The 55587-nt window shown below is 55.2% G+C and carries 59 protein-coding genes, 2 tRNA genes and 1 other RNA gene (1 of these 62 only partly in view); 25 read left to right on the top strand and 37 right to left on the bottom strand.

Going from position 1 to position 55587, the window contains the following annotated elements:
• From fabD to yceD, 5 genes are all read right to left on the bottom strand, one after another.
• On the bottom strand, window positions 1–741 hold the 5' portion of the coding sequence (gene fabD / locus RTU33_RS14380; protein WP_312628226.1) for an ACP S-malonyltransferase. 189 nt of this gene lie to the left of the window's left edge; the window shows 741 of its 930 coding nt (coding positions 1–741); it begins with the start codon at window positions 739–741; its stop codon lies off the left edge, out of view.
• A gap of 14 nt (window positions 742–755) precedes the next feature.
• Window positions 756–1709 (bottom strand): beta-ketoacyl-ACP synthase III, encoded by a 954-nt coding sequence (locus RTU33_RS14375; RefSeq protein WP_312628224.1) that lies wholly within the window; start codon window positions 1707–1709, stop codon window positions 756–758.
• A 6-nt stretch (window positions 1710–1715) separates the two neighbouring features.
• Window positions 1716–2750, bottom strand: a complete 1035-nt coding sequence (plsX, locus tag RTU33_RS14370; protein ID WP_312628222.1) for a phosphate acyltransferase PlsX — start codon at window positions 2748–2750, stop codon at window positions 1716–1718.
• 80 nt (window positions 2751–2830) lie between these two features.
• Window positions 2831–3004 (bottom strand): 50S ribosomal protein L32, encoded by a 174-nt coding sequence (gene rpmF / locus RTU33_RS14365; protein WP_000290724.1) that lies wholly within the window; start codon window positions 3002–3004, stop codon window positions 2831–2833.
• 16 nt (window positions 3005–3020) lie between these two features.
• On the bottom strand, window positions 3021–3542 hold the full coding sequence (gene yceD / locus RTU33_RS14360) for a 23S rRNA accumulation protein YceD (protein WP_312628219.1): 522 nt from the start codon (window positions 3540–3542) through the stop codon (window positions 3021–3023).
• A 141-nt stretch (window positions 3543–3683) separates the two neighbouring features.
• Between yceD and RTU33_RS14355 the strand changes: the two genes are divergently transcribed.
• Window positions 3684–4268, top strand: coding sequence for a nucleoside triphosphate pyrophosphatase (locus tag RTU33_RS14355; protein WP_312628218.1), 585 nt, complete (start codon window positions 3684–3686; stop codon window positions 4266–4268).
• Between the two features lie 72 nt (window positions 4269–4340).
• Here RTU33_RS14355 and rluC read toward each other — a convergent pair whose 3' ends face one another.
• Window positions 4341–5294, bottom strand: a complete 954-nt coding sequence (rluC, locus tag RTU33_RS14350; protein WP_312628217.1) for a 23S rRNA pseudouridine(955/2504/2580) synthase RluC — start codon at window positions 5292–5294, stop codon at window positions 4341–4343.
• Between the two features lie 694 nt (window positions 5295–5988).
• Between rluC and rne the strand changes: the two genes are divergently transcribed.
• On the top strand, window positions 5989–9144 hold the full coding sequence (gene rne, locus RTU33_RS14345; RefSeq protein ID WP_312628216.1) for a ribonuclease E: 3156 nt from the start codon (window positions 5989–5991) through the stop codon (window positions 9142–9144).
• Between the two features lie 231 nt (window positions 9145–9375).
• On the opposite strand, the gene flgL is transcribed toward rne, so the two are convergent.
• The 11 genes from flgL to flgB all read right to left on the bottom strand — a co-directional run bounded on the left by flgL (window position 9376) and on the right by flgB (window position 19287).
• On the bottom strand, window positions 9376–10329 hold the full coding sequence (gene flgL / locus RTU33_RS14340) for a flagellar hook-associated protein FlgL (RefSeq protein ID WP_312628215.1): 954 nt from the start codon (window positions 10327–10329) through the stop codon (window positions 9376–9378).
• Between the two features lie 13 nt (window positions 10330–10342).
• The gene (gene flgK, locus RTU33_RS14335) at window positions 10343–11986 is read right to left on the bottom strand and encodes a flagellar hook-associated protein FlgK (protein ID WP_312628213.1); all 1644 of its coding nucleotides are present in this window, start codon (window positions 11984–11986) and stop codon (window positions 10343–10345) included.
• Window positions 11987–12060: 74 nt separating this feature from the next.
• Complete coding sequence (flgJ, locus tag RTU33_RS14330) at window positions 12061–13014, bottom strand: flagellar assembly peptidoglycan hydrolase FlgJ (RefSeq protein ID WP_312628212.1); 954 nt, start codon at window positions 13012–13014, stop codon at window positions 12061–12063.
• Window positions 13014–14111 carry a flagellar basal body P-ring protein FlgI gene (locus tag RTU33_RS14325; RefSeq protein ID WP_312628211.1) on the bottom strand — a complete coding sequence of 366 codons (1098 nt, stop codon included), beginning with the start codon at window positions 14109–14111 and terminating at the stop codon, window positions 13014–13016. Before RTU33_RS14325 ends, flgJ begins: the two co-directional genes overlap by 1 nt.
• An 11-nt stretch (window positions 14112–14122) precedes the next feature.
• Window positions 14123–14821, bottom strand: coding sequence for a flagellar basal body L-ring protein FlgH (gene flgH / locus RTU33_RS14320; protein ID WP_097161253.1), 699 nt, complete (start codon window positions 14819–14821; stop codon window positions 14123–14125).
• Window positions 14822–14876: 55 nt separating this feature from the next.
• Entirely contained in the window at window positions 14877–15659 is a 783-nt protein-coding gene (gene flgG / locus RTU33_RS14315; RefSeq protein WP_312628208.1) for a flagellar basal-body rod protein FlgG, read from the bottom strand.
• A 14-nt stretch (window positions 15660–15673) separates the two neighbouring features.
• Window positions 15674–16432 carry a flagellar basal body rod protein FlgF gene (locus RTU33_RS14310; RefSeq protein WP_312628206.1) on the bottom strand — a complete coding sequence of 253 codons (759 nt, stop codon included), beginning with the start codon at window positions 16430–16432 and terminating at the stop codon, window positions 15674–15676.
• 20 nt (window positions 16433–16452) lie between these two features.
• Window positions 16453–17742, bottom strand: a complete 1290-nt coding sequence (gene flgE / locus RTU33_RS14305; protein ID WP_312628204.1) for a flagellar hook protein FlgE — start codon at window positions 17740–17742, stop codon at window positions 16453–16455.
• Between the two features lie 19 nt (window positions 17743–17761).
• Window positions 17762–18454, bottom strand: a complete 693-nt coding sequence (gene flgD / locus RTU33_RS14300) for a flagellar hook assembly protein FlgD (protein ID WP_312628202.1) — start codon at window positions 18452–18454, stop codon at window positions 17762–17764.
• Window positions 18455–18465: 11 nt separating this feature from the next.
• Window positions 18466–18870 carry a flagellar basal body rod protein FlgC gene (flgC, locus tag RTU33_RS14295; protein WP_097161258.1) on the bottom strand — a complete coding sequence of 135 codons (405 nt, stop codon included), beginning with the start codon at window positions 18868–18870 and terminating at the stop codon, window positions 18466–18468.
• A 3-nt stretch (window positions 18871–18873) separates the two neighbouring features.
• Window positions 18874–19287 (bottom strand): flagellar basal body rod protein FlgB, encoded by a 414-nt coding sequence (gene flgB, locus RTU33_RS14290; RefSeq protein ID WP_312628198.1) that lies wholly within the window; start codon window positions 19285–19287, stop codon window positions 18874–18876.
• Window positions 19288–19446: 159 nt separating this feature from the next.
• Between flgB and flgA the strand changes: the two genes are divergently transcribed.
• The 3 genes from flgA to flgN all read left to right on the top strand — a co-directional run bounded on the left by flgA (window position 19447) and on the right by flgN (window position 20920).
• Window positions 19447–20106 (top strand): flagellar basal body P-ring formation chaperone FlgA, encoded by a 660-nt coding sequence (gene flgA, locus RTU33_RS14285; protein WP_312628196.1) that lies wholly within the window; start codon window positions 19447–19449, stop codon window positions 20104–20106.
• A gap of 93 nt (window positions 20107–20199) precedes the next feature.
• Entirely contained in the window at window positions 20200–20493 is a 294-nt protein-coding gene (gene flgM / locus RTU33_RS14280) for a flagellar biosynthesis anti-sigma factor FlgM (RefSeq protein WP_312628195.1), read from the top strand.
• Between the two features lie 4 nt (window positions 20494–20497).
• Window positions 20498–20920, top strand: coding sequence for a flagella biosynthesis chaperone FlgN (gene flgN, locus RTU33_RS14275; RefSeq protein WP_312628193.1), 423 nt, complete (start codon window positions 20498–20500; stop codon window positions 20918–20920).
• 54 nt (window positions 20921–20974) lie between these two features.
• Here flgN and RTU33_RS14270 read toward each other — a convergent pair whose 3' ends face one another.
• The gene (locus tag RTU33_RS14270) at window positions 20975–21862 is read right to left on the bottom strand and encodes a LysR substrate-binding domain-containing protein (protein ID WP_312628191.1); all 888 of its coding nucleotides are present in this window, start codon (window positions 21860–21862) and stop codon (window positions 20975–20977) included.
• A gap of 119 nt (window positions 21863–21981) precedes the next feature.
• On the opposite strand from RTU33_RS14270, the gene RTU33_RS14265 reads away from it, so the two are divergent.
• On the top strand, window positions 21982–22557 hold the full coding sequence (locus RTU33_RS14265) for a nuclear transport factor 2 family protein (RefSeq protein WP_312628189.1): 576 nt from the start codon (window positions 21982–21984) through the stop codon (window positions 22555–22557).
• A 114-nt stretch (window positions 22558–22671) separates the two neighbouring features.
• Here RTU33_RS14265 and murJ read toward each other — a convergent pair whose 3' ends face one another.
• The 4 genes from murJ to rimJ all read right to left on the bottom strand — a co-directional run bounded on the left by murJ (window position 22672) and on the right by rimJ (window position 26634).
• Entirely contained in the window at window positions 22672–24210 is a 1539-nt protein-coding gene (gene murJ, locus RTU33_RS14260; RefSeq protein ID WP_312628187.1) for a murein biosynthesis integral membrane protein MurJ, read from the bottom strand.
• Between the two features lie 253 nt (window positions 24211–24463).
• Entirely contained in the window at window positions 24464–25390 is a 927-nt protein-coding gene (locus tag RTU33_RS14255) for a Gfo/Idh/MocA family oxidoreductase (protein WP_312628185.1), read from the bottom strand.
• Between the two features lie 2 nt (window positions 25391–25392).
• Entirely contained in the window at window positions 25393–26040 is a 648-nt protein-coding gene (locus RTU33_RS14250; RefSeq protein WP_312628184.1) for a YceH family protein, read from the bottom strand.
• A gap of 9 nt (window positions 26041–26049) precedes the next feature.
• A complete protein-coding gene (rimJ, locus tag RTU33_RS14245; RefSeq protein ID WP_312628183.1) occupies window positions 26050–26634 on the bottom strand; it encodes a ribosomal protein S5-alanine N-acetyltransferase in 585 nt (194 codons plus the stop codon).
• A 222-nt stretch (window positions 26635–26856) separates the two neighbouring features.
• Between rimJ and mdtH the strand changes: the two genes are divergently transcribed.
• The 7 genes from mdtH (at window position 26857) to RTU33_RS14210 (ending at window position 32188) form a co-directional block, all read left to right on the top strand.
• Window positions 26857–28068 (top strand): multidrug efflux MFS transporter MdtH, encoded by a 1212-nt coding sequence (mdtH, locus tag RTU33_RS14240; RefSeq protein WP_312628182.1) that lies wholly within the window; start codon window positions 26857–26859, stop codon window positions 28066–28068.
• 106 nt (window positions 28069–28174) lie between these two features.
• A complete protein-coding gene (locus RTU33_RS14235; protein WP_312628181.1) occupies window positions 28175–28735 on the top strand; it encodes a lipoprotein in 561 nt (186 codons plus the stop codon).
• 126 nt (window positions 28736–28861) lie between these two features.
• The gene (gene pyrC / locus RTU33_RS14230; RefSeq protein ID WP_312628180.1) at window positions 28862–29908 is read left to right on the top strand and encodes a dihydroorotase; all 1047 of its coding nucleotides are present in this window, start codon (window positions 28862–28864) and stop codon (window positions 29906–29908) included.
• A gap of 75 nt (window positions 29909–29983) precedes the next feature.
• Window positions 29984–30229: a DNA damage-inducible protein I gene (gene dinI / locus RTU33_RS14225; protein ID WP_312628179.1), complete on the top strand. Its 246-nt coding sequence runs from the start codon at window positions 29984–29986 to the stop codon at window positions 30227–30229.
• A 303-nt stretch (window positions 30230–30532) separates the two neighbouring features.
• Entirely contained in the window at window positions 30533–30787 is a 255-nt protein-coding gene (gene bssS, locus RTU33_RS14220) for a biofilm formation regulator BssS (RefSeq protein WP_312628287.1), read from the top strand.
• Between the two features lie 117 nt (window positions 30788–30904).
• Window positions 30905–32023, top strand: coding sequence for an N-methyl-L-tryptophan oxidase (gene solA, locus RTU33_RS14215; protein ID WP_312628177.1), 1119 nt, complete (start codon window positions 30905–30907; stop codon window positions 32021–32023).
• A 51-nt stretch (window positions 32024–32074) separates the two neighbouring features.
• Complete coding sequence (locus tag RTU33_RS14210) at window positions 32075–32188, top strand: DUF2770 family protein (protein WP_312628285.1); 114 nt, start codon at window positions 32075–32077, stop codon at window positions 32186–32188.
• Here RTU33_RS14210 and RTU33_RS14205 read toward each other — a convergent pair.
• Window positions 32182–33240, bottom strand: a complete 1059-nt coding sequence (locus RTU33_RS14205) for a rhodanese-related sulfurtransferase (RefSeq protein WP_312628176.1) — start codon at window positions 33238–33240, stop codon at window positions 32182–32184. The two genes, RTU33_RS14210 and RTU33_RS14205, sit on opposite strands and share 7 nt — an antisense overlap.
• A gap of 218 nt (window positions 33241–33458) precedes the next feature.
• On the opposite strand from RTU33_RS14205, the gene RTU33_RS14200 reads away from it, so the two are divergent.
• The 3 genes from RTU33_RS14200 to RTU33_RS14190 all read left to right on the top strand — a co-directional run bounded on the left by RTU33_RS14200 (window position 33459) and on the right by RTU33_RS14190 (window position 36267).
• A complete protein-coding gene (locus RTU33_RS14200; protein ID WP_312628174.1) occupies window positions 33459–34382 on the top strand; it encodes a Kdo(2)-lipid IV(A) acyltransferase in 924 nt (307 codons plus the stop codon).
• A gap of 163 nt (window positions 34383–34545) precedes the next feature.
• On the top strand, window positions 34546–35799 hold the full coding sequence (mdtG, locus tag RTU33_RS14195; protein ID WP_312628172.1) for a multidrug efflux MFS transporter MdtG: 1254 nt from the start codon (window positions 34546–34548) through the stop codon (window positions 35797–35799).
• 93 nt (window positions 35800–35892) lie between these two features.
• Window positions 35893–36267 (top strand): MysB family protein, encoded by a 375-nt coding sequence (locus RTU33_RS14190; protein WP_312628171.1) that lies wholly within the window; start codon window positions 35893–35895, stop codon window positions 36265–36267.
• Here RTU33_RS14190 and RTU33_RS14185 read toward each other — a convergent pair whose 3' ends face one another.
• The 3 genes from RTU33_RS14185 to mdoG all read right to left on the bottom strand — a co-directional run bounded on the left by RTU33_RS14185 (window position 36268) and on the right by mdoG (window position 40745).
• The gene (locus RTU33_RS14185) at window positions 36268–36495 is read right to left on the bottom strand and encodes a YceK/YidQ family lipoprotein (protein WP_312628170.1); all 228 of its coding nucleotides are present in this window, start codon (window positions 36493–36495) and stop codon (window positions 36268–36270) included. It abuts the gene before it with no gap.
• Window positions 36496–36670: 175 nt separating this feature from the next.
• On the bottom strand, window positions 36671–39199 hold the full coding sequence (gene mdoH / locus RTU33_RS14180) for a glucans biosynthesis glucosyltransferase MdoH (protein ID WP_312628168.1): 2529 nt from the start codon (window positions 39197–39199) through the stop codon (window positions 36671–36673).
• Window positions 39192–40745, bottom strand: a complete 1554-nt coding sequence (mdoG, locus tag RTU33_RS14175; RefSeq protein WP_312628167.1) for a glucans biosynthesis protein MdoG — start codon at window positions 40743–40745, stop codon at window positions 39192–39194. The genes mdoH and mdoG overlap by 8 nt, the downstream gene beginning before the upstream one ends.
• 251 nt (window positions 40746–40996) lie before the next feature.
• Between mdoG and mdoC the strand changes: the two genes are divergently transcribed.
• Window positions 40997–42151, top strand: coding sequence for a glucans biosynthesis protein MdoC (gene mdoC, locus RTU33_RS14170; RefSeq protein ID WP_312628166.1), 1155 nt, complete (start codon window positions 40997–40999; stop codon window positions 42149–42151).
• Between the two features lie 31 nt (window positions 42152–42182).
• Here the strand turns inward: mdoC and RTU33_RS14165 are convergent, their stop codons facing one another.
• From RTU33_RS14165 to csgB, 5 genes are all read right to left on the bottom strand, one after another.
• Complete coding sequence (locus tag RTU33_RS14165; protein WP_312628165.1) at window positions 42183–43595, bottom strand: phospholipase D family protein; 1413 nt, start codon at window positions 43593–43595, stop codon at window positions 42183–42185.
• 74 nt (window positions 43596–43669) lie between these two features.
• Entirely contained in the window at window positions 43670–43993 is a 324-nt protein-coding gene (locus RTU33_RS14160) for a type 1 fimbrial protein (protein ID WP_312628164.1), read from the bottom strand.
• Window positions 43994–44148: 155 nt separating this feature from the next.
• Window positions 44149–44478, bottom strand: a complete 330-nt coding sequence (csgC, locus tag RTU33_RS14155) for a curli assembly chaperone CsgC (protein ID WP_312628163.1) — start codon at window positions 44476–44478, stop codon at window positions 44149–44151.
• Window positions 44479–44537: 59 nt separating this feature from the next.
• The gene (locus tag RTU33_RS14150) at window positions 44538–44990 is read right to left on the bottom strand and encodes a curlin (protein WP_312628162.1); all 453 of its coding nucleotides are present in this window, start codon (window positions 44988–44990) and stop codon (window positions 44538–44540) included.
• Window positions 44991–45041: 51 nt separating this feature from the next.
• Window positions 45042–45500, bottom strand: a complete 459-nt coding sequence (gene csgB / locus RTU33_RS14145) for a curli minor subunit CsgB (protein WP_312628284.1) — start codon at window positions 45498–45500, stop codon at window positions 45042–45044.
• A 726-nt stretch (window positions 45501–46226) separates the two neighbouring features.
• On the opposite strand from csgB, the gene csgD reads away from it, so the two are divergent.
• The 4 genes from csgD to csgG are packed head-to-tail and all read left to right on the top strand — an operon-like array spanning window position 46227 to window position 48587.
• On the top strand, window positions 46227–46874 hold the full coding sequence (gene csgD, locus RTU33_RS14140) for a biofilm master transcriptional regulator CsgD (RefSeq protein ID WP_312628160.1): 648 nt from the start codon (window positions 46227–46229) through the stop codon (window positions 46872–46874).
• Window positions 46875–46891: 17 nt separating this feature from the next.
• Window positions 46892–47293 carry a curli production assembly/transport protein CsgE gene (gene csgE, locus RTU33_RS14135; RefSeq protein WP_312628158.1) on the top strand — a complete coding sequence of 134 codons (402 nt, stop codon included), beginning with the start codon at window positions 46892–46894 and terminating at the stop codon, window positions 47291–47293.
• 20 nt (window positions 47294–47313) lie between these two features.
• The gene (gene csgF / locus RTU33_RS14130; RefSeq protein WP_312628156.1) at window positions 47314–47727 is read left to right on the top strand and encodes a curli production assembly/transport protein CsgF; all 414 of its coding nucleotides are present in this window, start codon (window positions 47314–47316) and stop codon (window positions 47725–47727) included.
• A 26-nt stretch (window positions 47728–47753) separates the two neighbouring features.
• Window positions 47754–48587: a curli production assembly/transport protein CsgG gene (csgG, locus tag RTU33_RS14125; protein ID WP_312628155.1), complete on the top strand. Its 834-nt coding sequence runs from the start codon at window positions 47754–47756 to the stop codon at window positions 48585–48587.
• A gap of 48 nt (window positions 48588–48635) precedes the next feature.
• On the opposite strand, the gene RTU33_RS14120 is transcribed toward csgG, so the two are convergent.
• The 4 genes from RTU33_RS14120 to ghrA all read right to left on the bottom strand — a co-directional run bounded on the left by RTU33_RS14120 (window position 48636) and on the right by ghrA (window position 51601).
• A complete protein-coding gene (locus RTU33_RS14120; protein ID WP_312628154.1) occupies window positions 48636–49121 on the bottom strand; it encodes a DUF1097 domain-containing protein in 486 nt (161 codons plus the stop codon).
• Window positions 49122–49224: 103 nt separating this feature from the next.
• Window positions 49225–49779, bottom strand: a complete 555-nt coding sequence (locus RTU33_RS14115; RefSeq protein WP_312628153.1) for a molecular chaperone — start codon at window positions 49777–49779, stop codon at window positions 49225–49227.
• Between the two features lie 22 nt (window positions 49780–49801).
• Complete coding sequence (locus tag RTU33_RS14110; protein ID WP_312628151.1) at window positions 49802–50539, bottom strand: phosphatase; 738 nt, start codon at window positions 50537–50539, stop codon at window positions 49802–49804.
• Window positions 50540–50662: 123 nt separating this feature from the next.
• Complete coding sequence (gene ghrA / locus RTU33_RS14105) at window positions 50663–51601, bottom strand: glyoxylate/hydroxypyruvate reductase GhrA (protein WP_312628150.1); 939 nt, start codon at window positions 51599–51601, stop codon at window positions 50663–50665.
• Between the two features lie 261 nt (window positions 51602–51862).
• Here ghrA and RTU33_RS14100 point away from each other — a divergent pair.
• The 3 genes from RTU33_RS14100 to RTU33_RS14090 all read left to right on the top strand — a co-directional run bounded on the left by RTU33_RS14100 (window position 51863) and on the right by RTU33_RS14090 (window position 53049).
• Window positions 51863–51950: transfer RNA gene (locus RTU33_RS14100), tRNA-Ser, on the top strand.
• A gap of 46 nt (window positions 51951–51996) precedes the next feature.
• Window positions 51997–52133: non-coding RNA, RtT sRNA (locus RTU33_RS14095), on the top strand.
• 232 nt (window positions 52134–52365) lie between these two features.
• Complete coding sequence (locus tag RTU33_RS14090) at window positions 52366–53049, top strand: outer membrane beta-barrel protein (protein WP_312628148.1); 684 nt, start codon at window positions 52366–52368, stop codon at window positions 53047–53049.
• 163 nt (window positions 53050–53212) lie between these two features.
• Here RTU33_RS14090 and cbl read toward each other — a convergent pair whose 3' ends face one another.
• Window positions 53213–54163: an HTH-type transcriptional regulator Cbl gene (cbl, locus tag RTU33_RS14085; RefSeq protein ID WP_312628147.1), complete on the bottom strand. Its 951-nt coding sequence runs from the start codon at window positions 54161–54163 to the stop codon at window positions 53213–53215.
• Window positions 54164–54263: 100 nt separating this feature from the next.
• On the bottom strand, window positions 54264–55181 hold the full coding sequence (gene nac, locus RTU33_RS14080) for a nitrogen assimilation transcriptional regulator NAC (protein ID WP_312628146.1): 918 nt from the start codon (window positions 55179–55181) through the stop codon (window positions 54264–54266).
• A gap of 330 nt (window positions 55182–55511) precedes the next feature.
• Between nac and RTU33_RS14075 the strand changes: the two genes are divergently transcribed.
• Window positions 55512–55587, top strand: a tRNA-Asn gene (locus RTU33_RS14075).

Raw genomic sequence — 55587 nt, 5'->3', positions numbered from 1 at the left:
CAGCGCATCACGAATCGCGTCTGCGGCCGCTTCACACTTCACATCCACGTTATTGATAACCGGGATCTGCGGTGCATTAAAGGTGATTTTTGCGAGTTCAACAGCCAGCTTCTCAGCGGCAGGCTTCATTAGCGCACAGTGTGAAGGAACGCTCACCGGCAGAGGCAGCGCACGCTTAGCGCCCGAAGCTTTACAGGCGGCACCAGCACGCTCAACGGCTTCTTTGTGCCCGGCGATAACCACCTGGCCTGGAGAGTTGAAGTTTACCGGGGAAACCACCTGCCCTTCAGCAGACTCTTCGCATGCTTTGGCGATAGCTGCATCGTCCAGACCGATGATCGCAGACATGCCACCCGTACCTTCAGGCACGGCTTCCTGCATGAATTTTCCACGAAGTTCGACCAGCTTCACCGCATCAGCGAAGGCAATCACGCCAGCACAAACCAGCGCTGAGTATTCACCAAGGCTGTGACCAGCCATCAGCGCAGGCGCTTTACCGCCCTGCTGCTGCCAGACACGATACAGTGCGACGGAGGCAGTCAGCAGCGCAGGCTGAGTCTGCCAGGTTTTGTTCAGTTCTTCTGCCGGGCCCTGCTGGGTCAATGCCCACAGGTCATAGCCGAGCGCCGCAGAGGCTTCTGCGAAGGTTTCTTCGATAACCGGATAGCTCGCAGCCATATCGGCTAACATGCCAACGGTCTGAGACCCCTGTCCCGGAAACACAAATGCAAATTGCGTCATCTTATAATCCTTAATTAGAAACGAACCAGTGCAGAGCCCCAGGTGAAACCACCGCCGAAGGCTTCGAGCAGCACAAGCTGACCGCGCTTAATGCGGCCATCGCGTACGGCTTCATCAAACGCGCACGGCACGGATGCAGCGGAAGTGTTGCCATGACGATCGAGCGTGACAACCACGTTCTCCATCGGCATGCCCAGCTTTTTCGCCGTCGCGCTGATGATGCGCAGGTTAGCCTGATGCGGCACCAGCCAGTCGAGGGCAGTACGCTCAAGATGATTAGCCGCCAACGTCTCTTCAACGATGTTAGCCAGCTCTTTCACCGCGACCTTGAAGACTTCATTCCCTGCCATGGTCAGGTGAATCGAGTTTTCCGGATGAACGCGGTCTGCGTTCGGCAGCGTCAGCAGCTCGCCGTAGTTACCATCCGCATGCAGGTGCGTGGAGATGATCCCTGGCTCTTCTGAAGCACTGAGTACGACGGCTCCTGCGCCATCGCCAAAAATAATGATCGTGCCGCGATCGGTTGGATCGCAGGTGCGAGCCAGCACGTCGGCACCGATAACCAGCGCGTGCTTCACGGCACCAGACTTCACATACTGATCGGCAATGCTCAGCGCGTAGGTAAAGCCTGCGCAGGCGGCCGCAACGTCAAACGCCGGGCAACCCTTAATCCCCAGCATGGACTGGATTTGGCATGCGGCACTTGGGAAAGCATGGGTCGCAGATGTGGTTGCCACTATAATCAGGCCAATCTGTTCAGCATCGATACCCGCCATGTCCAGCGCGCGCTTAGCGGCTTCATAGCCCATGGTTGAGACAGTTTCATCTGGCGCGGCGATACGACGCTCACGGATACCTGTGCGGGTGACAATCCACTCGTCAGACGTATCCACCATTTTTTCCAGATCGGCGTTCGTACGCACTTGTTCAGGCAGATAGCTGCCGGTACCTACAATCTTCGTATACATGTACGCTCAGTCTTTTGGTGGTAATACAGATTCGAGGCGAGCGGCGATCCGCTGTGGGACCTCACGCTGCACCGCCTGCACTGCCTGTTCAATCGCCACGCTAAACGCGCGCTGATTGGCTGCACCATGACTCTTAATCACCGTGCCGCGCAATCCTAACAGACAGGCGCCATTATACTGGTCGGGGTTGAGGTGACTGAATCGCCTTGAGAGGCTTTTTTGTAACCAATGCTTCAAAATTTTCAGCCACCACGGTCGTTTTTTCCCCTCGCCCTGAGATTTCAGCAGGGAAAGAAACATTCTGACAACGCCTTCCATCGTTTTTAATGTGACGTTTCCCGTAAAACCGTCACAAACCAGCACATCAGTTTTGCCGGTTAATAATTCGTTGGCTTCGAGATAACCAATATAGTTGAGGGATTCGACATTTTTCAGCATCGCAGAGGCATCGCGAATGCTGTCGAGCCCCTTGGTCTCTTCTTCGCCAATGTTCAGTAGCGCAACGCGCGGTTTCGAGATGCCAGCCACTTCTTCGGCCATCACGGCGCCCATCACCGCAAACTGCACCAGCATGGTACTGTCGCAATCGACGTTGGCACCTAAATCCAGCACCACCGTTTTGCCTTTTTGCTGATGCGGTAAAATCGTCACCAGCGCCGGGCGCTCAATCCCTTCAATAGGTTTAAGCAGTAATTTTGCCAGCCCCATCAGCGCACCGGTATTGCCGGCACTGACGCAGGCCTGGGCCCTTCCTTCTTTCACCAACTCAAGCGCAATACGCATCGAGCTTCCCCGGCTGTTGCGAATCGCCTGAGCCGGGCGGACATCACTGGCAATAACTGACTGGGCAGGGATAATCTGCAGACGTGAACGTTGTTCGAAGTCAGCTTTGGCAAGTAATGGCGTTATGGTGTCGGGGTCACCGACGAGAAGAAGCGAGAGCTGTGGGTTAGCGTGCAGTGCCTGCAAGGCTGCAGGCACCGTCACGGAAGGGCCAAAATCGCCCCCCATGACATCCAACGCTAAGGTCAGACGTGTCAAGGTTTCGTCGCCGCCTGGTTCGGTGTATCCCCCGCTTGCGCGGGGAAATCCTCACTAAGCTTCATCACGCTTGCGCGTGATTACTTAGCGATAACCTTGCGACCGCGGTAGAAACCGTCGGCAGTGATGTGGTGACGCAGGTGTTTCTCACCAGAAGTCTTGTCTACAGACAGGCTGGTAACTGCAGTCAGAGCGTCATGGGAACGACGCATGCCACGTTTGGAACGAGTTGGTTTATTCTGTTGTACGGCCATGGACCTTACTCCTCAATTACTTACGCTTTAAGCTGGCTAATACGGCAAATGGGTTTGGTTTTTGTGCCTCTTCAGGCAGTTCGCCAAAGACCATGTCCGCGTCGGACACTTCACAGTGTTCAGAATCATGCACCGGAACCACAGGCAAAGAGAGGATAATTTCATCCTCGACTAAAGCCCGCAGATCGATTTCACCGTATTCGTTAACCTGAATCGGTTCATACGCTTCCGGGAGTGCTTCAGCCTGCTCATCATTTTTGACCGGGCTGAAACAATACGTTGTGTGAACGGCAAGGGGGAACGGTTTCCCGCAGCGCTGGCATTCGAGAGTCACCGCCACCTTTGCATCGCCCTTAATAACGGCGAGACGCTGGTTGTCGATGGCGAACGTCATGTCGCATTCCACATCACTGTCCACACTGACTACAGACTCGGCAAGACGCTCCACCTGCTCCGGGGTGTAAACACCCTCGTAGTCGAGGCGTTTTTGAGCGGTGCGAACCGGATCAAGAGTCAGGGGTAATTTTACCTTTTGCATAGGGCGCGCATATTAACTTTGTAACGTCATAGAGTCAAAGAAAAAGGCACCCGCGGGAGCCTTTTGCCAATTATTCGCACACATTGCGGCCTGTAGTTTAAAATGTCGCAATCCGAATCACCAGATCCTGGTTAAAAAATTATGCCGCAGCTTATTCTAGCCTCCACCTCACCTTATCGCCGCGAACTGCTGAAAAAGCTCGAGGTCCCCTTCCAGTGCGCCGCTCCTGAAGTTGATGAGCTTGCCCTGCCCGGCGAATCTCCGCGTCAGCTCGTATTAAGACTGGCCCAGGCCAAAGCGATGGCGCTGGCAAAACGCTTCCCCGATCATCTTATTATTGGATCCGATCAGGTCTGCGTGCTGGGTGGGAAAATTGCCGGTAAACCGCACACCGAAGAAAAGGCGCGTAGCCAGCTGCGTGAGGCCAGTGGACACGTCGTGACCTTCTATACAGGACTGGCGCTCTATAACAGCGCTAACGGTCACCTGCAAACCGAATGCGAGCCGTTTGACGTTCACTTTCGTCATCTGAGCGACGCTGAGATTCATCATTACATCCAGAAAGAGCAGCCGCTGAACTGTGCCGGCAGCTTTAAGAGTGAAGGGTTAGGTATTTCTCTGTTCGAGCGTCTGGATGGGCGCGATCCGAACACGCTGATAGGGTTGCCGCTGATTGCCTTATGCAAAATGCTGCGTAATGAGCAGTTTAATCCGCTATTACGTTGACTGAACAACGTCGGGGGACTGCGCTCACCCGACCGACAAATAGCAGAACGCCCCTTTCGGGGCGCTGGGGTATCACTTCTGGCTTCGTAACACCTTCAGACAGTGCTTGAGCCCATTGTCCATTGGCGCTTCAATACGCAGCGTTTCACCTGTTCCAGGATGCGTAAACTTCAGCGCGGCGGCGTGCAGGAACAGGCGGTTTAATCCTGTGCCTGCCAGTTGCTTATCAAACTCCCGGTCGCCATATCTGTCGTCAAACGCAATCGGATGACCGGCGTGAAGCGTATGAACGCGGATCTGGTGGGTTCGTCCGGTTACCGGGCTACAGCGAACCAGCGTCGCAAACTCAAATCGCTCTTCAACCTTAAAACGGGTTTCCGAAGGTTTTCCTTCCTGGCTGACGCGCACGATGCGCTCGCCGCTTTGCAGAATGTTTTTCAGTAATGGTGCCTGCACCACTTTCGTATGCGACTGCCACTGGCCGCGAACCAGCGCCAGATAATCTTTCTGCATACCTTTCTCACGCAGCTGCTCGTGTAATGAGCGAAGCGCAGAACGTTTCTTCGCAACCAGCAGCACGCCTGATGTATCGCGGTCAAGACGATGTACCAGTTCAAGGAACCGCGCTTCAGGGCGCAGCGCACGCAGCCCTTCAATCACGCCGAAGCTCAAGCCGCTGCCGCCATGCACCGCCGTGCCTGATGGCTTATTCAGCACCAGAATATGGTCATCTTCATAAAGGATAACGTCGCTCAGTGCGGCAACTTTTTGCAGATGCGGCGATACCGCGTCCTCTTCACGTTCGGCTACGCGCACCGGCGGGATACGCACTTCATCGCCCGCTTCCAGCTTATATTCCGGCTTCACGCGCTTTTTATTTACGCGCACTTCACCTTTACGCAGGATGCGATAAATCATGCTTTTTGGCACGCCCTTCAGCTGGGTGCGCAAAAAGTTGTCAATTCGTTGCCCCGCCTCATCGTCGGCGATGGCAACCATTTTTACGGTCGGTGTCTCAGTTTTCATGGGGGGCGATTCTAAAGAGGCACAGGCATTCGCGCCACTCCTTTTTCTGTGCTTATATTAACTTCGTTGCGGTACTCATTTTTTGATGCACTGACTGGATTGCTGCTTATTAGAGCAATCGGTTCCGGGAAGTGAAAAAACTGTGAGTAACTGGGTGATAAATGGTAAAAGTCATCTTGCTATAACAAGGTTAGCAGGGAATAATGATGCCGTTTTCCGTGCTGAGTCCTTGTAAGTACAAGCAGTAAACGGAATGACCCATTTTGTCTGAACGATTTTTTATGCAGCAATGGCGTAAGACGTATTTATCTTTCAGACAGTTAGCGGGCTGCGGGTTGCAGTCCTTACCGGTTGATACTCTCTATTTCAAGCTGCAGGAAGGCGGCAAACCTGGGATCTCCAGGCGCTACTCCAGTAGATGGCTGGGGTAAGCAGGTGAAGCCAACGCACCTGCAACTTGAAAGACTATGAGTATAGAAGGAACCTTCTCTGGAGAATTTTCCCAGGCTGTTCCCCTGAATAATTGCGCTGTGTTTCCGTTTGAAACACAGGCTACCGACACTTTGCGCCTCTTAAGCGAGCGACAACCGTGAGGTTGGCGACGTGAACAGTCACGAGGCCATCGGTTTACCCCCGGCAAGGAAAACTCTGCCCGTAGCTTAGTCGTCAATGCAAGAATAATGAGTAAGTTACGATGAAAAGAATGTTAATCAACGCCACTCAGCAAGAAGAGTTGCGTGTCGCCCTCGTTGATGGGCAGCGTCTGTACGATCTGGATATCGAAAGCCCAGGACACGAACAGAAAAAAGCGAACATCTACAAAGGCAAAATTACCCGTATTGAACCCAGCCTTGAAGCCGCATTCGTTGACTACGGTGCCGAGCGTCACGGTTTCCTCCCCCTCAAAGAAATCGCCCGCGAATACTTCCCTGCTAACTACAATGCTCATGGCCGCCCGAACATCAAAGATGTGCTGCGTGAAGGCCAGGAAGTCATTGTGCAGATCGATAAAGAAGAGCGTGGCAACAAAGGCGCAGCGCTGACTACCTTTATCAGCCTTGCGGGCAGCTATCTGGTACTGATGCCGAACAACCCACGCGCCGGTGGTATTTCCCGTCGCATCGAAGGTGACGATCGTACCGAACTGAAAGAAGCCCTTTCCAGCCTGCAGCTGCCGGACGGCATGGGCCTGATCGTGCGCACCGCAGGCGTCGGCAAATCTGCCGAAGCGCTGCAGTGGGATCTCAGCTTCCGCCTGAAGCACTGGGAAGCCATCCAGAAAGCCTCCGAAAGCCGTCCTGCTCCGTTCCTGATTCACCAGGAAAGTAACGTTATCGTGCGTGCTTTCCGTGACTACCTGCGTCAGGACATCGGCGAAATCCTCATTGATAACCCGAAAGTGCTTGAGCTGGCTCGCCAGCACATCGCCGCGCTCGGTCGTCCGGATTTCAGCAGCAAAATTAAGCTCTACACCGGTGAAATCCCGCTGTTCAGCCACTATCAAATCGAGTCGCAGATTGAATCTGCGTTCCAGCGCGAAGTGCGTCTGCCGTCCGGTGGTTCTATCGTTATCGACAGTACCGAAGCGCTGACCGCTATCGACATTAACTCCGCGCGTGCAACCCGCGGTGGCGACATCGAAGAAACCGCTTTCAACACCAACCTGGAAGCAGCCGATGAAATCGCTCGCCAGCTGCGTCTGCGTGACCTCGGCGGCCTGATCGTTATCGACTTTATCGACATGACGCCAGTTCGTCACCAGCGTGCGGTGGAAAACCGTCTGCGTGAAGCCGTCCGTCAGGATCGTGCGCGCATTCAGATCAGCCACATCTCTCGCTTCGGCCTGCTGGAGATGTCCCGTCAGCGCCTGAGCCCGTCGCTCGGTGAGTCCAGCCATCACGTTTGCCCACGCTGTAGCGGCACCGGCACCATCCGTGATAACGAATCTCTGGCGCTGTCTATTCTGCGTCTGATTGAAGAAGAAGCGCTGAAAGAGAACACCCAGGAAGTCCACGCGATCGTTCCTGTTCAGGTAGCGTCTTACCTGCTGAACGAAAAACGTGCGGCCATCAGCGCCATCGAAACCCGTCAGGGTGGCGTGCGCTGCATCGTCGTACCAAACGATCAGATGGAAACCCCACACTACTCCGTGCTGCGCGTTCGTAAAGGCGAAGAGACTCAGACCCTGAGCTATCTGCTGCCGAAACTGCACGAAGAAGAGATGGCAATGCCGTCTGAGGATGAACCAGCTGAACGTAAACGCCCTGAGCAGCCTGCTCTGGCAACGTTCGTGATGCCGGATGCACCTCCTGCACCGGTCGCTGAAGTGGCGAAAGCCGCTGCACCGGAAGCAAAAGCAGTAGCCCCTGCTGCACCGGGTCTGGTTTCCCGCATTCTCGGTGCGCTGAAGTCAATGTTCAGCAGCGAAGCGCCAGCCGTGGCTGAGCCTGAACCGGTTAAAAAAGAAGAGAAACCAGAGCGCCAGCAGGATCGTCGCCGTTCTCGTCAGTCTAACCGCCGCGACCGTAATGACCGTGATCGCAACGACCGTCGCGATAACCGTGGCGAGCGTGGTGACCGCGATAATCGTGGTGAGAACAGCGAAGGTCGCGAAGACAACCGCCGCAACCGTCGTGAGAAGCCGCAGCAGAACGCTGAAACCCGTGAAGCACGCCAGCAGAACGTGGTGGAAGACGCAGATAAAGCGAAATCCCGCGACGAGCAGCCGCCGCGCCGTGAACGTAACCGTCGTCGTAATGATGACAAGCGTCAGGCACAGCCGGACGTAAAAGTTCAGGCCGAGCAGCCAGTTCAGGAAACCGAACAGGAAGAACGCGTTCAGACTATGCCGCGTCGCAAGCAGCGTAACCTGGCGCAGAAAGTCCGCATCGAAACCGCCGCAGAAACCGCGGAAAGAACCGCAGCTGTTGGTGAAACCGCAGCCCCGCTTGAAGCTGTTCCGGCTACCAGCACTGAGCTTGCTAAAGTCGATCTGCCAGCCGTCGTTGACGTACAGGCTGAAGACGAAAACGCAGAAGGTCGTGATACCGCAGGCATGCCGCGTCGCTCCCGTCGTTCTCCGCGCCACCTGCGCGTGAGCGGCCAGCGTCGTCGTCGCTACCGCGATGAGCGTTACCCGACCCAGTCCGCCATGCCGCTGACCGTTGCCTGCGCATCGCCAGAAATGGCTTCCGGTAAAGTGTGGATCAGCTATCCGGTGGCTCGCGCTCAGGAGAACCTGGCAGAAGAGACTCGCGAACAGGAAACCGTTGCGCCAGTCATTGAAATTGCCCCGGTCGAAGCGCCAGCGCCAGTTGCTGAAGCAGCTGCACCAGTCGCAGCTGATGAACCTGCTGTAGTGGCAGAACCGCAGGCAGTGGAAGCTGAAGTAACAGCACCTGTTGTGGAAACCACGCATCCGGAAGTGATTGCTGCGCCTGTTGATGAAGCGCCGCAGATCATTGCTGAAGTGGATGCTGTTGTCGCAGAAACCGTAGCGGAAGAAGCGAAACCAGCCGTGGCAGAGCCCGCCGCAGTGGAAGAAGTGGAAAGCGTTATCGCTGCAGCTCAGCCAGCGGCGGTAGAAGCGCCAGCGCCAGTTGCCGCACCAGCTCCGGCAGTTGAAACGCCGGTCAAGGCTGCCGTTGCTGAACAACCAGCCGTGGTCGCTAACAAACACGCAACCGCCCCGATGACGCGTGCACCAGCACCGGAATATGTGCCGGAAGCACCGCGTCACAGCGACTGGGTTCGCCCGGCCTTCGGCTTCGAAGGTAAAGGCGCAGCCGGTGGCCACAGCGCCACCCACACGGCAACCGCCGGCCCTACTCGCCCACAGTCAAACGACTAAGCGACAAAAGCCTCACTAAACCGCCTTCGGGCGGTTTTTTTATGTCCTGAGACATCCCTGATGCCGGATGGCGCTTCGCTAATCCGGCCTACAAATCCCCCGTAGGTCAGGTAAGCGCAGCGCCGCCTGGCAGCGTTTTGTCGCCCGTAATCAGATAAAAAAAAGCCCGCGCCGGGGTGAGTGGCGCGGGCACAGAGAACATGGCTTTTTCAGGGCATGTTCAAAACCGGGCTATTTATTCAACTGGAACAGCGACATGCCCTGCATATCGGTAAAGGCTTTGTAGGACGCCTGAAGCGCTGCCTGCTGCATGGTGTAGTTGGAAATGGTGGCGTTCCAGTCCACATTGACCAGGTCGCTCATCTGCTGAGTCTGACTCAGCTTACGGTCATCGCCCAGGGCGTTGAGCTTATCAAGTTCGTTCAGCTGCGTACCCACTTCTGCCTGCACGCTCAGCACGTTGTTCAGTGAATTACGCAGGCCGCGGTTGGTTTCATCAATGGTTGCCTGGGCCGTCGCCTGAGCGGCATCGTCGTCTGCCACCGGCGTTTTCAGCGCAGCAATCGCGCTATCGAGTAGCTTAAACAGGTTTTGTTCCGGCAGCGTGCCATCCGGGTTCTTCACCGCATTTGGCGTAACGGCGTCGAAAATTTTGTCGCCGGTATGACCGATGACCATCGAACGGGAAGAATCCACCTGCTGCTCGACGTTAGTGGTGCCGCCCGTATAGGCTCCGGTTGCTGAGTCAAACGGCGCGCTGTCCGTTTTATACCCGGCAAACATATAGCGACCGTTACCGTCCTGGCTGTTCGCCAGGTTCATCAGCTGATCGCGAATCCCCTGTAGATCGGTCGCCAGCGACGCGCGGTCATCGTCGCTAAGCGTGCCGTTCCCGGCATAGACGATTTTTTCCTGTGCCGTCTGAATGGCAGTCGTCACGGAAGAAAGCGTGTTGGTTTCCTGCGAGATACGCTGCGTGGCAAAGCTGCGGGCAGAAGCAAACTGTGCGGTCTGCGCCTGGGCCTGAGACAGCACTACGGCCTGAGAGGCAGCAATAGGATCGTCTGAAGGGCGGTTCACGCGCAGGCCAGTGGACATCTGCTCGCCATATTTCAGCCAGGAAGATTGGGAGTTAGTAATGCCGCCCATCGTCTGCTGGTACATCATTAAGGTACTGATACGCATCCGTCACGTCTCCTTAGCGAATATTGATCAGCGCGTCGAAAAGCGTGCTGGCGGTCTGCATTACCTGGGCATTCGCCAGATAGTACTGCTGATACAGCTGCAGGTTGCCGTACTCTTCATCGAGGTTAACGCCGGAAATGGACTGCTGCTGTTTGGTAAGCTGCGTCACAACGTTGCCCTGAGTGGTGCTGCTGGTTTCCAGCGTCGAGGTTTTGTTCCCCACGTCGCTGACCAGCGAAGCATAAGCATCGTTAACGGTTTTATTGCCGCCCACCAGCTTACTGTTTTGCAGGTCAAGCAGCGCCTGGCCATTACGGTTATCGCTTTCGCCACTTTCCGCGTCATCAACGCCCATCGCAATCTTGCCGGAATCACTCAGCGCCACGCTCATGTTGACGATGGCGTTAGCGACCGGCTTCACGGTGAAGCTGTCGTTTTTGTTCGCCGAGCCGCTGACGCTGATGTTCAGACCGTCAAAACTCAGGCTACCGTCGCTTTCGACCGTCGGCGTCACTGGGGTGTTATCGGACAGACGCGTCACCTGCCAGCTGGTGCCGTCGAAGCTCACCTTGTAGTCGGTCGCCTGGACCTGAGTGCTATCGGTAATTTTCGCACTCAGCGTGGCATCACCTGTATTTTTAGTGTTGCTGAGCGTTGTCGGGCCGCCAATATTGAAGAAATTCCCGCCGACATCACCGTTGGCATCAATCCCCTGCGCATTCTGTTTGTTGAATGCATCGGCAAAGGCCTGCGCCATCTGATTCAGGCTATTGCGCGTCTGGTCGAGATCCTGGGAGCGGAAGGTCAGCAGACCGCCGAGTGAACCGGTGGTCAGCAATTTTTCAGGGATTTCAATATTGCCTGCGACGTTATCAACGTACGCGACCGTGGTGCGCGACGGATCGGCGCTGCTTGGCACAGCCGCCAGCTGGTGAGCATTACTGCCCTGCACCAGGTTGTAACCGTTGGCCATGGTGATGTTATACGTGCCGCCGTCCTGCACGTTCACTTCCACGCCCACCAGCTGGTTGAGCTGGCTGACCAGCTGATCGCGCTGGTCCAGCAGGTCGTTAGGCGAAGCTCCCGCCCCGACGCCGGTCAGTTTGGATATTTTGTCGTTCAGCGTCGCTATCTGCTGCGAGTAGTTGTTGATCTGCGCCACCGACGAGGCAATCGCGCCGTTAACCTGTTTGTCCTGATCGCGCAGATACTGATCGGTGGTCTTGAACTGGTTTACCAGCCCCTGCGCTTTTCCAAGTACAGACTGACGCGCGGCCGGATCTTCAGCATTGCTGACCAGCGTTTGCAGGCTGGCGTAGAAATCCTGCAACGTTGCGGAAATGGAGTTGGTGGTGTCCGACATCAAATCGTCAATTTTCGACATCTGCTGATAGCGCGTGGTCAGACCGCTACTCTGATTCTGCGCCGCGTTCAGCTGATTGGTGATGAAGGCATTGTACTCGCGCTGTACGCTGGAGACCGTTACCCCATTGCCCACCCAGCCGCCTGCGCCCAGCGTACTGTTCGCCGCCGAAAGTATCGTCGTCTGGCGGGTATAGCCGGACACGTTATAGCTGGCGATGTTGTTACTGACGGTATTCAGCGCCGCCTGAGCCGCACCGAGGCCGCTCATTGCGCTATTCATTAAACTGGACATGGAGGTTCCTTTATTCTTTTAGACACGAGTCCTGACCAGAATTATCGGCACCGGTCAGCTGAACTTGAGCGGTTTCAGAACAGATTTTCGATATCGTTGCCGTAGGCTTTGCTCACCTTTTCGCCCATTGATTTAAGCTGCTGGATCATCCCCGTAAGCTTGCGGGCATAGTTCGGGTCAGTGGCATAACCTGCTCTTTGCAATGCCTGAGCGCCCTGCTCTGGCGTTGCCGCCGAGGTGACTGCCGCATAGCGCGGGTTGCGGGTCAGCAGGCCGACGTAATCAGACAACGCTTCCAGATAAGAGCCGTAAACGCGGAAACGGGCTTTCACCTTCTTCATCTCCCCGTTTTCATATTCGGTGGTGGTGATCTCCGTAACCTTGCCTTTCCAGTCGGACGATGCTTTCACCCCGAAGAGGTTGAAGCTCGGCTCGCCGTTTTCCCGGCGAATCTGCCGCTGCCCCCAGCCAGACTCCAGCGCCGCCTGGGCGAGAATCAGGTGATGCGGGATCCCGCTCTGCTCACTGGCAAGTTTTGCCGGAAGGGAAAGCTGGGCGAGGAAGTCGTGGCTGTCGCCCGGCACGTCTGCGGCATCGCTGGCATCCGGAGCTTTCGGCATCGCCTTGCGCACCATCTGCGTCAGCGCCGAATTTTGATAGCTGGTGACGGTTGCAGGATCGAACTTAAGCGGCACCTGGGCAGGCGCATCACTCGGCCCACCCTGGGCTGCGGTCATCTGGCGGACCATTTCATCCGCCAGCCCAAGCCCTTTGCCCGCCGTCATCTGCTGAGCAATTTGCTGATCGTACATACTGGTGTAAAGCCGCGTCTGATCGCTACTGAACAGGCCGTCTTTCGGCAGCGCCTCACGCATGCTTTTCAGCATCATCTGCACGAACATACCCTCGACCTGCCGGGCCACTGGCCTTAAGTTTGCCTGTGGATCTTTCCCGGCCTTCGCCTTCAGGTCGTTCAGCGACTGCGCGTCCCAGGCCGCGCTCGCCATCAGCTTGCTGTCGCCCAGCATCAGATAATTTCCACTTTGGCACGCAGGCAGCCTGCGCTCTGCATCGACTGGAGAATCGACATCAGCTCGATTGGCGATGCGCCCAGCGCGTTCAGCGCCCGCACAACGTTGTTCAGATTGGCGCTGGAACGAATGCTCTGCATCGCGCCGCCGCTCTGTCGCAGGTCGATCTGCGTCTGTGGCGTCACCACCGTTGAACCGCCGCCAAACGGCGTATCCGGCTGGCTGACCTGGGCGGAGCGGTTGACCGTGACCGACAGATTGCCCTGCGCGACCGCACAGCTGTCGAGCGTCACTTCGCGGTTCATCACCACGGACCCGGTACGGGAGTTGATGATTACTTTCGCATCCTGCGGCGTAACGCCCACTTCCAGATTCTGAATATCCGCCAGCAAACGCACCTGATTACTGCCGCCGCTGGAGGCGCGGATCTGCACGGTACGCGCATCGAGCGCCGTGGCGTTACCATAGCCGCCGCGGCGGTTGATGGTGTCGGCAATCTGCTGAGCCATGCCGAAATCATCTTCGTTCAGCTGCAGATTGATGGTATTGCCTGCGCCGAACTGGCTCGGCAGCTCGCGTTCAATGGTCGCGCCGCCGGTGATGCGCCCGCCGTTCAGCTGGTTCACCTGCACGCTGCTGCCGCCTGCCGCCGCCCCGGCACCACCGACCAGGATATTCCCCTGCGCCAGCGCATAGACCTGGCTGTCGACCCCTTTCAGCGGCGTCATTAACAGCGTGCCGCCGCGCAGGCTTTTGGCGTTACCCATCGATGACACCACCACGTCAATGGTCTGGCCCTGACGGCCAAACGCCGGAAGCTGGGCGGTAACCATCACCGCCGCCACATTTTTCAACTGCATGTTGGTGCCCGCCGGCACGGTGATCCCGAGCTGCGAGAGCATGTTGTTCAGGCTTTGGGTGGTAAACGGCGTTTGGGTTGTCTGGTCGCCGGTGCCGTCAAGGCCCACCACCAGGCCATAGCCAATCAGGGAGTTTTCCCGCACGCCCTGCACGCTGGTGAGGTCGCGAATGCGGTCGGCCTGGGCGAAGGTCGCCACCAGAACCAGGGCAATGCCCGCCAGTGTTTTAAACATGTTCCACCTCGTTACATCGGCGATAAGTTAAGGAAGAAACGCTGGAGCCAGCCCATGTTCTGCGCTTCATTGATGTAGCCGTTGCCAACATATTCGATACGGGCATCCGCCACCTGCGTGGACGGCACGGTGTTGCTGCCGCTGATGGTGCGCGGATTGACGACGCCGGAGAAGCGAATAAATTCGGTTCCCTGGTTGATGGCGATTTGCTTCTCACCCACCACGTGCAGGTTACCGTTTGCCAGTACCTGATCGACCGTCACTGTCAGCGTACCGCTGAAGGTGTTGCTGGCATTGGCCCCTCCTTTACCGTTAAAGGAGTTGCCGCCAGAAGCTTCCACGTCGGCGCGCGCATTGCCAAACAGGCCCTGCAAATAGCGCGGCACGGTGTCGAAGCCGAAATTCGTTTTGCCATCGCGGCTGGCGTTTGCCGACGAGCTTTTCGACGCGCTGACGTTTTCCTGCAGCTGGATGGTCAGCGTATCGCCAATGTTGCGCGGACGACGGTCTTCAAACAGCGGCTGATAGCCGTAGTTAATGGGCTGCGCGCTCTGGAAAATTGAGCCATTGACCACCGGCACCGGGCCGGGTACGGGCTGCGCGGTTGTCGCCCCTTCCACCAGCGGTTTTGAGGGGATCCATGCGCATCCGGCCTGAGTCAGGGCCAGGACCACGAAAAGCGGATAACGAAACGCTGAGGATTTTTGCATTGCTCTTATCTTCTGAATCAAAAAACCGGTGCAGGACATCTGCACCGGTAACGTCTTACAGCTGAGTGAGTTTCTGCAGCATCTGGTCGGTGGTGGACACCGCTTTGCTGTTGATCTCATACGCGCGCTGTACCTGAATCATATTGACCAATTCTTCCGCCACGTTGACGTTAGAGGTTTCAACATAACCCTGGTAAAGCAGGCCCGCGCCGTTCAGTCCGGGCGTCGTGTCGTTCGGCGCGCCGGAAGCCTGTGTTTCGGTGTAGAGGTTCTCACCGATGCTCTCCAGGCCTGAATCATTCATAAAGGTGGTCAGGTTCAGCTGACCGACCTGTACCGGGTTAGTTTGCCCCTGCTGAGTAACGCTCACCACGCCATCACGCCCGACGGTAATGCTCAGGGTATTCGTCGGAATGGTGATCGCTGGCTGCACCTGATAGCCACCCGCCGTCACCAGCTGGCCGTTCTGATCGACCTGGAACGACCCGTCACGCGTGTAAGCAGAAGTCCCGTCCGGCAGCAGCACCTGGAAGAAACCTTCACCTTTGATGGCCACGTCCTTGCTGTTGTCGGTCTGCGACAGGTTACCCTGCGTGTGGATACGCTCGGTCGCTACCGGGCGAACACCGGTACCGATTTGCAGGCCAGAAGGCAGCGTTGTCTGCTCGGACGACTGCGCGCCAGGCTGGCGCACGGTCTGATACAGCAGATCTTCAAATACCGCACGCTGACGCTTGAAGCCGTTGGTGCTGACGTTCGCCAGGTTGTTGGCGATAACGTCCATGTTGGTTTGCTGGGCGTCGAGGCCGGTTTTGGCAATCCATAATGAACTGATCATGTTTTTTCCTGTGTCTAGCTCATGGATAACAGCTGATTGGCTTTCGAAGCGTTGTCATCCACGCTGCTGATTACCTTCATCTGCATTTCGAAACGTCGGGAGCTGGCAATCATGTCCGCCATCGCCGCCACCGGTTTAACGTTGCTGCCTTCCAGCACGCCAGACTGCAGGCGGATAGTCGGATCGGACTGCAACGTCTGACCACGCGTGGCCTGCGCTGCCGCAGTCAGACGGAACATCCCGTCGTCACCGCGAGTCACCTCGTTATCCGCGGCTTTGACCAGCTTCAGTTTTGCCACTGGTGAAATGGTGTTTGCCGGATCGCCGGGATTCAGCGCAGACACCGTGCCGTCAGCGCCGATGGTTATCTGCGCCCCCTCCGGAACCGTCACCGCACCGCCGCCGTCACCCATGACTGGCAGGCCCTGAATGGTGAGCTGCCCGGTGGACGATACCTGAATGCCGCCGTTGCGGGTGTAGCCTTCAGCGCCATCGGCCGTTTGCACCGCCAGCCAGCCATCCTGTTGTAAGGCCACATCGAGCGGGCGTCCGGTGTAGTCCAGCTGGCCCGGCGTCATGTCGGCGCCCGGCGTAGAGGCGGTCACCAGCGTACGGGTCTGATACGTTTCGCCGTTGACCGGCACCGCACGCAGCGCGGTCAGCTGAGCACGAAAGCCCGGCGTGGAGGCATTGGCGAGGTTGCTTGCGGTCACCCCCTGCATCTCCATCGTCTGGCTTGCCGCGCCCATCGCGGTATATATCGCGTGATCCATAAAGCCGTCCCGTCAGGCGCTTAGCGCAGGTTAACCAGGGTGTTGAGGATCTGATCCTGGGTCTTGATGGTCTGCGCGTTCGACTGGTAGTTACGCTGCGCGACAATCATGTTCACCAGTTCTTTGCTCAGATCGACGTTGGACGCTTCCAGCGCGCCGTTGGTCAGGGTGCCGAAGTTACCGGTGCCTGCGGTGCCGAGCAGCGCCACGCCGGAAGACTGCGTTGCCGACCAGACGTTATCGCCTTCGGACTGCAGCCCTTCGTTGTTAGCGAAGTTAGCAAGCGTGATCTGCCCCAGCAGTTGGCTCTGTTCGTTGGAGTAGTTACCGACCACGGTGCCGTCATCGTTGATCTGGTAGCTCACCAGGTTGCCCGGCTTATAGCCGTTCTGGTTGGTCGCCACGATATCGTTGGAGCCGGTGTTCTGCTGCATGGAGTTGGCAAGGCTTAGCGTGAAGCTGCCGCTTGCCGACCCGTTCAAGCCCGCCAGAGCAATATCGAAAGCGGGTTGAGCATTAGCCGTGGCATTCAGAACCGGTACCTTCTCGCTGGCCGGGTCTGCTGGATCGGAAAGCTGGTAGGTATAACCCGTAACGGTATCCAGCGTTCCATTGTCGCTAAAGCTCATTTGCGCGGCTTTGACCGCCTTTGCACCTGCTACGCTGGAATCCTGGGTATAGACATCCCATTTATTGTCTGCGGTCTTTACGTAATACAGATTGACGTCATGGGAGTTACCCTGAGAGTCAAACACCGTCACGGTGCCTTTCTTGTTGTAGGTATCCGCATCGGTCGCATCGAACGGCGCTGTCGACGGAACGGCGTCCGTGGAGTTCAGGTTGATCTGCATAGAGCCCGTGGTGGTGGCTTTTGCCGCCATCAGCGTGTTCGGAATGCTTAAGCCTACCGGGTTTGCGCCCTGCTGAATGGTCGGCGGCGTGCCGGTAGCCGGATAGCCGGTCAGCTGCAGGCCCTGCATGTTCACCAGGTTACGGTTTTCGTCCAGCTTGAACTGGCCGTTGCGGCTGTAGTAAACGGAGCCGTTGCTGTCCACCAGGCGGAAGAAGCCGTTCTGGCTAATTGCCACGTCCAGCGCGCGACCGGTGCTGGTCGTGGTGCCGTCGTTGAAGTCCTGGGTGATACCTGCCACTTTCACGCCCAGACCCACTTTGGAGCCGGCAAACATATCGGCGAACGAAGCGGTACCGGCTTTGAAACCGTAGGTCGCGGAGTTGGCAATGTTGTTGCCAATCACGTCGAGATTGGTGGCAGCAGCGTTCAGGCCGCTGACCGCTTGAGAAAAGGCCATGTCTTAACTCCTGATGAGGTTAAATAATCTGACGAACTTCGTCGAGCGTGGTGGTGCCATACGTGCCGAGATCCAGCAGATTACCGCTGCTTCCCTTCGTGACCCCTTGCACCAGTGCGAACTGGAGCGGCTGGGCGACCAGCTGCGTGCCGTTGGTGCTGGCGGCAATCGAGACGCTGTATGCGCCGTCCGGAACGGTAGAGCCATCGGAGGCGGTACCGTCCCAGGTGAAGGTGTGAACCCCTGCGGTCTGGCTGCCCAGATCCAGGGTACGAACCACTTTGCCCGTGCTGTCAGTAATGGTGGCGGTCGCTTTGTCGGCGGCCTGCGTCAGCTCAACGCCAAACGGCGTGGTGCTGGCTTTGCCGTCCGTGTCGGAACCGGCGAGCACCACGGAGCCCGGGATCATCACGCCGTGACCAATCAGGTTCGACGCCTGCAAAGACTGGCTGTTGTCGATCTGCCCGGAAATAGAGCCGAGCGTGGTGTTGAGTTTTTCAATTCCGCTGACGGTGCTGATCTGCGCCAGCTGAGAGGTCAGTTGGGCGTTGTCCATCGGGTTGGTGGGATCCTGGTTTTTTAGCTGGGCCACCAGCAGCGTCAGGAAACTGCTTTGCAGGTCGGAAGCGCTGCTGCTGGTTAAATCCCCACTGGAGGTGCTCTTCTGAACACCGGTATTGGTTGGATCGTTGACGTTCACGGCAATAGACATCGTTTTCTCCGTTACTGACCGAGGGTCAGCGTCTTGAGCATCATGCTCTTGACGGTATTGAGCACTTCCACGTTGGCCTGGTAGCTGCGGGAGGCGGACATGGTGTTGACCATCTCTTCCACCACGTCGACGTTAGGCATCTTCACGTAACCTTTGGCATCCGCCAGCGGATTTCCCGGCTGGTAAACCAGCTTGAACGGATCCTGGCTTTCCACCACGTCGGCCACCTTCACGCCGCCGGTGGCTGCCCCGACGGGCGCATCCACCTGAAACACGACCTGTTTGGCACGGTAAGGCTGCCCGTCCGGTCCGGTGACGCTGTCGGCGTTGGCGAGGTTACTGGCCGCCACGTTCAGACGTTTGGACTGCGCGGTCAGCGCCGAGCCCGCCACGTCGAAAATATTCAGTAAAGCCATGAATTAATTCCCCTGTAGCACGGTCATCATGCTTTTGATTTGCCCGCCCAGCACGGTCAGGCCGGTCTGGTATTGCAGGCTGTTGTCGGCAAATTGCGTGCGCTCCCGATCCATATCCACGGTGTTACCGTCCATAGAGGGCTGATCGGGGACCCGATACATCAGGTCTACAGAAGGAGCAGAAATCGCCTGGGCTGGAATGTGGCGTTCTGAGGTCAGCGTGAGCGACACGCCGGTGGTCTCCGCGCGTCCGCGATCCATCACTTTTTTCAGTTCTGAAGCAAAATCCACATCGCGCGCCTGATAACCTGGGGTATCGGCGTTAGCAATGTTGGCAGCCAGGATTTCCTGACGCTGGGCGCGCAGGTTCAACGCTTCCTGTTGAAAACGTAGCGCGGCGTCGAGTTTATCGAGCATGTCTCCTCCGCTGATGGCAATAGTTCATTCAGCGTTCAGATTAATCCCAATTTCATCCCCCCATCGTCGGAATAAAAGCAAAATGCAGCGCTATTTGTTGCGTTGATGTTCTTCACATCCAGGTAAAATTTGCGCATTGCTGATAAACCGGAGTCACGCATGCGAAACCTGAAAAACACGCTCACGCTGGCGCTGATGCTGATGAGCCCGGTGGCCTTTGCGCAGGATTTAACGCAGCAGCTGAACGCTTTTTTCGCTCAGCGTCTGGCAGGATTCAGTGACTCGGTGATGGTCAGTCTGCGCAACCCCGGCAATGTGATACCGCAATGCGAACAGCCCGCGCTAAGCGTTATGGGCAACAATAAGCTGTGGGGAAACCAGACCGTGCAGGCACAGTGCGGAACGGAAAAGCGCTATCTTCAGGTCTTTGTGGAAGCGATGGGAAACTATGTCGTCGCCGCACAGCCGATTGCCAGGGGCACGACGCTGGAACCCGGCAGCGTGACGCTCAAGCGCGGCAGGCTTGATCAGCTGCCGCCGCGCACGATGCTGGATATTAATCAGGCGCAGAATGCGGTCTCGCTGCGGGATCTGGCGGCTGGTCAACCCGTACAGCTGTCGATGCTGCGGCAGTCATGGCGGGTGAAGGCCGGGCAAAAAGTACAGGTTTACGCCCGCGGCGACGGCTTTAGCGCCAATGCTGAGGGCCAGGCGCTGAACAACGCCGCCGTCGCACAAAACGCGCGAGTGAGAATGCCTTCAGGCCAGGTGGTGAGCGGTCAGGTAGACGCTGATGGGAATATTCTTATTAATTTATAATGACCTTAAAGAATTCGTGAAGCCTGCCGATAAATAATCAACAACTGATGATGGCAGACCGTAACGCCACAACACCTCGATGAGGACAGGATAATGAGCATTGATCGTACATCGCCCCTGAAGCCCGTTAACGCCGTTCAGCCGCGTGAACCGAATGAAGCCCAGGCGCAGAAAGCCCGACTGGATAAAGCATCTACCGCTAACAGCACCAGCGTCACGCTGAGCGAGGCCCAGTCCAGCCTGATGCAGCCGCGCAACAGCGACATCAACATGGAGCGCGTGGACGCGCTGAAAACGGCTATCCGCAACGGTGAACTGAAAATGGATACCGGCAAAATCGCCGATGCGCTGATTTCGGACACCCAGAGCTGGCTGCAGAGTAAATAAACCGATGAGTCGTCTGTCAGAAATACTGGATCATATGACAGTCATCCTGAACTCGCTGAAAGAGGTGATGGATGCCGAGCAGCAACAGCTTTCGTCAGGCAGCGTGAGCAGCAGCGCCCTGCAACGGATCACCGAAGAGAAAAGCTCGTTGCTGGCGACCCTCGACTATCTGGAAAAGCAGCGCCGTATGGAGCAGGAAGCGCAGCGTTGTGCTAACGACGACGTGGCCGAGCGCTGGCAAAACATCACCGAGAAAACGCAGCATCTGCGCGACCTCAATCAACACAACGGCTGGCTGCTGGAAGGTCAGATCGAGCGCAACCAGCAGGCATTGCAGGTGCTGAAGCCCCATCAGGAACCGAGCCTCTACGGTAAGGATGGCCAGACCTCGTCCACGCCACGGGGCGGCAAAAAGTTCTCCGTCTGACCCCTCCCTTATTAAAGCAGGTCGCAATGCTGCTCTCCGGCAACGGCCCTGCCTTTACTTTTTCTCTGCGTCGTACGTTCGTGCCAGCCAGGCCTTAACCGCCGCGCTGCTCTCTTCCTTTCTGCTGATGACCATCAGATTGGCGGTCAGCTCTGGCGCTATGAGCTCCCGATACGTCAGGCCTGGTACGCTGACCTGGCGCAGCGGTGCGGGAACCAGGGCAATACCCAGCCCGGATGCCGCAATCGCCAGCACGTTCAGGCTGCTTCCGGTGCGGTGAGCAATATTCAGCTTTTCCCCCAGCGCCTGCGCGAGCAGCACGCTGAGTTGCTCATCGGGATCGTGCGCTTCGTATAACACCAGGGGCTCATCTGCCAGCATGGCAAGCGTCACCTCCGCTTCGCCAGCCAGAGGATGTTCCTCCGCCATCGCGACCAGCATGCCCCACTCGCCTGTTTTACTGGCGTACAGTCCCTGCCCGCGCAGTTGGCTTAAATCCGGTGAGTAGCCAATATCCAGCCCGCCCGCCAGAATGGATTCAACCTGATGCTGCGGTGTCATTTCCTCAAGGCTTATCTCTACGTCCGGAAAGGTCTGATGAAAATGGCGTAAATCCCGCATCAGCGTCCCGCTGAAAATGGCATTTCCGGCGAAGCCAATGCGCACTTTGCCTGTTTCGCCGCGCAGCGCTCGCTGCGTGGCTTCGCGGGTTAACTCAGCTTGCTCAAGCGTGCGTCGAGCCTGCACTTCAAACACTTTTCCTGCATCCGTGAGCTCAACGCGACGGCTGGTACGTTCAAATAACGCGCCGCCAAGCTCATCTTCCAGAGCACGAATTTGCATACTCAGCGCTGGCTGGACGATATTCAGAGCCTGAGCCGCGCGCCCAAAATGCTTTTCTTTCGCCACGGCGAGAAAGTAACGCAGCTGCCTGAGATCCATTTTACCCCTTTAATCAATTTTAATGATTGATTGGTCAATAATGCATATTGGATGTTATCAATCGCAGGCGCAATACTTCTGCCACGCTCTTAGCGAGTCCTACATTACCGGAGAAAACTATGTCCACATACCATGACGACCGTTTGCAAATTACTGATCTGATGACCGGCTGGATCCACCGCGACCTGTCACAATGGGACGCCCTGCGTGGGTTGTTCCACCCGGATGGCACCATCGAAGTGACGTGGTTCGAAGGCTTGTTCGGCGAATTTGTTGATGCCTCAGCCAGAATGGGCGCCTCCTCGCTGAAAACCAAGCACCTGATCGGCACCCCGGTTGTCACCTTTCATCATGACAAAGCTATTGTCGAAACCAACGCCATGATTATTGGCGAAAATATCGATTTGAACCTGGGCTGCTGCGTGCATAACCGCTTCTACGATTTGGTCGAAAAACGAGACGGCAAGTGGAAAATCGTGCGTCGACAGAGCATCTACGACATGGGCAGCTTTACCTTCCCGCTGGGGCTGGTAGAGATTGATATGAGCGTTGCCAAGAAATACCCGCGGGAATATGCGGCACTGGCGTATGTTCTCGAAAAAAGCGGCTTCCCGGTTAATCGCGTGTTTGCGACGCGAGGCAGCGAGCTTGAGAAGAAGATGAAGGCTGAGGGTGAAGCGTGGCTTAAGGCTTGATGCTTTTGCCGGGTCAAGGGACTGCGCAGCCTGATGCCCTCACCCCCGGCCCCTCTCCCACAGGGAGAGGGGTGCAAACATTAAAAAATCCTCTCAAAAGAGGATTTTTGCTATTTACCCTGCCGTACGGCGCACAAACTCCTTCACGCGGAAACCGAGCACCAGAAGCGTGGCAAAGTAAGCGGCAATCCCCGCCACCACCACCGCCATCAGGCGCAGGATGCGCAACGGCATTGTCCCCTGTGACCACTCCGGCATGATGTACATCATCCCCAGCAGTACGGCGGCCATCACCACCACGGCGGCAATCAGGCGCGCCAGGAAGGTGCCCCAACCCGGCTGTGGGGTGAAGATTTTTTGCTTACGCAGCTGCCAGTAAAGCAGGCTGGCGTTCAGACAGGCGGCCAGACCAATCGACAGCGAAAGCCCCGCATGCTTCAGCGGGCCGATAAACGCCAGGTTCATCACCTGAGTGAGAATAAGCGTCACAATAGCAATCTTAACCGGCGTTTTGATGTCCTGACGGGAATAGAACCCTGGCGCCAGCACCTTCACCACGATAAGGCCAATCAACCCCACGGAATACGCCACCAGCGCGCGCTGAGTCATTGCAGCGTCGAACGCGGTGAATTTGCCGTACTGGAACAGCGACACGGTGAGCGGTTTCGCCAGAATCCCCAGCGCCACGGCGCTCGGCAGCGCCAGCAGGAAGCACAGGCGCAGCCCCCAGTCCATCAGGCGACAGTATTCATCATGATTGCCGCTGGCGAAGCTTTTCGACAGCGACGGCAGCAGGATGGTGCCAAGCGCCACGCCCAGCACCCCCGACGGAAACTCCATCAGGCGGTCGGCATAATACATCCAGGAAACTGACCCGGAAACCAGGAAAGAGGCGAAAATGGTGTTGATGATGAGCGAAATCTGGCTGACGGAGACGCCGAGAATGGCCGGCCCCATCTGCTTCACTACGCGCATTGAACCCTTATCTTTCAGATTAATGCGCGGCAGCACCAGCATGCCGATCTTCTTCAGGTGCGGCAGTTGATAGAACAACTGCAACACGCCGCCGACGGTCACCGCCCATGCCAGCGCCAGTACCGGCGGGTTGAAATACGGCGCGGCAAATAGCGCGAAGCCAATCATGCTGACGTTTAAAAACGTCGGTGCAAAAGCCGGAACAGAGAAACGGTTCCAGGTATTCAGGATAGCCCCAACCAGCGAGGCCAGGGAAATCAGCAGGATGTAAGGGAAAGTGATGCGCAGCAGCTGGCTGGTTAAAGCGAACTTATCGGCGGTATCCGCAAAGCCCGGCGCGGTGATAGTGATGACCCACGGAGCCGCCAGCATCCCGACGACGGTCACTACCGCGAGGGCGAGGGTTAATAAACCCGATACGTAAGAGACAAACACGCGGGTGGCGTCTTCGCCCTGCTTGCTTTTGTACTCCGCCAGAATTGGCACGAATGCCTGAGAAAATGCCCCTTCGGCAAAGATTCGGCGCAGCAGGTTCGGCAATTTGAACGCCACAAAAAAGGCATCGGTTGCCATTCCCGCCCCAAAAACCCTTGCCACAATGGCATCGCGCGCAAAACCGAGCACGCGAGAAAACATGGTCATCGAGCTGACGGCCGCCAGCGATTTTAATAAATTCATTAACGTGAGATTCCACATCCGGGAACAAAGCGCCGTCTGAAAGGGGTGAACGTTAACGCTCTGTCGGGAAAGCCCGGCGGCACTTCGTTTGCGCGGGCCTACAAGCAGCAGCGACGCGTTTGTAGGCCGGGTCAGTGGAGCGCTACCCGGCAGAAGTGGGTTAATCGTTGCACGGCCCGATAAGGCGGCGCTGAAAAGTGGCGATAGTCTACCTGGATTAGCGGTAATTTCTACTGGCAGATGTTACAGCCTCTTACTCGCGGCTTGCATCCTGCCAGAGCTTTTCGACGATGCGCTGGGCAGCAATGGCCTGCTCGCCCGCCGTTTCCGGAACGGTCTGATTTTGCACGCACTGGATAAAGTGATGCGCACAGCCGACAAATCCGCGCTGTTCAAGCGTGCTTTGCCAGCCCGGCACCGGACGAGTCAGCACGCCGCTGCCCCGCTCTTCGCGCCAGTCGCGCATATCAGTGATGTCGATTAAGCCACCGTCGGTCACCGCCTGCACCCACTCACGCTGGCTGCCCGCCCGTCGGTGCATACTGGTGGTGATTTGCATCTGCGGCAGAGTGAAATAGTGCTCGGCATAGAACATCTCTCCCTGCTCGGTGGTCTGCAACGTGCCGCCGCTCAGCTGCGGTTTACCGCCAGCCAGCCACAGCGCGGTGTCCACCACGTGCAGGTAATCATCAAGGAGGGTGAAGCGCAGATCGCCAGGCCCAACGCTGTCGGTGCGATGCTTGTCCATGCGCAGCGACGCGCCCTTGCCAAGGTTTGCTTTAAGCTCGCGATAAAGCGGCGCAAAACGGCGGTTAAAGCCTACCATCAGCGTCAGCTTTTTCTTTTCTGCCAGCTCAATCAGGCGCACTGCATCGCTCAGTTTGTCGGCCAGCGGCTTATCCACGCAGACGTGAACGCCCGCATTGAGCAGCTCACTCACCACGGCGTAGTGCGTGGACGTTGCGCTATGCACAAAAACCGCATCGCACTGCGAAGCCAGGTGCTGGAGGGAATCAGCCAGCGGAATGCGGTACGTTTCGCAGATGCGCAGTGCCTTTTCGCGCCCCGGAGACCAGGTCGCCTGCAGCGTCCAGCCATGCGCTGCGGTCAACACTGGCAGCCACGCTTTTTGAGCGATTCCGCCAAGACCCACCACGCCAATTCGAAGTTTTGCCGTCACGGTCAGTCCCCCAGATGAGCCAGTAAGGAATCGAGGCGCTGCTTGAGCTCCTCCACTTCCCCTTCCAGCGCTTCCACTCGGGCCACAAGATCGTCCGTCGCCGGGGCGACTGCCTCCACGGTAGTAATCAGACTTTCCACATCTCCGCTAAACAGGTGCATATAGCGATGCTCGCGTTTGCCCGGTTCGCGCGGCAGGCGTGCGACAAACGGGCCATCGTCGCGGGTGGCTAACTGTTCCAGCGTGCTTTCCACTTCCGCCGTATCCGTAAACTCATGCATGCGCTGACCGCGGCTTCGCAGTTCACCGGGAGTTTGCGGGCCACGCAGCAGCAGGGTGGTAACGATCGCAACTTCGCCCGAGGTAAGTTTCAGATCGCCAAATTCAGAATTACAGAAGCGCTGTTCGTATTTAGTGACACGATTGCCAAACCCGCTGACCGTACGCAGATAGTGGCGCTTGACGAGCTGATCTAACCAATCCTGCACTTCGCTTTCGCTAAGGGACATCACCGGCTCGCGGTTGCTTTTCTGATTGCAGGCGAGGGTCACGGCGTTAACCGACAACGGATATTGCTCCGGCGTAGTCACCTGCTTTTCGAGCAGACAGCCAATCACCCGCGCCTCATGCGCCGTTAACTGATACTTCATGATTTCTCCTTAGCGACCTGCCGTCCACTCGCGGGTGGTCAGCGCCGTCAGAACATGGTCACGCCACTGCCCGTCGATCAGCAGATAGTCTTTGGCGTAGCCCTCTTTTTCAAAACCGAGTTTTGCCAGCAGCGCACCACTGCGCTGGTTGTGCGGCATATAGTTAGCCATGATGCGGTGGATGTGCTGGGTTCGCTGCATGTAGCGAATGGCGGAGGTGAGCGCTTCGTACATCAGTCCTTGCCCTTGCCATTTTTCGCCGATGGAGTAGCCCAGATAGCAGGCATGGAAAGAGCCGCGCACGACGTTAGAGAAGTTGGCCACGCCGACGATCTCTTTCTCTTCCGGATCCAGCAGCACAAAATAAAACGCCGATCCTTGCTTATGAAATTCGTTGATCATCGATAAACGCGCCTGCCAGCCGGATGGATAGCAGTGGCTGTCATCGCGTACGGGCTCCCAGGGCTTCAGGAACGCCTTATTTTCAGCGTAATAATCGGCAAGACGCCATGCGTCACGGTCATGAACCAGGCGCACCACCAGCCGGTCTGTTGTTAAACGCACTTTCGGCACGTTACTGCGATAGCCAAACATCTTCCCCTACCCTTTTAAATCGCCATTAACATTACTATACCTGCCCATCACCGCCTTGGGAAAACAGCGACATACGATTTTCTGCGGCACTTCTGCTTTTCGATAAATAAACTCTATCAAAATTGTCTTTTGATAAAAAAATATTGTTGCGCTCGCCGCCGGAAAAACAGACTTCAGACGGTACAATGGGTCTTCTCACCGTCTTATTCCCCTGGAGGGGAAATGCCATCGCGCATCTCACAGGCTCGCAGCCTGGGTAAATATTTTCTGCTCGTCGACAACATGCTGGTCGTGCTTGGCTTTTTTGTTGTCTTCCCCCTGATTTCCATTCGCTTTGTTGACCAGATGGGCTGGGCCGCGCTGATGGTCGGCATCGCACTCGGATTACGTCAGCTGGTTCAGCAAGGCTTGGGCATTTTCGGCGGCGCGATAGCCGATCGCTTCGGCGCCAAGCCGATGATCGTCACCGGCATGCTGATGCGTGCAGCAGGTTTTGCCACCATGGCGATTGCGCAGGAACCCTGGATGCTCTGGCTCTCCTGCATCCTTTCCGGGCTCGGCGGCACACTGTTCGACCCGCCACGCGCGGCGCTGGTCGTAAAACTTGTGCGTCCACACCAGCGAGGACGCTTCTTCTCTATATTGATGATGCAGGACAGTGCAGGGGCGGTTATTGGCGCCCTGCTCGGCAGCTGGCTGCTGCAGTACGATTTCCGTCTCGTGTGCAGCGTGGGCGCAGTGCTGTTTATTCTCTGCGCGGCATTTAACGCCTGGTATCTCCCGGCATGGAAGCTTTCGACGGTGAAAACGCCAGTGCGTGAGGGGCTGTCGCGGGTGATGAGTGACAAACGTTTTGTCACCTATGTGCTGACCCTGACCGGCTACTACATGCTGGCGGTACAGGTGATGCTGATGCTGCCGATTATGGTGAACGACATCGCCGGAACGCCCTCGGCAGTAAAATGGATGTACGCCATTGAAGCTACGCTATCGCTGTCGCTGCTTTACCCTATCGCACGCTGGAGCGAAAAGCGTTTTCGCCTCGAGCATCGTCTGATGGCCGGATTGCTGATTATGACGCTGGCGATGCTGCCCATCGGGCTATCCGGCAACCTGCAGCAGCTGTTCACCCTGATTTGCCTGTTCTACATCGGCTCAATCATTGCCGAACCGGCGAGAGAAACCCTGAGCGCCCAGCTCGCGGATCCTCGCGCACGCGGCAGCTACATGGGCTTCAGTCGTTTGGGCCTCGCCTTCGGCGGTGCGCTCGGGTACGCGGGCGGTGGCTGGCTGTTTGACGCCGGTAAAGCCATCGCCCAGCCGGAGCTGCCGTGGGTAATGCTTGGCGTAATTGGCATCATCACGTTTTTGGCGCTGTGGTGGCAGTTCAGCGCCAGGCGCGCCTCAACGGGGATGGTCGAGCCAGGGGCTTAGCGTTAACTGCGGTAACAATTCAGCGGATTCTGCTGGCACATCTTTGGCTGACAGGGCATGCTGCTTTGTGTCAGGATGAGACAAAGGCATCATGTTGAGGAACCCCATGAAAAAGATGTTGATGGTCGCCACGCTGATCGTGAGCGGCCTGTTGGCAGGCTGTAACCAGCTGACGCAGTACACCGTAAGTGAACAGGAAATTAATCAGGCGCTGCAAAAGCGCAATAATTTCTCCAAAGATATTGGCCTGCCAGGCGTGGCGGACGCACACATTGTGCTGACGAATCTCACGAGCGCTATCGGGCGTGAGGAGCCGAACAAAATTACGCTCAACGGCGTAGCGAATCTCGATATGACTTCGCTGTTTGGCAACCAGAAAGCGACCATCGATCTGAAGCTCAAGGCGCTCCCGGTCTTCAACAAAGAGAAAGGGGCTATTTTCCTCCAGGAGATGGAGGTGGTGGACGCCACGGTGAAGCCTGAGAAGATGCAATCCGTGGTGCAGACCATGCTGCCTTACCTGAATCAGTCTTTGCGCAGCTACTTCAATAAGCAGCCGGCTTACGTTTTGCGAGAAGATGCAAGCAAAGGTGAAGCGCTGGCGAAGAAATATGCCAAAGGCATTGAGGTCAAACCCGGCGAGATAGTTATCCCCCTCACCGACTAGGCCGTATCATCATAAACGGGTGCCCTGGCGCCCGTTTTTTTTACAGAAAGGAGTGCAAAGGAAAACGTTTCCGTTTAACCTTAGTGCCCGGCAAAAATAGCCCTTCTTAACCAGCCGGAGCCCTCTATGTCATCCCAGTCCCAGATCCTGAAAATCCGCCGTCCCGACGACTGGCATATCCATCTCCGCGATGGCGATATGCTGAAAACCGTGGTGCCTTACACCAGCGAAGTGTACGGCCGGGCGATTGTGATGCCTAATCTGGTGCCGCCGGTCACAACCGTTGACGCCGCCATCAGCTATCGCCAGCGCATTCTTGATGCCGTACCTGCGGGCCATGAATTTACGCCGCTGATGACCTGCTATTTAACCGACACGCTCGACCCGAATGAGCTGGAGCGCGGCTTCAATGAGGGCGTATTCACCGCCGCGAAGCTCTACCCGGCCAACGCCACCACTAACTCCAGCCACGGCGTGACCAGCATCGATGCTATCATGCCGGTGCTTGAGCGTATGCAGAAGCTCGGCATGCCACTGCTGGTACATGGCGAAGTGACTCATGCGGAAATCGACATCTTCGACCGCGAAGCGCGTTTTATCGAAACCGTTATGGAGCCAATGCGCCAGCGTCTGCCCGCGCTGAAGGTGGTGTTCGAGCATATCACCACCAAAGATGCCGCCGAGTACGTGCGAGACGGTAATGAGCTGCTTGCCGCAACTATCACGCCGCAGCACCTGATGTTTAACCGTAACCATATGCTGGTCGGCGGCGTGCGCCCTCACCTCTACTGTCTGCCGATCCTCAAGCGTAATATTCACCAGCAGGCGCTGCGTGAGCTGGTCGCCAGCGGGTTTGAACGCGTATTCCTCGGTACCGATTCCGCACCGCATGCCCGTCATCGTAAAGAAGCCAGCTGCGGCTGCGCAGGATGCTTTAACGCGCCGACCGCACTTGGCAGCTATGCCACCGTGTTTGAAGAGATGAACGCCCTGCAGCATTTTGAAGCGTTCTGCTCGCTTAACGGGCCACGCTTCTACGGCCTGCCGGTGAATGACAGCTTTATTGAACTGGAGCGCAAAGAGTGCCAGGTGACCGAAAGCATCGCGCTGACGGATGACACGCTGGTTCCGTTCCTCGCGGGTGAAACCGTACAGTGGAGCGTCAAACGTTAAAAATTGTTTGTCCCCTGTTGTAAGTTTCTCAAACTAACTGTATAAATATCCAGTATATTACACAGGGGGCACATTATGCGTATTGAAGTGACCATTGCCAAAACCACCGTTTTACCCGCGGGCGCCATTGATGCGCTCACCAGCGAGCTTTCCCGCCGTATTCTCAGCCAGTTTCCGGACCGGGACGGTCAGGTGAGCGTGCGCTATGCCGCCGCCAATAATCTCTCCGTCATCGGTGCGCCAAAGGAAGACAAAGATCGCATCAGCGAAATTCTTCAGGAAACCTGGGAGAGCGCTGATGACTGGTTTAATCCTGCCTGAATCGCTGAATAAAATTAAACAAACGCTCCATTCTGTGTCATTTTTTGCCGGGTCGCCCCGGCTTTTTTTGTTTTTTTATTCGCTTCTTTTTTAACCTTTTTCTGATTGCATCGCTTTTTCTTTTAAAAAATAGCGAACTAACTGACGCTTTATTGTTCAAAAAAACGAAAGATGCAGAAAAAGATGTTGCGGATAAGCTAAAAATTCGAATATTTTCTTGATTGTTGATATAATTAGTTTGCTTCAGAAAACACGCATTGAACCTCGAACCGTTGTCTTTAAACACGCAAATAAGGGGTTATGATGGAAAAGAATAATGAAGTCATCCAGACCCATCCCCTCGTCGGATGGGACATCAGCACCGTAGACAGCTATGACGCGCTGATGCTGCGCCTGCACTACCAGAACCCCGCACAATCGAGTCATCACGAAGCAGAGATCGGTCAGACGCTATGGTTAACGACCGATGTGGCCCGCCAGTTTATTTCTATTTTAGAAGCGGGCATCGCCAAAATTGAATCCGGCGATTTCCAGGAAAACGAGTATCGAAGGCATTAGCGCTTAATGCTGAAATTCACGCCACAGGCACCTACGGGTGCCTTAATTATTTCTGCCTTGTCACGCACATTCAGATTAATTACCCTGCTGAATAAAGAAAAGAGCTGAGAGATACGCATGAACTACGATCTAATTATTATCGGCAGCGGTTCTGTCGGTGCCGCCGCAGGTTTTTATGCGGCCCGCGCGGGGCTGTCGGTTCTGATGACCGATGCCCATCTGCCACCGCATGCTGAAGGCAGCCATCATGGCGACACACGACTGATTCGTCATGCCTATGGCGAGGGCGAAAAATATGTTCCGCTGGTACTGCGGGCACAGACGCTGTGGGATGAGCTGGCTGAAATCAGCGGCGAAGAGATTTTCGAAAAGACCGGCGTCATCAACCTCGGTCCGGCGCACTCTGCTTTCCTGGCAAACGTTGAGCACAGCGCCCGCCAGTTCGGCCTGAACGTTGAAAAGCTGGACGCCACGGCGCTGATGGCCCGTTGGCCTGAAATTCGCGTGCCTGAGGATTACATCGGCCTGTTTGAACCGGCCTCCGGCGTATTGCGCAGCGAACTGGCGGTAAAAGCCTGGGTGGAACTCGCCCGGGAAGCAGGCTGTGCGCAGCTCTTTAATTGCCCGGTGACGGCCATAAAGCATCATGCCGACGGCGTCACGGTAGAAACAGCGGAAGGGAGCTATACGGGAAAACGCCTGCTGGTCAGCGCCGGAACATGGGCAACAAAGCTGCTGCCGGACCTCCCTGTCCAGCCGGTACGTAAAGTGTTTGCGTGGTTCCAGGCCGATGGCCGTTACAGCCGGAAAAACAACTTTCCGGCGTTTACCGGCGAACTGCCGAACGGCGATCACTATTACGGCTTCCCGGCAGACGATAACGAGTTGAAAATCGGCAAGCATAACGGCGGGCAGCCCATCACCTCTGCAGAGGAGCGCAAACCGTTTGGTGCAGTGGCAACGGACGGCTCGGAAGCATTTAACTTCCTGCGCACAGTTCTGCCAGGCATCGGCGGCTGCCTTCACGGTGCCGCCTGTACCTACGACAACTCGCCAGACGAAGATTTCATTATTGATACCCTGCCCGGCCAGCCATCGACACTTGTCATCACCGGGCTCAGCGGACACGGCTTTAAGTTCGCTCCGGTTTTAGGTGAAATTGCCGCTGACTTTGCCCAGGGCAAAACGGCGGCATTCGATCTTTCGCCCTTTAGCCTGTCGCGCTTCAATCGCTGACAGACAGCAAAAAGCCCGGCGCATGGCCGGGCTTCTGGTAACAACACAATGCTGCAACGTGCATATCATTATCTGGTGAACAACATCCGCGAACACTTCGTGGTATGGATTGTTCTGTGGCTGCTGCTGGCCGTCATCGATCTGGTTTACATCTTTTTTTACTGACCTTTACTCGGGTCAGGAATGCCCAGTTTCGTATTCAGCCGCCCGCGCGATTTATTGAAAATCTTATTGCCGTTTTCGCGTCCGGCACGGCGGCGGCGCTGCTCTTCCTCTGGTAGCGCCCGCTCTTCCTGACAGAGATCGCTACAGCAACCACTGTACTTCTCAGCACACGCCGGACACTGAATGAACAACAGGTGACAACCGTCGTTCAGGCAGTTGGTGTGCGTATCGCACGGCGTACCGCACTGATGGCAGTGAGCAATAACGTCGTCGGAAATACGCTCGCCCATGCGTTCATCGAAGACAAAGTTTTTGCCGATAAAGCGTACCGGCAGGCCCTGTTCACGCGCGCGTCGGGCATATTCGATGATCCCCCCCTCAATATGCCAGACTTTGCTGAAGCCTTTGTGCTTCATAAACGCGCTGGCCTTCTCGCAGCGGATCCCGCCGGTGCAGTACATGACGATTTTTTTATCGCGATACTCTTCCATCATTTCGACAGCTTTTGGCAACTGATCGCGGAACGTGTCGGCGGGAATTTCCAGCGCGTTCTCAAAGTGGCCTACTTCATATTCGTAATGGTTACGCATATCGATAAAGACCGCATCCGGATCGTCAAGCATGGCGTTGACTTCCGCCGCCTTCAGATAGTCGCCGACGTCGCTTGCGTCAAAGGTTGGGTCATCAATGCCGTCTGCCACGATGCGTTCACGCACTTTCATGCGCAGCACCCAAAAGGACTTTCCATCGTCGTCGAGGGCAACGTTAAGACGCAGGTTGTTCAGCGCCGGATCGAAGGCGTAAAGCCGTTCACGAAACGCCTCAAATTTGCTTTGCGGAACGCTGATTTGCGCGTTAATGCCTTCATGAGCCAGATAGACCCGGCCAAACACGCTCAGCGCAGAGAGCGCCTGATAAAGCGCATCGCGGGTCGATTGTGGGTCAGCAATGGTGAAATATTTATAGAATGAGACTGTGGTGCGCGGCTCGGTTTCGGCCATCAGCTGCGCTTTCAGTTGCTCATTCGAGATGCGGTTATGCAACACTGGCATGGTGTGGTTCCTGCATTATCGATGAGAAAATTCGCGGCCCGCATCATATAGCATGCGCTGCGAATTTACATCCCCACATTTTGCGCTACATTTCCCTCACCTCAAATAATCAGATTAAATAACAACTGCCGGAAAAACCGCCTCGTATCCGACCTGGTTTGGGTGAGGGGCAAAAAAATGCGATAATAGAACCGGTTGTCAAAAAGAACAGGAAACAAATGACGCATTTACCGAAATTTTCTGCTGCGCTGCTTCACCCTCGCCATTGGCTGAGCTGGCTGGGCATTGGTGCTTTATGGCTGGTGGTTCAGCTTCCTTACCCTCTGCTGTACCGTCTTGGCAACTCTCTGGGCCGTCTGGCGCTGCGTTTTATGAAGCGGCGCGCGCGCATTGCCTACCGTAATCTGGAACTTTGTTTTCCAGATATGGACGAAAAAAAGCGCCATCAGTGGGTCGTGAAAAACTTCGAATCCGTCGGCATGGGCCTGATGGAAACCGGCATGGCGTGGTTCTGGTCCGATAAGCGCATGGCACGCTGGAGCGAAGCAACCGGCGTGGAGTACATCCATGCGCTGGAAGCCGAGAAAAAAGGCATTCTGCTGATCGGCATCCACTTCCTGACGCTGGAAATCGGCGCCCGCATGTTTGGCCTGCACGCTTCACCGGGCATTGGCGTCTACCGCCCTAACGACAACCCGGTTATTGACCTGGTGCAGACCTGGGGACGTATGCGCTCCAACAAAGACATGCTCGATCGCAAAGATTTGAAAGGCATGATCCGCGCGCTGAAAAACGGCGACGTTATCTGGTATGCACCCGATCATGACTACGGTCCGCAGGGCAGCGTATTTGTGCCGCTTTTTGGCGTCGACCAGGCTGCAACCACTTCAGGTACCTACACCCTGACGCGCATGTCCAAAGCCTGCATCGTGCCGTTTGTGCCGCGCCGCAAGCCGGACGGCAAAGGCTATGAGCTGATTATTCTTGAGCCAGAGTGCTCGCCTCCGCTCGACGATGCCGAAACGACCGCCGCATGGATGAACAAAGTGGTCGAACAATGCATTCTGATGGCACCGGAACAATACATGTGGCTGCATCGCCGCTTTAAAACCCGGCCTGAAGGCGTGCCTTCCCGCTACTGATTTCCTCAGTGTTACTCTTCCGGGCAGCGCAGGCTCGCCCGGCATACCTCTTCTGATCGACAACTATCGCTATATTTTCTCTTCCTGCTCTGTTTCGTTGATTGCAGTCATGATTTAGCAGGCGCATAATTAGCCTGCTTATTACCTCATTACTGATTAATTTATGCTCTCCTCAGATGTCCCCATTAGCTGGAAGCGGAATCTCACTATTGCCTGGATTGGCTGCTTTCTCACCGGCGCCGCATTCAGCCTGGTAATGCCTTTTCTGCCGCTTTACGTTGAACAGCTTGGCATTACGGGCCATAGCGAACTGAATCTGTGGTCAGGACTGGTCTTCAGCATTACCTTCCTGTTTTCGGCAATTGCCTCTCCCTTCTGGGGCGGCCTTGCGGATCGTAAAGGCCGCAAAATCATGCTGCTGCGCTCCGCTCTTGGGATGTCGATTGTGATGGTGCTGATGGGGCTTGCGCAGAACATCTGGCAATTTTTGCTGCTGCGGGCGCTGCTGGGACTGCTCGGCGGCTTTGTACCCAACGCCAACGCGCTTATTGCCACGCAAATCCCTCGCCATAAAAGTGGCTGGGCGCTCGGTACACTTTCTACGGGAGCGGTTAGCGGCGCGCTGTTAGGCCCTCTGGCGGGCGGGCTGCTGGCAGACAGCTACGGCCTGCGTCCCGTATTCTTTATGACCGCAAGCGTCCTGTTTCTGTGCTTTGTACTGACGCTGTTTTTGATTCGCGAGCAGTTCGAGCCGGTACCGAAAAAAGAGATGCTGCACGCAAAAGACGTTATTGCCTCGCTGAAAAGCCCGAAGCTGGTGCTGAGCCTGTTTATCACCACGCTGATTATTCAGGTTGCGACTGGATCCATTGCGCCCATTTTAACGCTCTACGTCCGCGAGCTGGCGGGCAACGTCAGCAACATTGCTTTTATCAGCGGAATGATTGCCTCAGTGCCCGGCGTCGCGGCGCTGATGAGTGCCCCACGGCTGGGCAAACTCGGCGACAGAATCGGCCCGGAGAAGATCCTGATTGCCGCGCTGGTGATTTCCGTTCTGCTGCTGATCCCGATGGCGTTCGTCCAGTCACCGTGGCAGCTCGGTCTCCTGCGTTTCCTGCTTGGCGCAGCCGATGGCGCGCTGCTTCCTGCCGTTCAGACGCTGCTGGTTTACAACTCCACCAACCAGATTGCCGGACGCATCTTCAGCTATAACCAGTCGTTTCGCGATATCGGCAACGTCACCGGACCGCTGATTGGCGCCTCTGTCTCTGCGAGCTTCGGTTTTCGCACGGTATTTTTCGTCACGGCGAGCGTAGTGCTATTTAACGCTATCTATACCGGCCTCAGCCTGCGACGTACACGGCAGACGCTGCCTTCTTCTGCGGAAAATGACGAAGAGCGTCAGACGGCCAGTTAATCCATCCGGATGATTTTTCATTCATCGTCCTTGCACAACCGAATCTTCGTCTATTCTTTCCTGAAAACCACGTCAACCTGCAGGGAGAATGAGATGACCATGTACGCCACGCTCGACGAAGCTATTGATGCGGCACGCGAAGAGTTTATCGCCAACAGCCCTGATGCCGGAGAAGGTGATATTTCCGTTCAACAGCTGAACCTCCAGAAATACATTCTTCAGGATGGTGACATCATGTGGCAGGCGGAGTTTTTTGCCGACGAAGGGGAAGAAGGTGAATGCCTGCCGATGATCAGCGGTGAAGGTGCGCAAAGCGTGTTCGACGGTGATTTCGACGAAATTGAGTTGACCCAGGAGTGGATTGAGGAGAACACGCTGCACGAATGGGATGAGGGCGAGTTTCAGCTTGAGCCACCGCTGGATACCGAAGAGGGCCAGACGGCAGCCGACGAATGGGATGAGCGCTGATTACTCGTAGGGGCCGTGGTGGACGTCAATCGGCAACAGCAGCGTGTCGAACACCAGAGAAAACGGCAGATCGAGGATCGTGATATAGCGCCAGGCCGAATCACGGACGTCCCACTGCACGCCGGGATAATACTGATTGCCGTGCCCCTGCCCCGGGATTGTCCGGCTAATAATACTGCCACAGCCGCTCAGTAGCATGGCCATCAGGCAAACTACGATTATTTTCACCGGATTTCTCCACTCAAACATCTGACAGAAAAATACCGGTCATTTGACCGGTATCAGGCACGGATAAATGTCTTCATTGTCTGATGGCGCTTCGCTTATCAGGCCTACAAAATCACAGATTCATGACGTTTTGCAGGCCCGGTAAGCATGCGCCACCGGCCAATTTCTTCTGACATTACTTTGTCTTCAACGCCAATGGGTTCATAGCGATGGTCTCGTAATGGCTTACCCAAGAGGAATATTTCTCCGGCGATGACCAGACGCGGTAATGCAGGCGCGCCATGGTCATCGGGTCGCTCAGCAGCACCAGACGACGATCGCGGCTCAGCTTGTCCGGCGTGTCGTTCAACGCCTGTTCAACGTGACGATCGCGGGCAATCTCGAGCACCTTACTTTCGCGGTGACGCGCCGTTGCCATGGCGGTAGCCAGGGCGTTAAACGACGGGTTGAAGACCGCGTGCATGAAGCCGTCATCCAGCGAACGAGCGCGGTTGAGCTCCACGAAGCTGTCGGTATCCTTCAGCACCTGCGGCGTGTCGTACTCTTCCGGGATCAGGAACAGCTTCGCACGCTTGCTTCGCAACCCAACCGTTGAGCGGCTGGAAATCGCCGACACGAACGGAGAGAGGATCAGCGAGAAGACGATCGGCGCCAGCCAGAACAGGAAACGCAAATCGAGCCACGCCATTCCTGCCGCCCAGACCAGACCGAGCAGGAGCTGAGAACCGTGGCGCATAAACGCTTCGCTCCACGGCGTGGAGTCATCGTCACGCTGCGGCGAATTCCAGACTACTTCCCAACCAAGGAATGCGCTGACCACAAACACGGTATGGAACAGCATGCGCACCGGCGCCAGCAGCACGGAGAACAGCACTTCCAGCAGAAGAGAAAGGGTTACGCGGAAGAAACCACCGTACTCTTTCGGACCTTTGCACCAGATAAGAATAATGCTCAGTAGCTTAGGCAGGAACAGCAGCACCATGGTTGAGGCAAACAGCGTAATCGCCAGCTCCGGGCGCCACTGCGGCCACACCGGGAACAGCTGTCGCGGCTGCAGGAAGTACTGCGGTTCAGTCAGCGCATGCACCACCTGCAGCGCAGTCGACAATGCCAGGAACATAAACCACAGCGGCGCAGAGAGATAAGACATGACCCCCGTCAGGAACACCGCACGGTGAACCGGGTGCATCCCCTTCACGAGGAACAGACGGAAGTTCATCAGGTTCCCCTGACACCAGCGGCGGTCACGCTTCAGCTCATCCAGCAGGTTCGGCGGCAGCTCTTCATAAGATCCCGGCAGATCGTAGGCAATCCAGACACCCCAGCCTGCACGGCGCATCAGCGCGGCTTCAACAAAGTCGTGCGACAGAATAGAACCCGCGAAGTTACCCTCACCCGGCAGCGGTGCCAGCGCACAGTGCTCGATAAACGGCTTCACGCGGATAATCGCGTTATGGCCCCAGTAGTGGGATTCCCCCAGCTGCCAGAAGTGCAGACCGGCGGTGAACAGCGGACCATAAACGCGCGTCGCGAACTGCTGGCAGCGCGCATACAGCGTGTCCATACCGGACGCTTTCGGCGAAGACTGAATGATCCCGGCATTGGGGTTGGCTTCCATCAGACGCACGAGGCCGCACAGGCAGTCGCCCGACATCACGGAATCTGCATCCAGCACCACCATGTAGCTGTACTGGTTGCCCCAGCGGCGGCAGAAGTCATCGATGTTGCCGCTTTTACGCTTCACGCGACGACGACGACGACGGTAGAAAATCTGCCCTTCGCCCTGCACTTCAGCAATCAGCTCCATCCAGGCTTTCTGCTCACGCATACAGATATCCGGATCGTAGCTGTCGCTCAGAATGTAGACGTCAAAGTGCTCCTTGTTGCCGGTCGCTTTCACCGATTCCCAGGTGGCACGCAGACCCGCGAATACGCGGTCAACGTCTTCATTACAGATTGGCATGATAAGCGCGGTGCGATGCTCAGGATTTAACGCTTCATCACCCACGGTGGAGGCGGAAATACTGTATTTATCGCGCCCGATGAGCAACTGCAGGAAGCCCATCAGCGCCGTCCAGAACCCGGCAGAAACCCAGCAGAACAGCACGGCAAACAGAATCAGGATCCCCGTTTGCAGCACGTAAGGCAGCAGCTGCATAAAGGATACCCACAGATCCTGCCCGCGCATGTCCAGCGGGTTCACCAGCGCCCAGCCCTGGTACGGCAGAATAGTTTTCATGTACCAGGTCGCGACGACGGTTTGAGCCAGAGTCAGCAGCAGCAGGATGTAACGACGGATGGTCCCGACGGTACGCCATTTGGCTTCACGCTCACGCTCTTCCTGAGTCAGACGGGCCAGGTAGCGCGGCTGTACGTCGCGCCCCAGCATTCTGTCCCAGAAGCGGCCAATCGGGTTGGTACGCCACGGATCGGGGAACATGGAAGAGCGAGTCGCTTTCGGCATCGCTTCAAGCTGCGTGCGCCCTTCGTCATCTTTGACAAGCTGCCCGTCCGCGAGTGAGTCCGGCCACGCCTGCTCAAGACGCGCTTTTACGGAGCCAAGCGGCGAATCATCTTCACGCGCAATCGAGGTATGGTCCGTATCCAGCGCCTCGTGCAGAGCACGAAAATCGGTGGTCGGCAGTGCCGCTTTCTCAGCGTCTGAGAGCGGCATTGCATTGATATACTCGGTTATCTTATTCATTGGCAGGTAGCTGATAGCTCCAGGTTTCACTCAGCGTCTGGTCGCCATTGACCAGCGCCGCACGCATGTCGGTCGTTTTCTTCACGTCTTTGACTTTCACGCGCATCGTCAGGCGCCAGCCTTTGGTTACCGGGTTGTAGCGAACGTTGCTGTCCACGATTTCCCCATTGTCACCAATGCTGGTCTGAGCCGTTACTGCGGTGTCCTGCGGCATTTTTTTCATTTCCGCACCGGTGAAATCAACCACGAACGCGATGGTACCGTCAGGCTGGCGGATCAGGTTCGACTGCTTCACATCCCCCGTTGAACGACGGGTCTGCATTACATAGGCGCTGTCCGGCGCGTGCAGTTTGTCCTCGTCACGGGTGAAGGTGATGCTGTAGCTGTAGTTCATCTCTTTCCCGGCGTCCGGCAGCTGATCCGGCGTCCAGTAAGCGACGATGTTGTCGTTGGTTTCGTCGTTGGTAGGAATTTCTACCAGCTCAACTTTACCTTTGCCCCAGTCCCCTTTCGGCGTGATCCACGCGCTTGGGCGCAGGTCGTAACGGTCGTCCAGATCTTCATAACGAGAGAACTGGCGGCCGCGCTGCAGCAGGCCAAAGCCTTGCGGGTTTTCGGTCGCATAGCTGCTGATGGCCAGATGTTTCGGGTTGTTCAGCGGACGCCAGATCCATTCGCCGTTCCCCGCGAGAATCGACAGGCCGTTGGAGTCGTGCAGCTCCGGACGGAAATTGGTGGTTGGTGATGGCTGATTCGGCCCGAACAGGAACATGCTGGTCAGCGGGGCGACGCCCAGTTTGCCGACTTTATCGCGCAGGTAAACTTTGGACTGTACGTCCACCACGGTGTCACGGCCCGGAATCACCACGAAGCGGTACGCGCCGGTCGCACGCGGGGAGTCCAGCAGTGCATAAATAGTCAGGCGTTTATCGGTTGGTTTTGGACGCTCAATCCAGAACGTGCGAAAACGCGGGAACTCTTCGCCGGACGGCAAAGCGGTGTCGATCGCAAGGCCGCGGGCGGACAAACCATAGGTCTGCCCCTGACCGAGAACGCGGAAATAGCTGGCTCCGAGCATGCTGACGATTTCGTCGTTTTTATCTTTGCTGTTGATCGGATAGAGCACTTTAAAGCCGGCAAAACCCAGATCCTTGACGGTGTCTTTATCGTGCTGGACGTTGCCAAAATTGAAGTAATCCGGGCTGTATTTGATTTTTTTAACCGTGGTCGCCGTCACTTCGTTGATGGTAACCGGGGTATCGAAATACATTCCCTGATGATAGAACTCGAGCTTGAACGGTGTCTTAACCTTGCTCCAGTACGCTTTATCGTGGTTGAACTGAATTTGCTGATAGTCCGCGTATTTCATGTCGCGGAAAACAGAGGGCAGGTTACTTTTTGGGGCTTCGTAGCCCTTGCCGGCGAGTGATTTCGCTTCCTTCGCGACATCATCAATACTGAACGCCCATGCAGATGAAGTACACAGGGACAACATTACGGCTGCGCCTAACCAACGCAGTTTCATCATCTGTGGTTTATTTTTCATAATTAGTAAGCACTTCCCCCTTTGTGTGCTTAAATCGATCCGATCCATTTTACTGGAAACTCAGGCAATCCGACAACATAATCCCCATTTTGTTCGGCTCAAAGGCCTATGGATTAAACAACCTGCCGCACCTGTCTTATTTTTACGCACAACTCTTAAAGACAGGTTCCCGGACTTCGTGTAGGGTTGCTCGAATTTAGCCGTTACTGCCTTGTCCGATAAGACGATTAGTCTGAGATTTCATTGACTTTATGAATACTATACCAACCCAACGTGAATATTTTCTCGATTCCATCCGCGCCTGGCTGATGCTGCTCGGGATCCCTTTTCATATCTCGCTGATCTATTCCAGCCACACCTGGCACGTGAACAGCGTCGAGCCGTCGTGGTGGCTGACGCTGTTCAACGACTTTATTCACTCCTTCCGCATGCAGGTCTTCTTCGTTATTTCCGGCTATTTTTCCTACATGCTGTTTTTGCGCTACCCGATGAAGAAATGGTGGACCGTGCGCGTGGAACGCGTCGGCATCCCGATGCTGACCGCCATTCCGCTGCTGACGTTGCCGCAGTTTTTAATGCTGCAGCACGTCAAGGGAAAGACGGAGTCCTGGCACACGCTCACCGGTTATCAGAAATACAACACTCTGGCGTGGGAATTGATTTCTCACCTTTGGTTCCTGCTAGTGCTGGTTGTCCTCACGACGCTTGGCCTGGCGCTGTTCCACTGGATCAAAAAACGCCAGAAAGCCTCACTTGTCGCCTTCTTCGATAACGTAACGATGGGGAAACTGAGCTGGCTGTTCCTTGCGCTGGGCGTCTGTTATGCCCTCATCCGCCGCACGCTGTTTCTTGTTTACCCGCCAATTCTGAGCGACGGGATGTTCAACTTTGTGGTGATGCAAACCCTGTTCTACCTGCCGTTCTTCATTCTCGGTGCGCAGGCGTTTGTTAATCCGCGGCTGAAAGATCTGTTTACCACCCCTTCACCATGGTGCATGGCAGGCGCACTCCTTGGCTTTATCGCCTATCGCCTTAACCAGCAATATGGCTCAGGCGATGCATGGATGTACGAAACCGAGTACGTGATCACCATGGTCCTGGGTCTGTGGATGGTGAACGTGGTGTTTGCATTTGGCCATCGGCTGCTGAACTTCAAATCCACCCGCGTGACCTACTTCGTGAACGCTTCACTGTTCATCTATCTGGTGCACCATCCCTTGACGCTGCTCTACGGGGCGTGGATAGCGCCAGTGATCCACTCGAATCTGCTCGGGTTTATTACCGGGTTGGTGTTTGTGGTTGGTATTGCCGTCATCCTGTACGAACTGCATTTACGCGTGCCGCTGCTACGCTTCCTGTTTTCCGGTAAACCGCAGACGCCGCAAAACAAGCCGCAGGCCGCGTGATAAACATAGCCAGGCTGTTCGCACAGCCTGGCTAGAGCAGCCACTCGACAGGCAGAATATAAGCCACCAATACCAGCAGGCGCTGCCATATCGTCGCCATCGGCTCTTTACGCAGCACCTTCTCTCCTCCGTTTTCCCTGTCGACCCAGTGAATTTTTCCCCAGCGCGTCAGTCGCAGCTTCCAGGCGGCATTAAGCTGACTGTGCAAAAAGCGGTGATGGATCCGCTGAGCCAGACTTTCACTCTCAATAACCAATCCCATTTCGGTGTTAAGTAACGCCGAGCGCGGGTCGAAATTAAACGATCCAATAAACACGGTTTTTCCGTCCACGCTGAATGTTTTAGCATGCAGACTGGAGCCGGAGTTCCCGGTCAAACCACGGTCATGGATTTCGGGGCGAGATTGGTACGTGGGTTTGATTTCGTACAGCTCCACGCCGTGACGCAGCAACTTCTTGCGCCAGCGGGCATAGCCCGCATGGACCACCGCCACGTCGTTTGCCGCCAGCGAATTGGTCATGATCGCCACTTTCACCCCTTTGCGGGTCAGATTAAGGATCTGCGCAACGCCCGCACGCCCAGGGACAAAATAAGCGGAGATAATATCGATATGGGATTGCGGTGTCCCCATCACTTTACGCAGGCGCTCCCCCAGCAGCGTCCGTGGAGCGGCTTTGCCCTGCCCTTTACGGGGATCGTCACTGAGCAAACGGGTACGCGCCCGGATAAACGGCAGCGTGCCCTGACCCAGCCGCCTGGCGATTTCTGTATTTGCCACTTTCTCGAGATAGCGATCGGCAGCGGCCTGTTGTTCATCGCTCAAAGGCGGTAAAGCCTGCGGGACACTTTCCGCTGGCAGCACCTGCCTTAGCGGCGAGACGCACGCCGACTGCCAGTAGCGCTCGAAATCCTGCTCCACATCCCTGACAACGTGCCCTGTAGCAAGCACATCCAGGTCAGCAAATAACGGCTCTTCACCAATGCCAAAATAGGCATCCCCGACGTTTCGGCCGCCCACGATAGTGGCCTCACAGTCCGCGCTAAAACTTTTGTTGTGCATCCGGCGATTGAGTCGCGCAAAATCGGTGAGATAGCCCAGCATCCGTAGCGTCCGGAAAGAGAAAGGATTGAACAGCCGCACTTCTATATTCGGATGGGCGTCAAGGGCCAGCAGGATGTCATCCAGCCCGGAGGTGTTATTGTCATCCAGCAGCAAGCGAACCTTCACATCCCGCCCGGCGGCGTCCAGCAGCGCCTCAAAAAGCAGCCGTCCGGAGACATCGTCCTCCCAGATATAGTACTGAATATCCAGCGTCCGTTCGGCCAGCTGCGCCAGCAGATAACGCGCGGCAAAGGCCTCAAGACTATCTTCAAGCGTATGGATCCCACAGCATTCTGTCAGAACCGTATCAGCGGGAGACAGCGTGCGGTACAGAGGGGTCATGCATTTCTCCTGCCGGATGTTAACTCTGCAACAAGTCTAGTCGAAGCAGGAGAAAGTGCTTACGGGTAAGGAGGTTATCGGTAATCGACGGTGACGATACCGAGGGTTTTCTGTGAGTTGAGATACCGCATGCTGACGGTAGCCGCTTCGTTGTTAACCGGTTTGCCCGAAACGGCCTGTTGATATGAAATGGTCGAAGTCCGGACCTGACCATCACGATAGCAGCTCATGGAGATGTGCTGAGAAGTGGTACCAATGTTACATGGATCTTCGACAATCGCGCCGACAAAATGAATGACACCGCCCTGCGTCTGAGAAGATGAAGCCATTGCCGCTCCGACAAAAAGCGCGGAGGACAAACAGACAACGAAAAACAACTGCTGAGTTAAGGTTTTCATCGCGTAGCTCCGAGAATGAAATCGTCCCTGAGACTGTGTAAGCGCACGTTGCCCTGCCCCGTGCGAACTGCATCACGACACGTAAACCCTTAACATAAAAGTAATCAGCCTTATGAATTTATGCCAACCAGTCCATTCATAAAATTAATTTTTCACTAGGTCCTTTCCGCGGTGGGCCATTGCGCCGTAAGGTTCAACGACTGGCCATCCGTCAGCGTGACCACCACTTTTACCGTGTCGTTCTGCGAGATAGTTAATTGCATACGTGATACATCTATCGGTTGATTGGCGGGTAAACTTAAGTTTTTTCTCTGCTGAATGTTGCTGGTTCCGCCCATGCCTTCACGAACAGTCTGAATACTGACCTGACACTGGCAAGGCTGAGTAACGGTGACCTGTGGGGTAATAATGTAGTTATCGCCCTGATGGCTGACGTTAAAGACGATGCTGTTGGTTAATGCTGCGGCAATCAATAAGCTGTTCATGATGTTCTCCAAAAAAAAACAGGGCACAGGCCCTGTTTTTTTATAGTTCGAAAGCCAGATTAATGCTGGTAAACGTTCGCCCAGTTAGCGGAACCGTTCTGGGTTACGTTCACAATAGAGCTGTCAGCTGTCTGGGTTACGCTGGCGCTGTTGCCGCCACCCCAGCCGAACAGGTTGCTCTGAGAGACGTTAATGGTGGAGTTTTCACCCGTCTGGTAGTTGCTGGAAGAGTTACCAAAGCCAGACTGAGACACGTTAATGTCGCTGTTATAGGCACTGCTTTGGGTCGCGGTAGCCAGGTTGTTAAAGCCCTGCTGACTGATATTCACATCAGCATATTTAGATGCACTTTGGTCAACGCTTGCGCCGTTATTCCCACCAGCCTGATAAATATTCACCGTTTCATTGCTGGAGTTTTGTGGCAAAGATGGGCCACCACCGCCAGGGCCGCCATGGCCAGGACCACCCGCAAATGCAGCACCAGAAACAAGAACCATTGCAATCATAGACATTTTAATATTCATAAAACCCCCATTGGCTTGATAGTATTCGCCGGCGGTCGCTTAACGTGTAATAACACGTACGGCCATTTGCGACGAGTTTTGCACAATAACTGTTTTACTACCTACGGACTGCTGTTGTGAAATACTTGCGTGATTACCTGAACCTCGTTGAATAATAACGCCGGTATTCCCATAGCCTGATTGGCTAATATCTGCATCATTACTATTTCCGGCCTGATCTACGTAGGCCAGATTGTACCCACCGGACTGCGACACATCGGATTGGTTGTTGTTACCTCGTTGAGAAACAACAGCAATTTGATGACTGCCGTCCTGCTGAGCATTCGCGCCATTCCCATAACCTCGCTGATCAACAATAGCGGTTTGATTCGTGAAGTCAGAGTTAAGCCCATTGGCGACCAGATTATATTCTGAGCTGGCCAGATCATAACCCGATGCAGCTGCAAATCCAGGTATCGCCAGCAGTGATAACGACAGAAAATACGCTTTCTTCATCATGTTCCACCCGCTTGAATCCTGGCTACTTCTGTTACTGTTAAATAACGCCGCGATGGTTGTTAATGCGACGTTACGATGAACAGTATGTTGCGGCCCAAAATTAAAAGGTGTCACCCGCAAGGTTGATTCTATTTTTTTCGGATCATTCCTAAGTATGAGAATTACGCTATGTCCTCGTGTTTTAATAGAATTATTCTTCGCTTTATTTTCACAAGCATTCTCAATAAACAGATAATCTTTAAAATCAACATGTTTAGCACGCCACAGAAAAACCAAGCGCGGCGATCTGGATCGCGATCTCATTTAGCCAAAATTTCATAAAGCTAAAATCGTTACACATCACGCCATTATTAAAAGAATGATTACATTCAATTGATTGAAAATATATTACATACAAATCATCAAGATAGAGTTTTTGTGTGACTTATAAAACTGATGCGGAATTATTTTTATGTACAACTTTATCATCACTTCTAAATGATCAATTAGCCGCCAATTTACATTTTAATATTCAAGGTTACATCCTGTTACAGTGTTTGATCTTGCTTAAAAATTAGTAATGACTAGATTGAAATCAGAAGTACCGCATAATGATTTATTGACATTTTACCCTCTTTAGGGTTTCGACTTTAAACGTATACACAGCAATGCAGCCTTAATCAGTACTTCTGGAACCCCTATTTTTCGGGGAAACTGATAGCTGCTATAAAACATTGGAGTTTCATCATGTTAAATGAAGTCCATCGTTTAGGCAGTACGCTCGTACTCTTAACCAGACCGTCTCTGCAAGCCAGCGCATTATTACAATACCTAAAGTCAACGTTGGATATTTCAGGAAAAGTACAGAATATTCATCGTATTATTGAAGAGACGGTGCCCAACAGCATCATGATCTTCGATATGATGGAGGCGGACAAAAGGCTGATTAGTCACTGGCAGGAGAATTTAGGCAGAAAAAACAACGGGATGAAACTTGTATTACTCAATACCCCGGAGGAGTACCCGTTCAAGGATATAGAAAACTGGCCGCATATCAACGGCGTCTTTTATAACAATGAAACAGAAGCACGTTTAACCGAAGGGTTAAACATGATAATGCATGGCGAATGTTATTTTTCGCATAAGCTCGCCAGCTATTTGATTACACATTCAGGTAACTACCGTTATAACAGTGCGGAAAGCGCGATGCTTACGCAACGTGAACGGGAAATACTGAATAAACTGCGGGTCGGCGCCTCCAATGTGGAAATTGCCCGTTCGCTGTTTATTAGCGAAAACACCGTTAAAACCCATCTGTACAATCTATTCAAGAAGTTAGCTGTTAAAAACCGGACCCAGGCCGTCTCCTGGGCCAACGATAATCTCAGGCGTTAAGTTAACAGGCAAACACCATGAAACGTTCCCTGTGCTGGCTTGCGGCGGCAAACCTGCTGTTGCTTGCGCCCTCCGTGCACGCTTCGCGCGCCGTCGGAGAAGTAGAAATACCGGGTATCGTTGCCGACCATACTGTTTCGTCAGTGGGGCATGATTTTTATCGCGCCTTTACTGATAAATGGGCCAGCACGACGCGGGAAAATTTATCCATAAATGAAAGACCCAGCGCTCGCTGGGGAAGCTGGATAACCATTACAGTAAACCAGGACGTTATGTTTCAGACATTTTTATTCCCAATCAAACGGGATTTTGACAAGACCGTAGACGCAGCACTGCAAATAACTCAGGAAGCAATCAATAAACGTCAAATCGACCAGTCTTTGTTAAAAACGGACGATCTGGCACACGATGAATTTTAATATAGAGGGTGGAGGCAATCATGCGTATCGCCTGTACTGTCGCTTTGCTCGCATTTATTACACCAGCAAGTTGGGCCGGTAATATGGTTTTTCAGTTCGTCAACCCGAACTTTGGTGGAAACCCTAATAACGGCGCATTTTTGCTGAATGAAGCTCAGGCGCAAAATTCATATAAAGCGCCTGGCGGTGATGATTACGGTTATTCGGCCCCCTCGGCGCTGGATAATTTTACCTCAGCCATCCAGTCACAGTTGTTGAGTGGCCTGCTGGGTAACGTCGCGACCGGGAAGCCCGGGCGGCTCGTCACCAACGACTTTATTGTTGATATTCAGAACAGCAATGGCCTGCTCACGTTAAACGTGACGGACAGAAGTACCGGGAAAACCTCGACGATTCAGGTGTCCGGGGTAACGCAGACCGCGAGTGACGAATAGTCACCGACCCGAACAGGAAAATAATCATGAAACGTTTATTTGTACTTCTGGTGGTCATCTTACTCAGTGGCTGTCTCACCGCCCCGCCGAAAGAGGCGGCAAAACCGACGTTATTACCGCGGGCACAGAGCTATCGCGACCTGACTCACCTGCCGGCCCCGCAGGGCAGGCTGTATGTGTCTGTCTACAATATTCAGGATGAAACCGGGCAGTTTAAACCTTATCCGGCAAGTAACTTCTCCACGGCCGTACCTCAAAGTGCGACAGCGATGTTGGTTACCGCGTTAAAAGATTCTAAATGGTTTATTCCGCTGGAACGCCAGGGATTACAAAACCTGCTTAATGAACGCAAAATTATTCGCGCAGCTCAGGAAAACGGAAACGTAGGGGAAAATAACCGTGCGCCGCTTCAGGCATTAAGCTCGGCGAACGTGATTATTGAAGGCTCGATTATTGGCTACGAAAGTAATGTTAAATCCGGTGGGGCTGGCGCACGTTATTTCGGTATTGGTGCCGATACGCAATACCAGCTTGACCAGATTGCCGTTAACCTTCGCGTCATTAACGTCAGCACCGGGGAAGTGCTTTCCTCTGTGAATACCAGTAAGACCATACTGTCTTATGAAGTTCAGGCCGGCGTCTTCCGCTTTATTGATTATCAGCGTTTACTGGAAGGTGAAGTGGGATATACCTCGAATGAACCGGTTATGCTGTGCCTGATGTCAGCGATCGAAACGGGCGTCATTTACCTGATTAACGACGGTATCGAACGCGGATTGTGGAACCTGCAAAGTTCCTCCGACGTCAATAACCCTATTCTCGCGAAATACCGCGATATGGCCTCCCCTCCGGAATCCTGATTCGGATTCAGGCAAAAAAAAGCGTAGCCCTTAAGCTACGCTTTTTTATTACTGCTTCACTGTGGTATCCGGGGCCTGCCGTCTGACGATCCACGCCGCCAGCCACAGTCCGCTGTTCTTCATGGCGTAGCCGAAAAGCAATCCCACCGCGAGCGATGGCACCACCAGCTTCCAGTCACCCTGTCCGGCAAACGTCGCGCAGGCGCCGATAAAAGTGCCAGGCACAAACGAAAGCAGAACCTGTTTCGCCTGTACACACATCAGAAACGCCACCACGCCGGTCATGACGTAGCCAAGAATCTCCAGATGCGGTGCCATCGCGCTACCGTGGATAATCACCAGCGCCCACGCCACGCCGCTCATCACCGTCGCGGAAGCAATAGCCAGGCCTTTCACCCCACCTTGCGGGCACGCGAAGTACGCAGTACAGCCGAGAAAACCGGCCCAGCTGAGCAGGCCAAGAGACACGGCGACCCAGCCCCAGAGACCGGAGAGAATGCCTGTTGTCAGTGCAAGAGAGAGGAGTATGTTCATGCGGCGCATCATAGCAGATGCATCGCATTCAAATGAGATCGGACGCACAATATCTGCAACACAGAAAGTAACGTTACATTTGCAATGCGATGTAAATCACACTTTACTCTTCAGTATCTTCAGAGATCTCATCCCACATCGCGGCGATCGCTTCGCGGGTTAGGGTCGCCATCGTACGCCAGAACGGCGTGGTCGCATGCGCTTCCACTTTCCCCAGGAAGGTACCGACCCACGGCAGCAGGTAATCGGAGAAAAGCGTGTCTACTGCTTCACTCTCGTCTTCTGCGGCGTTGTCTTCCAGCCAGGAGGCTGCCAGCAGCAGAGTGCCAATATGATCCGCCGGCGTATCGCTGAGCGGCATACCGCGGGAAGAAAGGAAACTGCGCACTTCGGCTTCCGTTGCGCCTTCGACCCATGCGCTGCGATAAGGCGAAACGCTGCACTCGTCGCCGACAAACAGGGCGTTGTAATCCGTCGCCAGGGACTGCATGTCGCAGCTCTTTTGCAGACGCTCCAGCAGTTCATCCTGCTCCAGCGGCCAGCTCGCCGCCAGTTTGCCCTCACGAATCAGGGTGAACAGCGGGACCAACAGCGGATCCTGCGGCTGACGATAATATAAAGAGCCCAGCACGCGGCAGAGGATTGAAAACTCGTTCATTCAGTTATTCCATTGAGAAAAATTAAAGTTCGGCCAGCTCGTTAATCGGCGGCATGCCGCGCGACTCGAGGAAATTCAGGAAACGGCGCGGTGTAACGTTGAGAATTCGGTCTTCCGGAAAATCGACGGCATCAAGAATTTTGCGACACTCGGTAAATTCACCCAGCGTAAAGGCCGTGTGGGAATCCGAGCCCAGCGCGACCCAGCCACCGGCATCTCGCACCGTGGCCGCTACGGTCCGGCAGTTATCTTCACTGCCCGGGCGGGAAGATACAAAGGAAGAATTGTTGATTTCCAGCGCCACGTGATGTTTTGCCGCCGCCTGTGCCACGGCCTGGATATCAATCGGGAATTTCGGGTTGCCGGGATGGCTAATCATATGCACGTTACCGCTGGCGATGGCCGCGATCATCGCTTCGGTATGCGTGGCTTTATCCTGTGGCGGGAAAACCGGCTCGTGGAAGCCCGCAATGATGAAATCAAGCGCCGTCAGCATCGGTCCCGTGCAGTCAATTTCGCCCAGGGTGTTTTTAATGTTCGCTTCAATACCCCGTAAAATGCCCACGCCGTCCACCATTCTCGGCCAGATACGCATATTCACGAAGTGCCAGTAGTGCGGCGCATCGGCCATGTCCGGGCCATGATCGGTGATGGCAAACAGCTTGATACCTTTACGTTTGGCTTCGGCAATATAGTCATGAAGGGTGCTGTAAGCGTGGGTGCTGGCGACGGTGTGCATATGCAGGTCAACAGGATACATCACATTCTCCTTTCTCTTATTAAGGCCAGGCATAGCAGGAGTGCCCGGTCTTCTTATTAAGCCCAAGCATAGCAGGAATGCCCGGCCTTTATTAGCGAAAAACCCGGCCAGGCCGGGTTGAACTCAGTATCCACGGGCTCTGTCTACCTGCCCGGTGACGGCCTCACCTCGCTCCAGTCCGCTGATAGTTTTACTGATATAGGCGATGGCTTCCTGCGGACGTGTGACCGCAGCAACGTGCGGGGTCATTGCCACGCGAGGGTGCCGCCACAGCGGACTTTCTACAGGCAGAGGCTCGCGGCTAAACACGTCCAGCATCGCGCCTTTAAGCTTGTTGTTCTCCAGCGCTCGCAGCAGATCGTCTTCATTAACATGCACGCCTCGTGCAAGATTCAACAAATAGCTGCGGTCCTGAAGTTGCTCAAGTAACGCATGATTAATGATACCAACGGTTTCCGCCGTATTTGGCAGCAGATTGATAAGGACCCGCGTTTCACGCAAAAAATCGCCCATTTCGCCAGCGCCGGCAAAGCTTGTGACGTTTGGCCACGCTTTACGGCTGCGACTCCAGACGCGCACCGGGAAGCCCCACGCCAGCAGACTTTCAGCAACTTTGCTGCCAAGTACGCCCGCCCCCATGATACCAATAGTAAACTCTTCACGCGTATATTCAGGGAGCGGCTCCCAGCGAGTTTCGAGCTTTTGCGCCTGATAATCATCAAAGCGACGGAACCAGTGCAGTATCTGGCTGACGGCATATTCCTGCATTTGCAGCCCCATACCGGTATCTTCGAGGCGGAATAACGGAATCGACAGCGGGAGCATCTCCGGATGCGCCTTCAGCTTGCTGAGGATCGAGTCCACGCCCGCGCCAAGCGCAAAGACAGCTTTCAGGTCACGCCCCTGTAGCATTTCCACTGGAGGATGCCAAACCAGCGCGTAATCAGCATGCCGGTTGTCGCCCGGTTTCCATTCACGCACTTTCGCCCCCGGGAGGTTTTTCTCCAGAGCGTTTATCCACCATGCGGTGTCAAAGGTGGGATGGTAAAAGATGATCTCCATTGCAGACTCCTTATTAAAGCGCCTTTCTGACAGCTGCCAGCGCATTTTTTGATTGTTTTATAGTGGGTTGTCAGCATAACAAATTTCAGGAAGCTGTCAGGTGTAAAAGCGGATGCTGAGAAAAAAAGCGGATTGCGGTTATTCCGAAAGCAGGTTGGTGGAAGTTTGGCTAATCGGGAGGATTTTCAAAAAAGTTGATTGACGCAAGTGCCGCTTTTCCTTACATTACCGCCCGTCCCGGCAGCGCCGGGAAGACAATATGGTGAGGTGTCCGAGTGGCTGAAGGAGCACGCCTGGAAAGTGTGTATACGGCAACGTATCGGGGGTTCGAATCCCCCCCTCACCGCCATATTTAATGAGAGTGCCCAGTTAACAGCTGGGCATTTTTATTTGTATTTTCTGCCCGACAAGGGGGGATGAGAACTCCCGACCGGGGTTCGACAACGAGCTTCAGCTCGTTGGACAGACCGGACGCTCGCGGACGGGCTGCCCGAAGGGTGAGCGCAGCGAATCAATCCCCCCCTCACCGCCATATTTGAAGAAGAGCTCGTACGAAAGTACGGGCTTCTTTTCGCCTGTGGCACCGCCTCCGTCGTTATCCCTGCCTCTGCCGCGCGCCCAGATAAGTAAAAATACCTGGAAAGCCAGGTATTCATGCCAATTTCACCCACGCGTTCAATTTCTTAGTATGCCCCATCAAGAACTTCCTGACGCATAAGCAAGCATCGTCTGCTGATTTGTGACAGGACAACAAGGGGATGTAGATGAAAAACAAAATCGCTTTACTGACGCTGGCATCGTTGCTCTGTGCTAACCATGCTATGGCAGCAACCAGTGACGAAGGATATTATGTTTCAGCGAAGTACTTATCCACTGAACAGCACGCCAGCGATCAGGACCTCAGCAGCCGTCCTGGCGTCGGACAGTTTGTTGGCGGTAAAGAAAAAGACCGGCTGAATGGCGCTTCCCTGGCGGCAGGCTACCAGTACGGTAACGGCTGGAGAACCGAAGGCGAGTATACTTTCCGCCAGAAGTCAGAGTTCACCAGCGGTTCGACAACGTTCCCCAGTAGCTATAACCATTTACAGCTTAAAACCGAACGACTGATGTTTAATGTGTACCGGGATTACGACCTCGGCTATGGCATTTCAGTATTTGGAACAGCTGGCGTAGGGGTGGCAAAAGTCAAAGCTGGCGGCTGGCAGGGTGTTTCATCACGTGAATATGCCGACAGCACGCAAAACAATCTTGCATATTCATTAGGCGCTGGCTTCAGCTATTCTCCGCTGGAGCGGCTGAGCATTGACGTCGGCTACCGGTATACCGATATGGGGAAAGTCGAAAGTGGCTACAACACCTTCAGCAATGTGCGTGGCCTGAAAGACGAGCAAATGAAAGCCCGGCTTACCGCCAGCGAATTCACCCTCGGCGCTCGCTACCTCTTCTGATCAGAAAAGTGTGAGCTTTTATCGCCTTTTGCGATGTCCACAGGGGTCAGCTGAACGGCAGGATAGCCGTTCAGCATGGTCAATGAATACCTACTGAGCAAAACGCAGCCTGACCTGAAAAACAAACGGAACTCACCAGTGGTGGGCCAGGTGCGAATCCAGCTTAAATCTGATAATCAATCGCGGCCTCTTCCGGCTCCATCACCTGACGCTTAATCTCATCGACTGACAGCCCTGCGTTGCACAGCTCCAGGAAACGCCAGACGTAGTTGCGTTGCAGCTGACCACGCTTTAGCCCTAACCAGACGGTATTAGCATCAAACAGATGATGCGTATCCAGCCGCGTCAGGCGTCCGGACTCCTGCCCGTCAGCGGACTGTTCAGCCACCAGCCCGACACCAAGCCCAAGCTCAACATAGGTTTTGATCACATCGGAATCCTGGGCGCTCAGCACAATATCCGCCACCAGCCCTTTGCGATTAAAAGCTTCATCAATGCGCGAGCGTCCGGTGATCCCCTGACGATAGGTAATCAACGGCCAGCGCGCGATGGCCTCCAGCGTTAGCGGAACCGTCTGAGAGAGCGGATGCCCCTCGGGCACCAGCAGATTGTGGTGCCAGCGAAACCAGGGGAAAGCCACCAGCGTCGGATCGTTGCTCAGACGCTCGCTGGCGATGCCGATATCCGCCCCGCCGTTATGCAGCAGCGTTTCAATTTCCTGCGGCGTGCCCTGGATTAACTCCACACGAACGTCTTTGAACAGTTCACGAAAGGCCTTGATAACGGGCGGGAGGCTGTAACGCGCCTGCGTGTGCGTGGTAGCAATCGTCAGCACGCCGGATGCGTCATTGGTAAACAGATCGGCGAGACGACGAACATTACTCGCTTCGTTGAGAATGCGCTCTGCAATCACCAGCAGGGCTTTGCCTGGCTCGGTCATCCCCAGCAGGCGTTTGCCGCGGCGAATAAAAATTTCAATCCCGAGCTCTTCCTCCAGCTCACGGATATGGCGGCTGACGCCAGACTGCGAGGTATAAAGCATATTGGCGACCTCGGTCAGGTTGTAGTCCTGCCGCGCCGCCTCACGAATAATTTTCAGTTGCTGGAAATTCACCCTTCCCTCCAGGGACCTTCAGACATACCGCTATTGTTAGAGTCTGGGCCCCTGGCGAACAAATAATAAAAACCAGCATCTTATTCCATTCAGATATATATCAGCTGACCAGCTGCAGTTCGCGATTCTCAAGCGACGGACGGCTGACCAGCGACAGCAGGATCTCTTTCACCGCCTGAGCCTGTGGCGATAATGACCCGCGCGCCGACATATTCAGCGACAGCGGCAGGCTCATTGACGGCGTAGTGATCCGCGCCATCCAGCCATTCGCCGTGGCGCAGAGTGAACGGGCCGCAGACTCCGGTAACACCGTCACGCCCATCCCGCTGGCAATCGCTGCGGTCAACGTGGAGATAGACTCAATTTCACCGATGATTTTTGCCGTCAGGCGGCGCAGGGAAAATGCTTCATCCACGCGCGCACGCACGGCGCTATAGTCACGCGGCAGGAACAGATTCATTCCCGCCACCGCCAGCAGATCTACGCTCTGCCCCGGACAATCACGAGTACCTACCAGCCATAAATCTTCTTTGAGCAGCTGCTGACTGATGATCCCCGCCACCGGAGAGCGCTCATAGAGCACGGCCATATCCAGCTGGCCGTTCAGCAGTTTGTCATTCAGCACGGTGCCGCTATTTTCATGCAAATAGACGGTGACGTCCGGCAATTCATTTCGCACTGCCTGCAGCAACGGCATGGTGATCGAAGAGGCCGCCGTACCTGGCGCAAGGCCAATCGATACCTGCCCGCTCAGCGTCTGACCGATATTGCACACGGCCATCTGCGCCTGTTCACACTGGCGTAAAATGGTACGCGCATGGGTGTAAAGAATTTTTCCGGCTTCCGTCGGCGTCACGCCCCGCTTAGTACGGATAAGGAGCTGCTGATCCATCTCGCCCTCCAGCGTCGCCACCTGCTGGCTCAACGCAGGCTGCGCGATGTGCAACACCTCGGCCGCCTGGGTCAGGCTGCCGATATCGACGATTTTCACAAAGTACTTCAGTCGTCTTAAGTTCATTTTGCCTCCGGTTCGGGATGCCAGTGCCACTGCTGGCGATTCAGTTGTCGGAGAAGTTGCAATATGCTTGCCAGTTTTTGACCAACCGGACAAAACGGCCACGCAGGCCGCAAAATAAGAGATGCTAATAATATCGGCGCTTTTAGTAACCGATAAGCGGATAGCGCTATGCCCCATCAGGGAGAGCGCTGCACCAGCAAGGTGCGGGCTGTGCTTATTTTCAGCAAACAACATCACTTTGCTGAAATTGTCAGCAGTTGAACGCATCCGGTGAAGAGAGGCTTTGACATGGCAGGCGAGCATCGCTACTATTCGCCCCGTTCAAACGATTCCTCTGTAGTTCAGTCGGTAGAACGGCGGACTGTTAATCCGTATGTCACTGGTTCGAGTCCAGTCAGAGGAGCCA

It is taken from the genome of Scandinavium sp. (assembly GCF_032012665.1).
Taxonomy (GTDB): domain Bacteria; phylum Pseudomonadota; class Gammaproteobacteria; order Enterobacterales; family Enterobacteriaceae; genus Scandinavium.
Note: the sequence above shows the minus strand (reverse complement) of the source record. Positions and strands in the feature narration are given on the sequence as shown.

Excerpts from the sequence above, each read along its gene's own strand:
- pyrC (WP_312628180.1), top strand. The coding sequence starts at position 28,862 with ATGTCATCCCAGTCCCAGATCCTGAAAATCCGCCGTCCCGACGACTGG.
- RTU33_RS14250 (WP_312628184.1), bottom strand. The coding sequence starts at position 26,040 with ATGAAGTATCAGTTAACGGCGCATGAGGCGCGGGTGATTGGCTGTCTG.
- flgD (WP_312628202.1), bottom strand. The coding sequence starts at position 18,454 with ATGTCTATTGCCGTGAACGTCAACGATCCAACCAATACCGGTGTTCAG.
- mdoC (WP_312628166.1), top strand. The coding sequence starts at position 40,997 with ATGAATACTATACCAACCCAACGTGAATATTTTCTCGATTCCATCCGC.
- RTU33_RS14325 (WP_312628211.1), bottom strand. The coding sequence starts at position 14,111 with ATGTTTAAAACACTGGCGGGCATTGCCCTGGTTCTGGTGGCGACCTTC.
- RTU33_RS14110 (WP_312628151.1), bottom strand. The coding sequence starts at position 50,539 with ATGTATCCTGTTGACCTGCATATGCACACCGTCGCCAGCACCCACGCT.
- mdoH (WP_312628168.1), bottom strand. The coding sequence starts at position 39,199 with ATGAATAAGATAACCGAGTATATCAATGCAATGCCGCTCTCAGACGCT.
- nac (WP_312628146.1), bottom strand. The coding sequence starts at position 55,181 with ATGAACTTAAGACGACTGAAGTACTTTGTGAAAATCGTCGATATCGGC.
- RTU33_RS14310 (WP_312628206.1), bottom strand. The coding sequence starts at position 16,432 with ATGGATCACGCGATATATACCGCGATGGGCGCGGCAAGCCAGACGATG.
- flgH (WP_097161253.1), bottom strand. The coding sequence starts at position 14,821 with ATGCAAAAATCCTCAGCGTTTCGTTATCCGCTTTTCGTGGTCCTGGCC.
- flgK (WP_312628213.1), bottom strand. The coding sequence starts at position 11,986 with ATGTCCAGTTTAATGAATAGCGCAATGAGCGGCCTCGGTGCGGCTCAG.
- RTU33_RS14270 (WP_312628191.1), bottom strand. The coding sequence starts at position 21,862 with ATGGATCTCAGGCAGCTGCGTTACTTTCTCGCCGTGGCGAAAGAAAAG.
- yceD (WP_312628219.1), bottom strand. The coding sequence starts at position 3,542 with ATGCAAAAGGTAAAATTACCCCTGACTCTTGATCCGGTTCGCACCGCT.
- mdtH (WP_312628182.1), top strand. The coding sequence starts at position 26,857 with ATGCCATCGCGCATCTCACAGGCTCGCAGCCTGGGTAAATATTTTCTG.
- RTU33_RS14165 (WP_312628165.1), bottom strand. The coding sequence starts at position 43,595 with ATGACCCCTCTGTACCGCACGCTGTCTCCCGCTGATACGGTTCTGACA.
- dinI (WP_312628179.1), top strand. The coding sequence starts at position 29,984 with ATGCGTATTGAAGTGACCATTGCCAAAACCACCGTTTTACCCGCGGGC.
- flgB (WP_312628198.1), bottom strand. The coding sequence starts at position 19,287 with ATGCTCGATAAACTCGACGCCGCGCTACGTTTTCAACAGGAAGCGTTG.
- RTU33_RS14375 (WP_312628224.1), bottom strand. The coding sequence starts at position 1,709 with ATGTATACGAAGATTGTAGGTACCGGCAGCTATCTGCCTGAACAAGTG.
- rpmF (WP_000290724.1), bottom strand. The coding sequence starts at position 3,004 with ATGGCCGTACAACAGAATAAACCAACTCGTTCCAAACGTGGCATGCGT.
- solA (WP_312628177.1), top strand. The coding sequence starts at position 30,905 with ATGAACTACGATCTAATTATTATCGGCAGCGGTTCTGTCGGTGCCGCC.
- csgE (WP_312628158.1), top strand. The coding sequence starts at position 46,892 with ATGAAACGTTCCCTGTGCTGGCTTGCGGCGGCAAACCTGCTGTTGCTT.
- csgG (WP_312628155.1), top strand. The coding sequence starts at position 47,754 with ATGAAACGTTTATTTGTACTTCTGGTGGTCATCTTACTCAGTGGCTGT.
- RTU33_RS14355 (WP_312628218.1), top strand. The coding sequence starts at position 3,684 with ATGCCGCAGCTTATTCTAGCCTCCACCTCACCTTATCGCCGCGAACTG.
- flgC (WP_097161258.1), bottom strand. The coding sequence starts at position 18,870 with ATGGCTTTACTGAATATTTTCGACGTGGCGGGCTCGGCGCTGACCGCG.
- ghrA (WP_312628150.1), bottom strand. The coding sequence starts at position 51,601 with ATGGAGATCATCTTTTACCATCCCACCTTTGACACCGCATGGTGGATA.
- bssS (WP_312628287.1), top strand. The coding sequence starts at position 30,533 with ATGGAAAAGAATAATGAAGTCATCCAGACCCATCCCCTCGTCGGATGG.
- rluC (WP_312628217.1), bottom strand. The coding sequence starts at position 5,294 with ATGAAAACTGAGACACCGACCGTAAAAATGGTTGCCATCGCCGACGAT.
- RTU33_RS14120 (WP_312628154.1), bottom strand. The coding sequence starts at position 49,121 with ATGAACATACTCCTCTCTCTTGCACTGACAACAGGCATTCTCTCCGGT.
- flgG (WP_312628208.1), bottom strand. The coding sequence starts at position 15,659 with ATGATCAGTTCATTATGGATTGCCAAAACCGGCCTCGACGCCCAGCAA.
- mdoG (WP_312628167.1), bottom strand. The coding sequence starts at position 40,745 with ATGAAAAATAAACCACAGATGATGAAACTGCGTTGGTTAGGCGCAGCC.
- mdtG (WP_312628172.1), top strand. The coding sequence starts at position 34,546 with ATGCTCTCCTCAGATGTCCCCATTAGCTGGAAGCGGAATCTCACTATT.
- RTU33_RS14115 (WP_312628153.1), bottom strand. The coding sequence starts at position 49,779 with ATGAACGAGTTTTCAATCCTCTGCCGCGTGCTGGGCTCTTTATATTAT.
- RTU33_RS14205 (WP_312628176.1), bottom strand. The coding sequence starts at position 33,240 with ATGCCAGTGTTGCATAACCGCATCTCGAATGAGCAACTGAAAGCGCAG.
- RTU33_RS14235 (WP_312628181.1), top strand. The coding sequence starts at position 28,175 with ATGAAAAAGATGTTGATGGTCGCCACGCTGATCGTGAGCGGCCTGTTG.
- murJ (WP_312628187.1), bottom strand. The coding sequence starts at position 24,210 with ATGAATTTATTAAAATCGCTGGCGGCCGTCAGCTCGATGACCATGTTT.
- csgC (WP_312628163.1), bottom strand. The coding sequence starts at position 44,478 with ATGAACAGCTTATTGATTGCCGCAGCATTAACCAACAGCATCGTCTTT.
- RTU33_RS14090 (WP_312628148.1), top strand. The coding sequence starts at position 52,366 with ATGAAAAACAAAATCGCTTTACTGACGCTGGCATCGTTGCTCTGTGCT.
- flgM (WP_312628195.1), top strand. The coding sequence starts at position 20,200 with ATGAGCATTGATCGTACATCGCCCCTGAAGCCCGTTAACGCCGTTCAG.
- csgB (WP_312628284.1), bottom strand. The coding sequence starts at position 45,500 with ATGATGAAGAAAGCGTATTTTCTGTCGTTATCACTGCTGGCGATACCT.
- flgA (WP_312628196.1), top strand. The coding sequence starts at position 19,447 with ATGCGAAACCTGAAAAACACGCTCACGCTGGCGCTGATGCTGATGAGC.
- RTU33_RS14150 (WP_312628162.1), bottom strand. The coding sequence starts at position 44,990 with ATGTCTATGATTGCAATGGTTCTTGTTTCTGGTGCTGCATTTGCGGGT.
- flgJ (WP_312628212.1), bottom strand. The coding sequence starts at position 13,014 with ATGCTGGGCGACAGCAAGCTGATGGCGAGCGCGGCCTGGGACGCGCAG.
- csgF (WP_312628156.1), top strand. The coding sequence starts at position 47,314 with ATGCGTATCGCCTGTACTGTCGCTTTGCTCGCATTTATTACACCAGCA.
- RTU33_RS14200 (WP_312628174.1), top strand. The coding sequence starts at position 33,459 with ATGACGCATTTACCGAAATTTTCTGCTGCGCTGCTTCACCCTCGCCAT.
- flgN (WP_312628193.1), top strand. The coding sequence starts at position 20,498 with ATGAGTCGTCTGTCAGAAATACTGGATCATATGACAGTCATCCTGAAC.
- RTU33_RS14160 (WP_312628164.1), bottom strand. The coding sequence starts at position 43,993 with ATGAAAACCTTAACTCAGCAGTTGTTTTTCGTTGTCTGTTTGTCCTCC.
- RTU33_RS14265 (WP_312628189.1), top strand. The coding sequence starts at position 21,982 with ATGTCCACATACCATGACGACCGTTTGCAAATTACTGATCTGATGACC.
- csgD (WP_312628160.1), top strand. The coding sequence starts at position 46,227 with ATGTTAAATGAAGTCCATCGTTTAGGCAGTACGCTCGTACTCTTAACC.
- RTU33_RS14190 (WP_312628171.1), top strand. The coding sequence starts at position 35,893 with ATGACCATGTACGCCACGCTCGACGAAGCTATTGATGCGGCACGCGAA.
- rimJ (WP_312628183.1), bottom strand. The coding sequence starts at position 26,634 with ATGTTTGGCTATCGCAGTAACGTGCCGAAAGTGCGTTTAACAACAGAC.
- flgL (WP_312628215.1), bottom strand. The coding sequence starts at position 10,329 with ATGCGTATCAGTACCTTAATGATGTACCAGCAGACGATGGGCGGCATT.
- rne (WP_312628216.1), top strand. The coding sequence starts at position 5,989 with ATGAAAAGAATGTTAATCAACGCCACTCAGCAAGAAGAGTTGCGTGTC.
- flgE (WP_312628204.1), bottom strand. The coding sequence starts at position 17,742 with ATGGCCTTTTCTCAAGCGGTCAGCGGCCTGAACGCTGCTGCCACCAAT.